The following is a 57,671-nucleotide window of genomic DNA, read 5'->3' on the forward strand; positions in this document are numbered from 1 at the left end:
CGAGCCACAACTCGGTCGTCGTCTTCCAGTCACCAAGGACGATGACACCAAACAATGATGTACCAAGCAGCTGCATGCCGGTACTAATCGGCATCGCTTTCGAGACGCTTAGAATTTGAAATGATTGGAACTGTAAATACTGCCCGAGCGCCCAGAAAACGCCAGAGATGAAGCCGGTCACAATCGCGAGCGTCGTGAACTCAGGGTTGAACACGAGTGCGATGATGACCGCCATCACCATCGCCCCGATCGTCGTTCCGATTAACTGTTGAATCGGCTTCCCGCCGACTTTCGATACGATGAGCGGTATGCTCCCCCACATCAAGGCAGGCAGGAGTGCGAGTAAAATCATTTCCATGGATGACACCTGCTTTCGTAGTATAACATCATTTTTGATTTCCCCATGTTTAGCACTGATTAAACTTTGTACGAAAAAAATTAAAATTAGCCATTGCCAAATGTTTTACTAGGATGATATAATAATTTTCGAACGGGGCATTAGCTCAGCTGGGAGAGCGCCACGCTGGCAGCGTGGAGGTCAGCGGTTCGAGCCCGCTATGCTCCATTATCGAAGTCACCACTCATTTGAGCGGTGACTTTTTTTGCGTCTCCGTTCGGTTTAAGTCACCTGGTAGCGGGTAATGATTGTAAGACATCATTATTCTAAGGGGGACTTATCATGGACCGAGCCTCTGTCGAAGAGACCATTTTAGCCGTCATCGACTGTATGCGGGCAAGCAATCATTGTTTCTCAAAATGCTTACAAGAAGAAGACTTGTTAATGGTCGCCGAGTGTATCCGACTGACGAAAGAATGTTCGGAAGTGTGTGCGCTCGCCTTGAATGCGCTCGAGACCGATTCGGCTTTCACCAAACCGATCGGTGCACTTTGCGCCCAAGTGTGCGACACGTGCGCCGTCGAATGTGGCCGTCACTTGCACGACCATTGCCAACGCTGTGCCGAAGCGTGTCTACGCTGTGCCGAGGCGTGCCGGCACTTGGTAGCCGCATAATCGCTTTTTAGTCTAACGATATGTTAGACTTTTTTTATACTTGTTTTATGAGAAAGGGAACGATTATGTCACATTCAATTCTAGCCATCGACGTCGAGACGGCAAACCGCGATAGCCGGAGCATCTGCTCTGTCGGGTGGAGCCTGCTCGTCGACGGTGAAATCATCGAAACGAACCAACTGCTCGTCAATCCGGAGGAAGACTTCGATGCCGGCAACATCCGCGTTCACGGCATCCGGCCGAGCGACGTCTGGGACGCCCCGGCTCTGCCCGAAGTGCTCGAACAGCTTTATCCGACGCTCAGGGATGTCGACCTCGTCATGGCGCATAACGCTTCGTTCGACATGGGCGCATTCAAGAAAGCGATCGCCAAATACGATTTATATACGTTTCCGACCATCGAATATGGTTGTACCGTCAAGCTGTCGAGAAAACTGTATCCTGGGCTCCCGAACCATAAGCTGAACACGATGGCCGAATATTTGAACGTACCTTTCGTCCATCATGACGCGGCCGAGGATGCCCGTGTCTGTGCGTTGCTCATGCGTGATATGATGCAGAAGACCGGGATTCATGACCCGCGTGAACTGCACCGGTACACATCGGTCAAGCTCGGAAAACTCGCTTATTGAACAAAATGCATGCCAGACAGGCCAAGACGAGCGTCTTGGCCTGTTAGCGTTTAAAAATCCATTTTTTTTGGACATAATAACTGATTACGAACAAGAAGCTGTCGACGAACACTTTAATCCACACTTCACCGTCGCGGACGACATAGAACAGCGCATAGACAAGACCGGCCGACAGTGCCATCTGCAATCCGACGAGTCCGAAATATTTCGGCATCGCCCGACTTGCCTTCGAATGAAATACGACTTTCCGATTAATGAAATAATTGAACAGCGATGACAGGATGCGGGCCACGACTGTCGCAATCAAGACGTGGGTCGTCTCGAACCAAGGATTCAACAAATAGACGAATAATGCATAGAACCCGATATCTAACAGGAACGAGGCAATCGAAGATAAGGAATACGCCAAAAACATACGGTAGATGAGAATCGAATCGATTACCGGCCGGAAATGGGACGAGGCGTTCTCGGCCACATAGACGGTCTGAATCGGTGTCTGATGGATCGGGACTTGCAATCGTTTCGTGAACGTCAACATGTTCATCTCAAACTCGTAACGGTTCCCCGGTACATCGAGCAATTGTTCCGCGTACCGGAGCGGGATCGCCCGCAGCCCGGTCTGCGTGTCTTTCAGACGGAGACCGCTGCCGAGCAACATGACACCGCGCGTCATCTGATTCCCGAACCGGCTCCGGAATGGGATATCGGACCCGGAAAAATCACGACAGCCCATAATCAAATGGTGGGGCCAACGTACGCCTTCTTCATACAACTTTAAGACGTCAGCCGGCAGATGTTGGCCATCCGCATCGACCGTGATGACCCCGTTCGTTCTAGGGAAATGCTGAACGACATGCCGAATCCCAGTTTTCAATGCCGCACCTTTCCCTTGATTCCGAGCATGCTCGAGCACCGTTACCGACTTTCGGATTTCATCAAAAATCGGACGGGACGTCTCGGCACTCCCATCGTTCACGACGAACAGATGCACAAATCCTTTTTCTTTCAACTCCCGGACAAGTGTGACGAGCGCCTGATCGGGGTTATATGCGGGGATTAGTATGACGTAATCATCAAGAAGTTCCACGGAATGCATTTGCATCGCCACCCCTCCTTCCCTCCTTCTATACCCAAGACGACGAAAAGTGATTCCTCGAATCAAAGTAAACAAAAAACACGGTGTCTCGGAGGACACCGTGCCAGATTAACCGACGAAGATGAAGTAAGACGAAGCGAAGTAGACGAGCACGACGAGCACTGACGGCAAGATGTAACGCAGTTTTGACGTCACGTCTTTACGTAGGAGCGTATACATGACGAGCACCGACAAGATGGTAATCCCAATCGCTGTCACCAAGTGAGACGCCGACACGTCGGCCAGAATCGAACCGTTGCGGTAAAACACGTCCGACATCGCGATGATGAGCATATTGAAGATGTTGCTTCCCAAAATCGAGCCGAACGCCAAGTTGACGTTACCGAGTTTTAAAGCGACGAATACAGACACCGCTTCCGGAAGCGAGGTCGTCGCGGCAATTAAGAAGCTACCGACGAAGCTCGAACCGAGGCCCGTGACGACGGCGATTTGATCACCTAGCACCGAGAGCGCCGTCCCAGCCGCCATGATGACGAGTGCGGCAATGATGAAACCGATGACCGCACGTTTGACCGTGATCGAACTTGTCGCACTGGCGCCGACTTCTTGTACGGACTCGTTTACAGCTTCCCGCTCGACGGCAGGTTGTTGCGGGCGCTTACCGATATAATAAATCCCAATCGCGTACAATCCGGCAATTAATAAGGCGTCGATTCCAATTCCGAGAATTGTGAAGTCGATGCGGACGATGAGGGCGATCATCGTGACGAGCGTCAACATGAGACCGAGACCGGCCGTATAGAGATGGTCTCGGCTCGCCTCATTGAACAATCGTTTCTGACGATAGAATAGATCGAACATCGCCAAGATGAAGATATTGAACAAGTTCGACCCGAGCATGTTTCCGATGGCGATATCCGGATTGTTGATCATGACGGCTGATACGCTCGTCGTCACTTCCGGCAATGATGTTGCACCGGCAAGTAACACGGTCCCGACGAGCATCCCGCTCATTGTCGACTTCTCACTGATGACGTCAGCGTAAGTCGAAAGTTTCATGGCGGCATACACGGTGAGTGCAGCAGCCAAAATGAAGTAAATGAATACCATATTCCTGTATCTCCCCTTTTCAAAAAAATCAAAAAAGACCTTTTTATGGACGCCGAATAAGCATCCATAAAAAGGTCTCGCGGACTTGGTAAGAAGCTCGATGGACCGAGTGCATTGCACCGTAATGACGACCCACCGACCACATTCGTGGTCGCTACTCCCCTTTTTATGTTCACGACGAATATATCACGTTTAAGGTCACTTGACAATCATTTCACTCGAGCCACGCGACGATCTCTTCTGACTGCAATGTCGTTCGATTAGATAATTCCTCAATCATCTAATATACAAGGCCCATGAAGTCCCAGTTTGGTCCACAACCGCGTCTACTCGAAGCATGGTCTTCCTAAGAAGCTGCCACTTCAGGTTGCGAAGCAAATAAATGGTGAGCAGTTCACGGTTCATAAATCATCTTTTTCGTCATGCCCCCGTCGACGATCAAGTTATGACCATTGACGAAATCATTTTTCTCATCGCTCAAATAGGAGACAGCCCGGACGATATCCATCGGCGTACCGACCCGTCCCGAGGGATGTTGCGCGTGGTCGATGTCACGAAGGGCTTCTTCCGAGGTATGGATCCATCCGGGACTGATTGCATTCACCGTGATCGGTCGCTCAGCCAAAGAGACCGCCATCGACTGGGTCAACGAAACGATCCCGCCTTTTGAGGCGCCGTATGCTTCCCAATCGGCCTCGTTCTGAAGCGCGCGGGTCGAGGCCACGTTGATGATACGGCCGAAATCAGCCCCTTCATTTAAAGTTAAAAACGCTTTCGAACAAGCGAACGTACCGACGAGGTTGACGTCAATCACGTGTTTAAACGTCTCGACATCGAGTTCAGTCATCGGTTTGGTAAGTGACGACACGCCACCGTTATTGATGAGCACGTGGGCGGTGCCGACTTCTTGCTGAATCTCCGTGAACACACGGGCCACATCTTGATGATTCCCTAGGTCCATCTGGTGGAACGTCACTCCGTCAAGCTTAGGGTCCGTATCGATATCAAGCCCGATGACGCGATATTCACTGCTAAAATGACGGGCTAGTTCCCGCCCGATTCCTTGACTGACACCGGTAATAATCATGGTCTGTTTCATATTCATCCCTCCTGCAACATCAAATACCCCGATTTGATCAAAACGAGTCCTATCCAATCGTCCAAAGACGTTGATCAGACGTCGTCACGACCGTCGCCCCGGCCTCGAGGGCGGCCTCGACTTCTTCAGATGACGAAATCAAGCCGCCGGCGAAAACCGGAATCTTCGTTGTTTCCTTCACAGACCGGATAAACTTCGGAACAAGGCCAGGTAACACTTCGATATAATCCGGCTGGGTACGGTTGATGAGACGATAACTTTTTTCGAGCGAGTTCGAATCAATCAAGAATAAGCGCTGAACTGTTTTGACTTGCTTTTGTTTCGCCTTTATAATGACGCTGCCTTTCGTCGAGATGATCCCGTACGGACGATACGTCTGACAAATGTACTCGGTCGCATATTCATCCGCCTTCAACCCTTGAATCAAATCGAGATGGACAAATACTTGCTTGTCATGGGCCGCTAGCAACTGAAACACGGCATCGAGCCGGCCCACGTGTACTTCGAGCAGGACCCCCACCTTGAACGGTCCTTTCACAAACGTCTCGAGGTCTCGCATGTCTCGGAGCGCGGGTAAAATCGTTTGACCTTCTATCATACGGGCACGTCCTTTCTTCCATTTTATGTCTTCATTATCTGAACAAGATGAGGCGGAAATCAAGGTTTACCGATTCAATATAGCGGGAAAATAATTTTAACTTATGGAGAGAGGGAGTAGCGACATGGTCAATGAGGTAGATGTACGAATCGAGACACCGACACCGGAGGAACATCAACGCCTTCGCGTCAAAGCGGGTATGCCAAAGCGTTCCGACTCGGGGACGGCGAAAGGGCTAGCCAATACGCTATATGGCGTTTGTTTATATAAAGATGACACGATGGTCGGAATGGGCCGCGTCGTCGGGGACGGCGGCATGGTGTTTCATCTCGTCGATATCGTCGTCGACCCGGAGTGCCAAGGGCTCGGACTCGGAAAATTGATTATGGAGCAGTTGATGGACTGGATTTTACAGGAAGCCGACGAGACGGCCATCATCAGTTTGATTGCAGATATCCCAGCTGATGGATTGTACCGGCAATTCGGGTTTGACTATTCGCGCCCCGAATCGGTCGGGATGGAGTATCAATGGAACCGGGACTGACCCGTCGACCGCCGCGACTTTCAGGTTCAGGAGGTGACGTATGGAGCTGAATATGATTGTCTTGTTCGGTCTGGCGCTAACCGCCATATCCGTGCTCAGCCTCATCATCGAGCGGTTATTCTTTCCAAGTATTCTTGCCTTTATCGCCATCGGCGTCGCCGTCGGCTTCTTCTGGGACGGAAACGAGGTCTTTAAAATTGCCGGCGAAATCGGGATTATTCTCTTATTCTTTTTACTCGGGTTAAAGTTCCCACTCGGAGAGTTGATGGAGCGTCTCAAGCGGGTATGGAAGGCAGGTGTCCTCGACATCGTGCTCGCCTTCGGGGTCACGGTCGGAATCGCCATGCTGTTCGGACTCGACTTCTCCCAATCGTTTTTAATCGGTGCCGTCTTGTTTGCGACGAGTTCGTCGATTTCTGCACGTCTGCTCGAGCGGCACGCGGACAAACATGAAGATGTGAAAGAATTCGTCTTGGCGTTGCTGATTTTTGAAGACATGGTTGCCCCGCTCATCTTGACCGTCGCCCCGTTCATCATCCAGGAAGAAGCAATCGAGGTCACAGATATCGGGAAAGTGTTCGCCGGTTTCCTCATCTTCGGCGTGTTGCTTTTCATCGGATCGCGCTTCATCAAGAAACAGCCGAAGATTGCTAAACATCTACTGCGACAAGATGATGCGAGCATCGGCTTGATCGGATTGATTCTCTTATTCGCCGGAATCGGCATGGTATTTGGACTGTCCGAGATTCTCGGGGCGTTCATCGCCGGCATCATGCTCGCGGGCATTCACGACGTCCGTCCGCTGAAACGATTGACCGTACCGGTTCGCGATTTGTTCTTACCGATTTTCTTCATCTCATTCGGAATCTCGATCAATCTCGAGCAAGGGGTTATCATCAATACGCTCTTCTTCGTCCTAATTATTTGGGGGGTTCTGTCGAAGTGGATTGTCGGCCGCGTTGGCGGTCGAATGTATGGCTTGACGCGAGTTCAGGCGAACGAGGCCGGCTTCTCCCTCGCCCCTCGTGGAGAGTTCTCCATCCTCTTTACCGCCTTGTCAAACGGCGCAATTAACTTGTTTGTCGGCCTTTACATCTTCGTCTCGGCCATCGTCGGTATCGTCTTGTTCCGCTTTTCGGAAAATCTTGCAGCCAAGACGGAAGAAAAACTGGAGAAAGTACTTCCCGATGAGACAAAAAATAAAGAGGATCAATGATTGAACACCAAGGAGGACCTTCACGTGAAGGTCCTCTTTCATTCATCAAAACGATGAGGCTTGTTTCGACTTTCTTTTCTTCCGTTTCTTGCGCCAGATGATAAACACAATCAGGCCGACAGCTAATAACCCGTAAATCGCGTACGAATATACATCTAAATATCGTAAGATTGCTTCCCAATTCTCACCGACACGGATGCCGATATAGATGAGGATCGTGTTCCAAATGACCGTTCCGGCCGTGCTGAGCAACAAGAACTTCACAAACGGCATATTCGACATCCCGGCCGGTAACGAGATCAAGCTCCGGACGACGGGCATCAAGCGGCCGAAGAATACCATCCAGCCCCCATATTTGTCGAACCAAGCATCTGCCCGCCGAACGTCAGCAATATCAAGCCGAATCCATTTGCCGTATTTCTTCGTCCATTTTTCAATCTGTTCGACATCTAAATATAAACCGATCCCGTACAACAATACGGCCCCTAAAATAGCGCCTGCCGTCGCAGCGAAGATGACGAGCGGGACATTCAAATCGGTCTTCACCGCGAAGAACCCGCCGAACAAGAGCACGACCTCTGAAGGAATCGGCGGGAACACGTTTTCAATAAAGATCATGAACGCGATACCAAAATAACCGAACTGTTCAATGACCTGAATCATCCACTCTCTCATATCATTCCCCCTCCAATATCTCCTATTATACCCGTCACCTTTACAACAATAACCGTCCTGACATGCTAAAATGAAGTACTTGAACGAAAGCGAGGAAATGCTCATGACCGAACCGATACGTTGTTCGTGGTGCGGAACAGACCCCATATATGTCCGCTATCACGACGAGGAATGGGGAAAACCCGTCCATGACGATCAGAAACACTTCGAATGTTTGACGCTCGAGAGCGCCCAAGCCGGCCTCAGTTGGATCACGATTTTACGAAAGCGCGACAATTACCGGGACGCCTATGCTGACTTCGATGTCGAAGCGGTCTCCTTGTTCGATGAAACAGATATGGAACGATTGCTAAACAATCCCGGCATCGTCCGGAATCGCCGTAAAATCGAGGCGTCGATCAATAACGCCAAACGCTTCATCGAGATTCAGCAAGAATTCGGGACGCTCGATGCCTATATTTGGTCGTTCGTCGATGGGGAGACGCTCAATAACGAATGGACCGCGATTGAAGAAATCCCTGCCACGACCGAACTCTCTCACCGAATCAGCAAAGACTTGAAGCGTCGCGGCTTCAAATTTTTAGGACCGACGACCATCTATGCCCATCTGCAGGCGACCGGCCTCGTCAATGACCATTTGACCTCTTGCTTCGCTAAATAATTTGATTATTTGGTCAATCCTCCAATAATATCGTGCACTTGATTCAATTTTGTGACAAAATTTTGTCATGGTGCACACCATAAAGATTGAATGCGTTTTCATCATGATTGAGGGGGATGTTTTATGAACGGGATTTTAATATCCATCACCGTTTACATGGCGCTCATGGTGTTACTCGGCATCATCGCCTATCGGCGGACAGAGAGCATCGGCGACTATATGCTTGGAGGACGTGGTCTAGGTCCTGCCGTCGCCGCCTTGTCGGCCGGTGCATCGGACATGAGTGGCTGGCTACTAATGGGCTTGCCCGGTGCCATGTACGCGACCGGTCTTTCGAGCGGATGGATCGTCATCGGGTTGACGATCGGCGCTTATCTGAACTGGCTGCTCGTCGCACCGCGGCTTCGAACGTATTCGTATTTGTCCGAAGATGCCATCACGATTCCCGACTTTTTCGAGAAACGATTCAAAGATTCACGCGGTACGCTACGAACGTTCTCGGCGGCTGTAACGCTCATCTTTTTCACGCTCTATGCCACGAGCGGGTTTGTGGCCGGCGGTCGCTTGTTCGAAGCCGTCTTCGATATCAATTTCGGGACCGGTGTCTTGATTTTGGCTTCGATTATCATCATCTATACGTTCATCGGAGGATTTTTGGCGGTCAGTTGGACGGACTTCGTCCAAGGACTCATCATGTTGTTCGCCCTCATCATCGTCCCAGCCATCGCCATCACGGCGACCGACGGGGTGAGCACCGCCTTCCAGACGATTGGCGACATCGATGAGGCGCTGCTTGATCCGCTGACCGGCCAGTCACTCATCGGCATCGTCTCCCTTTTCGCCTGGGGTCTCGGTTACTTCGGGCAACCACACATCATCGTCCGATTCATGGCGATCGAGAAGTTGCAGGACATCAAGAAGGCACGACGCATCGGCATCTCGTGGATGCTGTTCACTGTCGTCGGCGCGATGGCGACCGGTCTGTTCGGCCTCGCCTATTATACACAGCGTGGACTTGAGATCGATAACCCAGAAAACATTTTTATCAATCTCTCTGATTTATTATTTATCGACCTTATCACTGGCGTCTTGCTCGCGGCGTTGCTCGCGGCGATCATGTCGACCATCTCGTCACAGCTCCTCGTCTCATCGAGTGCCGCGACGACAGACTTCTATCAAAAGTTTTTCCGGAAAGACGCCGGCGACCGTGAGCTCGTCATGGTCGGCCGGATTACCGTCATCCTCGTATCGCTCATCTCGATTTGGCTCGCATTCGGGGCGGACGATACGATCTTGAACTTGGTTGGTTACGCCTGGGCCGGCTTTGGCTCATCGTTCGGTCCACTCATCTTGTTCAGCCTGTTCTGGAAACGGACGACGCGTCAAGGGGCGCTCGCCGGTATGCTCGTCGGGGCATTCGTCGTCATCGTCTGGAAAAACTTCGCCGCCGGTTGGTTCGGGACTATTGGTGGGATGTATGAGATGATTCCAGCGTTCTTTTTGTCGAGCCTCGCCATTTATATCGTCAGTCTGATGACACCTCCACCGAGCACAATCATCACGAACGAGTTCGAGGAAATGGAACATATCTTGAAAACCGAACGAATTTAACAATCGGAGTGCCATGCTACTATAGCCTGGTACTTTTTTTTGTGCCCTGACAAGGACATTCTATTTCCACGGCGAATAAAGTTGAGTAGAATCGTTTGAACCACACGAAAGGAAGTGACACGTCTGTTGAAACGAGTACTCCCATATAAACAAGCCATATTGACCTTGCCCTTCCTTCTCTTGTTCGGCTGTGCGACCGCTGACGTCGAAACGTCTATGGAGCAAACGGAGACCACGAAACCAGAGATCGAGGCGGAGGAGCCGGCGCCTGTTCCGGAAGAGCCGGAACCCGTCGTGACGACGACGTCACTCTATGCGATTGGCGATATCTTGTTACACGACAGTGTATATAATGCCGCGAAGAGCGGCGACGGCTATGATTTCATCGCCGCCTTCGAACCGATCACTCCGATTCTGACCGAGGCCGACATCGCCATCGCTAACCAAGAGAGCATGATCGGTGGCAGTGAGATGGGGTTATCAAGTTATCCCGCCTTCAACAGTCCGTATGAGGTCGGTGATGCGCTCCAAGACGCTGGCGTCGACTTGGTGACGACGGCGAACAATCACACGCTTGACCGGGGTGTCACGGCCATCGAGAATTCGATTGCGCACTGGAATGAGATCGGTATGCCGTACACTGGTTCGTTCTTATCAGAAGCGGACAAAGCCGAGATCCGGACGTTGACCGAGAATGACATCTCGTTCGCGTTTCTCGCCTATACGTACGGCACGAATGGTGTCGTTCCGAAACAACCGTATCACGTCAACTATATTGACCTTGAGGCGATGACTCCTGAGATTGAAGCAGCCGAGCAAACGGCTGATCTCACGGTCGTCTCGCTTCATTTCGGCAATGAATACGAGACGGTTCCGAACGAGGCGCAACAGACACTCGTCCAACAACTGTCCGACCTCGGGGTCGACATCATCATCGGACACCATCCTCACGTCCTCCAACCGGTCGCCTGGGTGGATGGCGCTGAAGGCAATCGGACCTTCGTCGCCTACTCGCTCGGAAATTTCCTATCCGGTCAACAAGGTGACGACCGAAATACAGGTGGCATCGTCGGCATCGAGGTCATCAAAACGGTCGAGGCGGATGAGACGACGTTCGAACTCGCCAACCCGATGTTCTATCCGACGTTCACCCGTCGCTCAATCGCTGACGGTCCGTTCGAGGTCGTGCCATTACAGTCGGCCAAGCCTGAGCTGTTCGAGGCCACAAGTGAACATATGTCACAGTGGATGCCCGAGCTCGAAATCGTCCAATGAAGGATCACTCTCCCAAGTGATTCTTTTTTTCTTGCCAAAAAAGGTTGCTTTGCATGGATGCATCCGTTAGACTAATTCGTATATTTATAAATTTATATGAATAATTATGTACAAGGGGTGTAAGAAATGAAACAAAAACTCGTACTCGCTTATTCCGGTGGACTTGACACATCGGTCGCAATCAAATGGTTGGATGAACAAGGATATGATGTCATCGCCTGCTGTTTGAACGTCGGTGAAGGGAAAGACTTAGAGCGCATCAAACAGAAGGCACTCAAAGTCGGGGCCGTCAAATCGGTCGTCATCGATGCGGTCGATGAGTTCGTCAACGATTTCGCCCGTTATTCGATGCAGGCACATACGATGTATGAAGGCGTTTATCCACTCGTCTCTGCCCTATCGCGCCCGCTCATCTCGAAAAAGCTAGTCGAGGTCGCACAAGCAGAAGGCGCTGTCGCCGTCGCCCACGGATGCACGGGGAAAGGGAATGACCAAGTCCGGTTCGAGGTGTCGATTCATGCGCTCGACCCGTCGCTTGAAATCATCGCCCCGGTCCGGGAGTGGAAATGGTCGCGGGAAGAAGAGATCGCCTATGCGGCCGAGCACGGTATTCCAATCCCAATCGTCCTAGAAGAGCCGTTCTCGATCGACCAAAACATTTGGGGGCGGGCCGTCGAATGCGGCATCCTCGAGGACCCTTGGGTCGCTCCACCAGCGAGTGCTTACGAGTTGACGGCACAGCTCGAAGACACACCGAATGAACCGACGTATGTCGAGATTGAATTCAATGCCGGGATCCCAGTCGCCATCAACGGACAAGCGGCGACGTTCACAGCGATTCTTGAGCAACTCAATATCGTCGCCGGGGCACACGGCATCGGAAAAATCGACCATATCGAGAACCGGGTCGTCGGCATCAAATCACGGGAAGTGTACGAGGCACCGGGTGCGATGACGCTCATCACGGCACACCAAGCGCTCGAGGCGCTCACGCTCGTCCGTGAAGTCGCCCATTTCAAACCGATCGTCGAACAGAAGTTGACGGAGATGATCTACAACGGTCTCTGGTACTCACCCTTGACGAAAGCACTCTTCGCCTTCATCGATGAGACGCAACAAACTGTGACCGGTACGGTCCGGATGAAACTGTTCAAGGGGCAAGCCATCGTCGACGGACGGAAGTCGCCAATCTCGCTCTATGATGAAGAGCTCGCGACGTACACGTCGGCCGACACGTTCGACCAACAAGCCGCCGTCGGTTTTATCAAACTTTGGGGATTACCGACAAAAGTGCAAGCGGAAGTGCTCGCCGAGAAAGGGATGACCGTCCATGAGTAAACTATGGGGCGGTCGGTTCGAACAGACGGCGAGTGAATGGGTCGACGAGTTCGGCGCTTCGATTCATTTCGACGCCCAGCTCGTGTTAGAAGATATTGAAGGGAGCATCGCCCACGTGACGATGCTCGGGGAGCAACACATTTTGACAGCGGACGAGGTCGCGCAAATCGTGGCGGGGTTAAAAACGCTAGCCAAGAAGGCACAAGCGGACGAGTTGACGTTCAACGTCTTCCATGAAGACATCCATATGAATCTTGAGGCGCTCTTGCATGACGAGATTGGGCCGGTCGCTGGTAAGATGCACACGGCCCGTAGCCGAAACGACCAGGTCGCGACCGACATGCACCTGTATTTGAAGCGCCGCGTCCTCGAGACGATTGACGGAATCGAGGCAGTGCAGACGGCACTCTATGACCATGCCGCTCACAACGTCGAGTCGATCATGCCGGGTTACACGCACTTGCAACGGGCCCAGCCGGTCTCGCTCGCCCATCACTTGCTCGCGTACTTCTGGATGCTCGAGCGTGACAAGGAACGCTTCAGTGACAGCTTGAAACGGATCGATATGAGCCCGCTCGGTGCCGGGGCCCTCGCCGGGACGACGTTCCCGATTGACCGCCACCGTTCGGCCGAATTACTTGGATTCGCAAACGTGTATCCGAACAGCCTCGACGCCGTCAGCGACCGTGATTTCATCTTGGAATTTTTATCGAATGCGTCACTGCTTATGATGCACTTGTCGCGTTTCTGTGAGGAGTTGATCCTTTGGAGCAGCGAAGAGTATCGGTTCATCACGATCTCTGACGTGTTCTCCACGGGATCGAGCATGATGCCACAGAAAAAGAACCCGGACATGGCCGAACTCGTCCGCGGAAAGTCAGGTCGTGTCGTCGGCAATCTGATGGGTCTGCTCACCCTCATGAAAGGATTACCGCTCGCCTATAACAAAGATCTGCAAGAAGACAAGGAAGGGATGTTTGACACAGTAAAAACGGTACAGGGTAGCCTCAGCATCATGGCCGGTATGATTCAAAACATGACGTTCCATACTGACACGATGAAACAAGCGACCGAGCGCGATTTCTCGAACGCGACCGAACTCGCCGACTATTTGACGGCGAAAGGGATGCCGTTCCGTGAGGCCCATGAAGTGACGGGCACGCTCGTCCGCTATTGTATCGACCAACGTCTGTATTTATCAGAATTACCGCTCAAGACGTATCAAACCCACTCTGAGTTGATTGAATCGGATGTGTACGAGGCACTTTCACCGGTGACGGCCGTCAAACGTCGCAACAGTTACGGCGGGACGGGCTTTGACTCAGTTCGGATTCAACTGACAGAAGCGAAAGGAAAACTACCGACATATGCCTAAACGATGAGGACCCGGTCATTTTGCGACCAGGTCCTCATTTATTGCTTGTCAGGCAGAACAAATGATGTTAACCTAATTTTAGTCAACGTTAACAGAAAAGAGGTTTACATAGTGAGAATTCATGATTTGACACAAGTCGCCATCGGTGCCGCCTTGCTCGCAAGTATCGGCTCCATTGCCATCCCGATTGGCCCCGTTCCGATCACCCTTCAAATGCTCGGCATCATGACGGTCGCTTCCGTCCTCGGCGCCAAAAAAGGCGGGCTCGCCGTCGTCGTCTACTTACTGCTCGGCTTGATCGGTCTACCCGTCTTAAGTGGTTCGGGCGGGCTCGCCCCGTTCGTCGGTCCGACGGTCGGTTACTTGATCGCCTTCCCGATTGCTGCCTTTTTGATCGGTTGGTTATCGGAACGGCATCGTTCGTTCCCCGCTCTCGTCGCGTATAACATCCTGATCGGCCTCGGTTTCGTCTATGTAGTCGGCAGCCTCGGTCTCCAAGCCGTGTTCGGCATGACGTTCATCGACGCGCTGAAGGTGAATATCCCATTCATCATCGGCGACCTAATCAAAGCCATCCTAGCCGCAGCCATCGCCTATAAAGTCTCGACGAACCCGCAAATGCGCAGAACTCTCGCCTCGTGAACGTTCAAACGTTTCATCGGAAAGAAGATGTGGAACGTATATAGTATGGAAGGGGGTGTCCTGATGAGCGATTCAACGTTTAAAAAGCGCTTGATGAAAGCGACCCATATCCATCGCTCCCCGAAAGGACAGCGTCGCGTGAAAGACGAGCCGCAACGTGAGAAACGCGACACCGAAGCGTTCGAACGACGTTTGCGTGAAGCGAAGAGCAAAGTCGAAGAGATTCAAGAAAACATTGATCATATCGCTAGACGTTAGAACCTCGTCCTCGGACGGGGTTTTTTAGTGCGCTTCAGCGTGCCTTTTTTAAAAGAAAAACCCCGTCCATAGACGAGGATTTTCATCACTTCGAACGAGGCCGGATGAATAGCGCAACGATGAACGACAGCGCGAGGACGACGAGCAGTCCGAGCGAGATGTCGTTGAAGCCGAGCAAGTTAAGTCCTACGCTGATGGCGACAGCAACATAGAAGCCACCGAGCGCCTTCTTGACGAGTTGCGAACTGAACCGCTGCAACTGCTTCGCCCCGATTGGCGAGCCAATCATCGCCCCTGCGATGAGCGCGATACCATGCCAATAGTTCGCATCGGCCCCGGCGACGGCATAGTTGATCACGCCTGAGACGACGATGAGGAACGCCGCAGCGATACTCGTCCCGACAGCTCGTTTCATTTCCGTATTGAGCAGTTTGACCTGGAGTGGCGTCAAGACGAACCCGCCGCTGACACCCATGAGTGACGAGATGAATCCGCCGAATAGACCGATAAAACCGAGGCGTGGGACTGATTCCGAGCCGACACTTCCTTCTTCATGTTGCTTCGACCGGAAGAATGAGACGGCGAAGTACGTCAACAGCGCGATATAGGCGAGCGAGATGACCGGCTTCGCACCGTCGAGCGTCTCGAGATAGAACACGAGCGGCGTCGCCACCCACGTCCCGACGACACCGAAGGCGCCAATCATGAGGGCATGTTTCGGATTGACGTTCTTTAATTTAAGATGGGAGATCGTACCGGCCGTCGTCGACCCGAGCGTGAGCATCAGACTGAGCGCGATGGCCGCACTCGCCTCGTATCCGAAGACGAGCAGGAGCGGCGTGAGTAAGATCCCGCCCCCGATGCCGAAGAATCCGCTCAAAATCCCGATGAGCGTTCCGAGCAGTAGAAACGATAATAATGCTGTGACATCCATGAACAAACCTTCTTTCTTTCCTTTTCATAATTAATCATAACAAAAAAGGAGCGCTTTATGCGCCCCTCACTTACAACACGCGCTCTAAAAACTCGAATACCGTCTGACGATATTCGGTCTGGAACGAGCGGTGCGACTGCACGTGCCCATCATTCTCGGTCACCCACAGTTCGACATCCTCTCCGGCCGCGGCCAATTGCTCGCTCTCACTCACTGGGATGGCATCATCGCCTTGACTATGAATCAACAACACCGGTGCCTCGATTTGAGCGATATCATCAATCGGTTTGACCAAATCGGCATCGAGTCCCGTGAACCACGGCGTCACCGTCATGATGACCGGTGTGAATGGGAAGTTCGGCAAATCGCTCCATATCGGGAGATTCGTCTCGAGATAGCCGCGGAGGTCACTAAACGGGCTATCGGCGATCACGGCCGAAACTTCGGTATCATCAGCCGTCGCGAGCGCCGTCGCAGCTCCCATCGAGACTCCATATAAGACGATCGGCCCGTCCGCGCGCTCTTTCGCGTAATTGATAGCGGCAGCAAGGTCAGCTTGTTCTTTCGCCCCGACCGTCACACGGTCCCCTTCTGAAATACCGGAGCCGCGAAAATCAAACGTTAAAAACTGATACCCCTGCTCATGGAACTCCGGAATCAATTCTTTGAGCGGCAAGTCGGACTGCTCCCGGTTTTTCCCGTAGCCATGTGCGAACACAATCGTCGCTCTCGGCGTCGGATGCGGAATCCACCACCCGTATAAATCATGCCCATCTTCGGCTTCAATCGTGACATTCTCGTATTTGACGCCTAACGTCTTCGGGGTATACATCAACGTCTCCCGTTCAGGTGACGTCAATTGATCCCCGATATGGACCGAGATGCCCACGACGGCAAGAAATGCGACAAGAACCAACACTCCGACGGCGATTCCCACATATTTGACCCAACGATTCATCGCAGTGCCCCTCTTCTAAGTATAGTTCGCATCAGCCGTCTCACCGAAGCCAGCTCCGTAAGGCGACGAGCGCATGTTGCACCGGCTCCCACGTGTCAGACGGGATGACGTAACACGTCGCCTCGTGAATCGTGAATGTCTTGACGTCCGTGCGCTTGACGATATTCTCGCCGATGGCGCCGAACGGGTCACTGTTGACGTCGGTATGCTCGAACGATTTCCACACCCGTTGACCGTTCTCCACTAACGCACATTCGAACGGCTTCACCGGCCCCTCAATCCCATATTCAGCATAATGCCATAACGTCGTCGCATCGAGCGGTGAGCCGAGATGTAAGATTTTCGCATCGCGCTCGATCATCCGTTCAATCGGCGACCCTGGTCCGAAGCCGACGTCGAGTGTATGGCCCGAGACGATTCTCTCGGCACCATTCCCCCACGCAGCGACCGACCACATCGGATGATCGCTCCGAAACACGTCCGGATACGTTCGGAACAGCTCCGGGACACGACCCATGCCTCGAGTCGCTGTTTTTGCAGGGTCATATGCTGGCATCTCATCACGGATGGTCTGCCACCATTCGACCGGGACCGGTGGGGCTTCCCATTCAGCGGGATTTGAATTATCCCCGCTCTGGGTCGCCATCATGATGAGCCCGTCCGGTCCAACCGCTTCTTGGAGCGCCTCGATGACCGTCTGGGGACCGCCGCACACCCAGCCGAGTTTTGAAAGTGACGTGTGGACGAACAGTGCGTCCCCTCGTCGAATGCCCGCCTCTTGCAGGTGGGTCAGTAACGTTGTTTTCGTTTCCATATGTTTCATAAGTCTCACTCCACGATGAGCTGGATCGTCGACCCGCTCCTTGATTTCTTGACTTCAATCCGGGCGTCGACCCGGTCTTTCAATTCTTGGACGTGGCTGATGACCCCGACGAGCCGTCCGCTCGATTGGAGCGACATGAGGAGCTCAATCGCTTGGTCAAGCGATTCGGCGTCGAGCGTCCCAAAGCCTTCATCGATCAGCATCGTCTCGAGGCTGACGCCACCACTCAGTTGTTGAACGACTTCGGCAAGTCCAAGGGCGAGCGAGAGCGAAGCCTTGAACCCTTCACCGCCTGATAAGTTTTGGACCCGGCGTGACTGACCGGTATAGGCGTCGAAGACTAGTAATTCGAGACCGGACTTGGCATTTCCTTTTGCCGTCTCGATTTTTCGCTCCAACTGGAACTGACCGCTCGTCATCCGAGCGAGATGGACGTTGGCCGCATGGAGAATTTGATCGAAGAACGCCGTCTGCACATACGTCTCGAACGTCAATTTTTGCGGATTCAAACCCCGCCCTGTGTCGGCGATCAATTTGACCGTCTCAAGATTCCGTTGATCTTCATCCGTCTTCTCCCGGAGCGCGTTCCATTCGGAGACGATATGGCGATGGCGTTTCAATTGGCCGTCCGCCGTCACGAACTGTTCGGACAACGCTTCGGTCGAACGGATTTCCTCGTGCAACCGTTCTTGGAGCTGTTCGAGATTTGGTCGCGGACGGTCCCCGATTTTCTCATTCAACGCTTTGACAGCGTGTTCGAGTCGGACACCTTCCTCAAGCTCGGTCGCTTGGCGTTCACGTAGCTCGGGCAGTTGCTCGACGCGTGCACGGTACTCCATGAACACGGATTCGGTCAACTCGACCTTCTCGAGAGCGGCCTCCAGTTCAGCCGTCGCTTCGGAAAGACGAGCATGTTCGAACTCGAGTTGTTCGCCAAGGAGACGGAGTCGCTCCGCTTCCCCCCACTTCAATCGATTCAATTCTTCAAGCCGACGTTCATACGTCTCCACGTTTCGTTCGATGTGAGCGAGTCGCGTCGCGAGCTGATTCCGCTCGGTCTGCAACATCTCTAACGTCGTCCCATCCGGTTGACGCATCGACTGAAGCTTCTCTTGCACGGCTTGTAGCTGTTCGAACAGCTTCTGTCGCTCATCGGCCTGCACACGCTTGGCCGTCTCGAGTTGTTTCAATTCGGTCGTGGTCGCGCGCAAAAGACGCTCCATCCGTTTTCGATCTTCGGCTTCTTGACGCAACTGCCGGACATGGTCGTCTTGGTGTTGCATCGCAACGTCAGCCGCACCATCGAGCTTCAATTCGAGTCGAGCGAGATCACGTTCACGGATCAGCTCATCGAGTTGGCGTTTGAGCGCCCGATAATCCGCCCGAGCTTCATGCAGGTCGGCCTCAATCCGTTTCAGTGTCTCGATGGCTGAGCGATGACCGGCTTGGTCGATGGATGTCCCCGTTCGCTCAACGTGTCCGTGGGTCAATGAACCGCAGACCGGACAAGGTTCCCCCGCTTCGAGATGATCGCGCAACGTGTCGGCCATGCGCGCATGCTCGGCCTCGACGAATTGCTCGACCCGTTCCGCCTGGGCGGTGAATTGCCGTTGTACGTCTTTCCCGTTGCGCTCACAAGCACTGAGTCGTTCCGTGACCTCTACCACTTTCGCCTCGAGGCGAGCCTGCTGCTGGAGCTGATTATACAGCCGTTCGGCCTCCACGAGTTGGTCTGGTGCCGGTGCATGTTCCAGCTTAGCCGCAAGTTCGCTTTCGGTCGCTTGGAGCTCCTTGAGACGCGCTTCTTCTGAGAACAGACCGAGCGGCTCCAACTGGCGTTTCAAGTCATCCCGACGTCTAGTGGCCCGGTGCCATTCATCGACATAGGGCAACATTTCGTCAATCGCATTGACGCGACTTGTGGCTTGGTTTGCCTCCTGGCGCATGGTCGTGATGGCTTCTGCTTCTGCCTTCAACGCCTCTAACTGTCTCGTGTAGCCTTCGTCTCGTTGACGGGATACATCACGTTCACGGGTCAACCGTTCGATATCGTGACGCACCGTTTCGGTACGTTGATAGAGCGGACTGACGCTCGCCACTTGTTCAAGTCGCAAGATGAGCGCCTGGCGCTGTTCACGCGCCTTTGCCGCTTGTTGGAATGCCTGGAGCGCGGCCGCGCGCACGTCCCGCTCTTCCATCAACTCGGCGAGCGCGGTCGCCTGATTCACGTCTTGGCGCAGCGCTTCAAGCCGTTTCTCACCAGTCCGGCGCTGTTCCTGTAGCGTGTCCCGCGCTGCCAAGAGTCGCTCCTCCCGGGCATCGAGCCACGTCACGATTTCAGGCAAGTTGCGAGTCGATACGTCTTCGACAGCCTCATCTTCGAGTTCTAACAGTTTTAAGCGCGTCGTCTCGATTGCCCATTCGACTCGTTTGCGGTACTTGCCGTAACGTTCAATCCAGTCTTCCTGGAAGGCACGGTACGCCTCCGTCTTGAAGATCGATTGGAGAATCTGTTGCTTTTTCGTCGAATCGGAATCGAGGAGCTGACGGAACTGGTTTTGTGGCAACAATAAGATTTGACTGAACTGCTCATAACTCAGCTGCAGCAACGATTCGATCGTCTGCTCGACGTCGTTCACTTTCGTAGCAAGCGGTTTCCATGCATCCTTCCATTCGTAGAGCACCGCTTCATGCGGAATCGGCGTCTTGTTTTTCGGATGCGGTTGTTGCGGCTGACGGACGATGCGGTACCGTTCATCACGAATCGTGAACGAGAAGTCGATTTCGGTCTTCCGTTCCGGGTCCGCATATTGGCTTCGGAAGTCGCTGGCGTTCCGGAGCGCCCCACTGGCCCGTCCGTACAGCGCGAACGTCATCGCGTCAAAAATCGTCGTCTTGCCGGCGCCGGTCCGGCCGCTGATGACGAACATCGAACGGCCCTCGAGTTGCTTAAAATCGATTTGTTCCGTCTCGGCGTAAGGACCGAAGGCGGTGATGGTCAATTGTTCCGGTCTCAAATCGACTCCTCCCCTTCTAAGAAACGTTGAACCGTCGCATCGGCTTCACGCCCGTGGACGGCTTTAAAGAAGTCCATATATACATCTTCGACTGATTGCCGCTCGAGCTTCTCACGTTCGAAGCGGGACGTCTCGTCTTGACGACGCAACAACTCAAGTTCGAGATGCAAGATGTTCGGATAGACAGTCCGAAGTTTGGCCATCGGGTCGAACAACGCACGGTCATCGGTCAAGACGATCTTCAGATAGTCGTCTACGGCTTCGCCTTGATAAAACGATGGGTCGAGTAACTCGTTCAATGTCCCGGTCAAGATGCGCAAGTCACGTCGCGCTTTTAGTGGGCGCCGTCGGCGTGTCCACGCCCCGTCCCACTCGATGACGTCGACCGATTTCACATGACTCGCTTCGGAGAACGAGTATTTCATGAGCGACCCGCTGTAGGCGATGCGGTCGTCGCGGATGGCGTCACGGTTATGCAAATGTCCAAGCGCCGTATAGCCGAACGGGTCGTACAGCCCTTTCGCGACTTGCCCGGCCGTCCCGACGGACAGTTGCCGTTCGGAATCGGTCTCGAGTCCGCCGGCGACAAAACTGTGGCCGACGGCGACCGCTCGTGCGTCGATCGCCCCATACGAGTCGACGACTGCGGCGAGCGCGTCATGATGGGTCCGAATCGACTCGTCGCCGAACGCGTAACGGATACGCGCCGGCTCAAGGAACGGCATCAAATAGAACGGGATGTCGTTCACGACGATTGGTCCAGCACTCGAATCATATTTCCCGACGATATGGAGACCGACTTTCGTCAACAATTTGGAGCTGTATTGGAGCCTTTCGGCCGAATCGTGATTACCGGCGATGGCGAGCACCGGGATGCTTCGCTCAAGAACGAGTGCACGCCACATCTCATCGAGAAGATCGACGGCCTCGACGGGCGGCACGGCCCGGTCATATAAATCACCGGCGACGACGATGGCATCCGGTTTCTCCTCGTCGACGATGTGTAAGAATGACTCAAATAATATATGTTGTTGTTCTTCTGTCATGTGGCGGCCGTGGACAATCTTTCCTAAATGCCAATCGGCCGTATGGATCCATTTCATACGACTTCACCTCTGTTTCCATTCTAACATTATTCCGGTGTACGATTCGACGTCTTGACACTTGTTTTCGAAACAGCGAAAGTTAATAGGAAAGGGGGACAGATTATGGAGTCCACATCCACATGGCAAGCGTTTTTGCGCTTGTTCCGTGTCGCTCGACCACCGAAAGGTCTGTTTATCGGTGCCGTATTGATATCATTGCTTCAAGCGACGGCGTCACTCGCCATCCCGCTCATCTTGCAACGTGTCGTCGACAATTGGAGCGAGGCCGCGCTCGACGCCCGCCTCGTCACCATCTTCGTGATTGCGTTTCTGATTCAAGTCGTCTCGAGCGCGATTTCGATTTATTGGCTACATATCGTCGGACAACGAGTCGTCGCCAATTTGCGGACGACGTTATGGGAGCATCTCGTCGCACTCCCCATCCCGTTCTATGACGGCGTCAAATCGGGGGATCTCGTCTCACGGCTAAATAATGACACGACGACGTTGCAACAGCTCTTGTCCGAACAGAGCGTTCGTTTGTTGACGTCTTTCGTCTCGGTCATCGGCGCCGTCGGGATCTTGTTCACGCTCGATTGGCAGATGACGCTCGTGATCTTGTTCTCCGTGCCGACGACACTTCTCATCGTCATCCCGCTCGGGCGTAAACTTCGTAAAATCGCCAAGGCGACGCAACACGAGCTCGGTGACTTGTCCGGGTTCTTCGCAGAACTGCTCGGTGAGATTCGGCTCGTCAAATCACAGGCGACCGAGTCCGTCGAGGTAGCAGAAGGAAAACGGCGCATCGAGCGTCTATTTGGTCTTGGTGTGCGCGAGGGACGGATTCAAGCGATTTTGATTCCGCTCTTGAACGTTACGTTGACAGCGATGCTGATTGCCATTCTCGGCTTCGGGGCTTATCGGGTCTCGACCGGTGCCTTGTCGACCGGCTCGTTACTCGCATTCATGTTGTACCTATTCCAAATCATCACGCCACTCATCACGATGACGGAATTCATTACCCGGCTTCAAAAAGCACGCGGGGCGACCGAACGAATCTCGGAACTACTCGCCATCGAGCCAGAACCGTACACGGATGAGCCGTCGACGATTCAACAGTCGTCACTCTCATTTGAGAACTTGACGTTCCGTTATGGCGACCAACCTGTGATTGACGACGTATCCCTTACCGTCCCGTTCGGCGCCACGACGGCCATCGTCGGGCGCAGCGGTGCCGGCAAGACGACATTGTTCGCCCTCGTCGAGCAGTTCTACCTTCCGTCGAGCGGTCAAATTCGTTACGGGGACCGGGACATCTCGACGTATGGACGAAATGAATGGCGACAAGTCATCGGTTACGTCGCCCAAGATTCGCCCGTCCTATCCGGGACGGTGCGGCAAAACATCTTATACGGCTTGACTCGGACAGCGACCGAGGATGAGATTCGTCACGCCTGTGAAATGGCCAACGCCTGGTCGTTCATCGAGGCGATGTCGGAAGGCCTCGACACGGAAATCGGCGAGCGCGGCGTCCGCCTGTCAGGCGGACAGCGTCAACGGCTCGCCATCGCCCGGGCGCTGTTACGCGATCCCCAGATTTTATTGCTCGACGAGGCGACATCAAGTCTCGACTCGGAATCTGAGCGTGTCGTCCAAGAAGCACTCGACCGGCTTATGACAGGACGGACGACACTCGTCATCGCCCACCGGCTCTCGACCGTCCAACATGCCGATCAAATCGTCGTGCTCGAGGACGGCGGGATCAGCGGGCTCGGGACGCATCAAGAGTTGCTTCGAGACAACGCGCTCTATGAACGACTCGTGAAACAACAACTTTTAGGAGGCAATCAACTATGAAGACAATCGGATTTATCGGACTCGGTGTGATGGGTCAATCGATGGTCAGAAACTTAATGAGGGCGGGCTTCGACGTCCAAGCGTATACGCGGACAAAAGAGAAGGCGGCTGACTTATTGGCGGAAGGTGTCCGCTGGTGTGATTCGGTCGCAACCGTCTGTCAAAACGCAGATGCCGTCATCACCATCGTCGGCTACCCGTCTGACGTTGAGAGCCTTTACTTCGGGGACGGTATGATTTTGCAGTCGGCCGAGCCGGGAACGCTCGTCATCGATATGACGACGTCTTCGCCGACGCTGGCCGAACGCATCGCCGAGGCCGCGATTGACCGCAGTTTGCTCCCGCTCGACGCACCGGTCACAGGCGGTGACGTCGGTGCGAAAAACGGGACGTTGTCGATTCTCGTCGGCGGCGGCGAATACGCCTTCACGAAAGCGCGCCCACTGTTCGAGGCGATGGGCCAATCGATTGAGCGAATGGGCTATGCCGGGAGCGGTCAATACAGCAAACTCGCCAATCAAATCGCGATTGCCGGCATCATGATGGGCAACGCCGAAATGCTCGCCTTTGCGAAACAAGCTGGACTCAATCCCGATCAACTGCGCCATACGATCCGGGGCGGAGCCGCTGGTAGCTGGACGCTCGAGAACCTTGTTCCCCGCATGATTATCGAGGACTATGCTCCTGGTTTCTTCATCAAACATTTCTTGAAGGACATGAGACTCGCCCTCGAGAGCGCTGCCCAGTTGAATATCAAACTGCCGAGCCTCGAGTTGGCGCATAAACTGTACGCAATCCTCGAAGAGAACGGCTACGGGGAGAACGGGACGCAGGCGCTCATCGACTACTACATGCATCAGGACGTTTGAATCGGCTCAGTCGTGGAATTAGTAGTACAGAAGGGAGCGATGTAAGATGCCATGGAATATGAAAGACTATCCGGAATCATTGAAAAACTTCGACCCGCTCGTCAAAAAGAAAGCCATCGATATCGCCAACGCCTTGCTCGGCCAAGGCTACTCGGACCAAAAAGCGATTCCAATCGCGACGGAGCAGGCGAAGAAGTGGCATGAACATGCCTCAAAGGAAGAAAAAGATGAGTTCCGTGCCGCACCTGACCCACAAAAATCGGACCGTCACGGAACATAAAAAAACAACCGGTCGGCTCATTCAGCCGACCGGTTGTTCATTTGCTGCTGTTTCTGCCTTAATCTCGACATATAGTCCAGCGAGCGCCGTGTTGATATACGGTTGTACGAAAATATAAGCCAATCCGCCGGTGAATAAGACGAGGACATACCAACCGATGAAGCTCGCATACAATCGAAGCATCGTCCGCTTATAACCATGCATGAGGCGCCGACTTTCTCGCATCGCCTGAAACGCTGACAGTTCAGGTTGATCTCGTAGGACGAACGGGACAATCCGATACGTCAAGTAAAACCAGATTCCCGGTACAATCAAGAACAGCATGAGCACGTTCAAGCCGAAATAGAATATGGCATAGTACGAGATGGCACGCATATAATCTTTGAACGAGCCGAACGCCTCGAACAACAAACCAAACGACGGTTTCTTGGAATTGGCGATGTCGAGGAACACCCAGTTACGACCAAGTTCAAGTGGTGCGAGCAAGACCGTCGCACCGTATAACAAGCCAATCGAGACGAACAACACGCTCGGGTCGGTCGATTCCAAATCAAGCTGCGTCGTGATGACCGCTTGAACGAACATCGTCGCGACGACCGCAAGGAGCGAGATGCCCCAGTTCCCGGACAGCATCCGGAGCGCAAATTGTTTATAGACTGCTGATTGCATCATGTCACCTACTGTATCGTTTTTTTCATTATAGCAAAAAAACAGTCATCCGACTGTTTTTAGCGTGTCATCGTTTCCTTAATGGCGTTGAACTTCTGCTCATCTAGCTGTCCATCGGTCCTTACACCACGACCGATATGGACAAAGTCAATGCCTAATCGGTCGACGAGTTGGGACACGTTGTCCGCCGTGATCCCAGCGCCTGGAAGGATGTTCATTTCCGCGACGTCGTGCATCGCACTCAACCGCTCTAAGCCCTCTAATGCCGTCGCTTGACCGCCAGACGTCAGCACATGGTCCACTTCTGGGAAATCATTCAACACGGTGATGGCGTCTATCAAGTCGACCGCGTCGTCGATGGCCCGATGGAACGTCAATGCCATCTTTCCCTTGTGTTTAATCACTTCCCCGAGCAGCGCCTCGTCGATGCGACCGTCCGCCGTCAACGCACCGAAGACGATGCCATCGGCCCCGAGCTCACGGCACAGACCGACGTCCGCTAAAATCGTCTCCGCATCTTCCTCGTTATAGACGAATGAGTCGGCATGGGGGCGAATCATGACGTGGACGGGAATCGTCGCCTGTTCGAGCACGTTCCGTATCGTCCCAAAACTCGGCGTCGTCCCGCCGGCTCGCATATCAGCAATCAACTCGAGGCGATCCGCTCCGAATCGCTCAGCCGTTTTAGCTTCGGTCAACGTCGTGACAATCACTTCAATCATGAAATCCCTCCTCGTTATGGTGCGAAGCGCCACTCGACCTCACACTCCACCAAAGTACGCTTCCAATCCGCAGGTTCCGGAAAATCCGAGATGATTGTCGTCACTTTGGAAAAATCGGAGACCCGGTATCGTTTTTGTTGGTTGAACTGAGTATGGTCGGCGAGCAAATAGCACTGTCGACTTTGATCGAGGACCGCCTGGGTCACAGTCGACAGTCCATGGGCGTCACACGTCAATCCAAGCGTGGCATCGACGCCTTCGACGGATAGAATGGCCATATCGAACACGTACGCCTTCAGTTGTTGCAGGACGTGTTCGCCGACGGTGACGAGATGTTTCGGGTCGATCGTCCCGCCGAGCAATTGAATGTCACCAGTGAACACACCTTTGGCCCGTTGCTCGAAAAGTGCTTTCGCCACCATGAGCGACGGGGTAACGACCGTCAAGTTACGTCCGCGAAGTCTCGCGGCGACTTGCTCCGGGGCGACCCCGTGTCCGATATAGAGTAGCATGTCATCCTCGACGAGCTGGAACGCCGTATAGGCGATACGACGAATGCCGTCCATGTTCGAAATCATCATCGGTTGGAACGAGACGCTCTGATGGAGCACCGCCCCACCGTATACCCGTTTGATGCGATGCTCTTTCTCAAGCTCTTCTAAGTAGCGGCGAATCGACTCCCCCGAGACGTTCAACCGTTCAATCAACTCGCTCGTCTTCACTTTTCCTTCCCGTTCAATCCATTCTACAATCTTTTGTTTACGTTCTTCTCCTATTAAAGACACGTCCCTGCCTCCTCCGCAAATATCGCTTCCTTTTTCAGTGTAGCGAACGGATGTAAATTTAACGTAAACAGAAAGTAAAGAACGGGCAAATCCAACATTTTTTTCGAATTTTTCGTCAAAAATCAACACAAATCCACAAAAAGAAGTAGCCTAACGGTGACGCTTTTCTGTTTTGCCTTGAGCGGATCACATGAAAAATGACCGACCTGCTCCGATGCCATCAGAGAGCGTGCCGGCCATCTATTCATTTACGTTTTTGAAACAGCGGCACTTTCGGTTCCGTGCCTGCACGGATTCGTTGCCAGTTCGATCGGTGCTTGATGATGATGAACAAGGCGAGCGGGACGATTACGATGAGCGGTAGCCAATCTTTCGCAATGATACCATATGCGACGACGGTCACAAGTCCGACGACAGAGGCTGCCATTGACGATAACGACACCGTTTTAGAGACAAGAAGCGTCACGATGAACGTCCCGACGACGACGACGAAAAACCATGGGAACGCCGCGAGTAGAACGCCCGCGCTCGTCGCCACCGATTTCCCGCCTTTGAACTTGGCAAACACCGGATACGAGTGACCGATGATGGCCGGGATCCCGGCGAGAAGCAGGCTCATCTCGCTCCCGAAGAAGAGCGGTAAGAGGGATGCGACCAACCCTTTACCCATATCCCCGAGCAAAACGAGCGTGCCGGCTTTTTTACCGAGCACTCGAAACGTGTTCGTCGTGCCCAAGTTACCGCTCCCGTGCTCGCGGACGTCGACCTTATAGCCGAGCTTTCCGACGAGGAGAGCGAACGGAATCGAACCGAGTAAATAGCTGATTAAAATGATGATGATTTCTGTCATGTAAGGCATCACAATTCCCCTTAATCCATTAATTGCTCGAGATAGGACTCAAGCGGGACGTTCGCCTTGTGGACGGCCGTCGCATGCTCCACCCCGATATAGCGTAAGTGCCACGGTTCGAACATATACCCGGTTTCGGCTTCATACGCGCGTTGATAGCGGACGATGAAGCCATACGTATGGGCGTTGTCGGCCAACCACTTGCCTTCTTGTGTCTGTGCAAGACTTTGCGTCAATTGGTAGCCGACCGAGGCGCTTGAGACGTCGATGGCGAGGCCAGTCTGATGTTCAGAGTGTCCTGGCGGCGCGGAATATTTCATCGCCTGTTCTTTTCCATCCCGTGCGACATAGTTATTGAACAACTGGACTTGATAATCATAAGACCGGAATGCGCTCGTTCCTTTCAAATCGATTCCGGCTGCTTTCGCACCAGCCATCAGTGTCTCGATGGCCTGTGCCGCTTCTTGACGGAGCATTCTCCGTTCCCCGGACGCCGTGTCGACAAAATCGATGTTCGCGGTCACGAGATCGGGCGGTTGATAGCCCGCCGGCAAGGCGATTTGCTTGTTGACGAGGATGAGCGTATCAAGTTTTACGTTCGCGGTCCCGTTCTGTTCAAGCGCCTGGGTCGGTTCTTCTTCAGTCGGTGATTCCACAACAGGTGCTTCTTCGGCCTCAGGTTCATCTACTACCGGTGCATCCGTAGTAGGCTTGTCTTCTGCCGACGGCTCGGCTTCAGAGACCGGTGTTTCTTCAACAACTTCGTCTTCTGTATCCTTCGGCGCATCGGCCGGAGCTTCTGAATGTTGTTCGGTTTCAGCCGGTTTGCTTTTGGCTTCTTCCGGTTCGTTTTGGTTGCTCGTATTACAGCCCACCAACGTGAGCGTCAAAGCGCAGCACACCATCAACAGAGATGGTTTTCGCATGCGATCTTCCCCTTTCATTGTACAAAAAATACCGTCAAGATATGATACCATACTGACGGTACAAAAGAACCTCTGTTATAAGACGGGACTCATGACGCGCATATACATGTCATGCCACTCAGGAAACTCACGGTCGAGCCGGATCGGTTTGAAGTCGCCGCGTTTGACGACGACGTGGGTCGTCTTCGCCGAACCGACGAGATGGCCGTTTTGATCGGTCAACTCATAGCCATAGACCGTCCGGACCTTCGAATAACTGTCGACCCAAACCCTTACGTGGACTGTGTCTCCGTACGTCACGCTCTTCTTATAATCGACCGAGACGTTCGTCACCGGGGACACGAATCCCGCTTCCTCCATGTCTTTATATTCGACCCCGAGCTGGCGCAACAACTCGGTGCGCGCCAACTCAAGATACACTAAATAGTTTGCATGATAGACGATGCCCATCATGTCGGTCTCTTGATAGCGGACCGGAATCTGAATCGTATGCATTGAATCGTCCTCGCTTTCAAATTGATTATATTATAACTTCGTCTTAATATCTACTAATAAAATACAGTTCAAATCACCGTCTTGCTCCGACGCTTCAATCAAACGATATGACTGTCTCGCAATCGCTTCATCAATCAACGATAGGGCCGTCCGCGCATTTGGGCGGTCGACTTCCTTCAATCGTTCGAGGAGCGCCTGCCCGACGTCTTCCTCACACGTATACCCGAATGTTGCGGCGTACTTTTTGGCGATATCGACGAGCTGTTCAAGTGAGTAGTCCTCAAAGTGGATCGTCCGCTTGATTCGGCTGTTGAGCCCCGGGTTTGAGTCAATCAGGCGCCGCATCGGTGCCTCGTAACCTGCCATTACGACGACGAGGTTGTCCCCATGTTTTGGCATCTCGTCGACGAGCGTATCAATCACTTCGCGCCCGTAGTCGTTCGGCCCGCCATTCAAGCTGTATGCCTCATCGATCAACAACACCCCGCCAAGCGCATCGCGAATCGCAGCTTTCGTCTTTTGAGCCGTTTGACCGACATAGCCACTGACAAGATCGGCTCGGCTGACGACTTTCAAATGCCCGCGTTTTAAATAGCCCGTCTTCTTCAAGAGCCGGGCGTATAGGTGGGCGAACGTCGTCTTCCCGGTCCCGCTGTTTCCGACGAGCGCGGCATGGAGTTGGATAGGTGCCGTCTTCAATCCGAGCTCGCGGCGACGCTTTTGAATCGTGACGAGCGCCTCGATCTCGCGCAATTGACGTTTCGCCTCATCCATTCCGACGAGGTCCTCGAGCGTCGGACCGGACGTATCCTCGGTCGCATCCATATCAAAATCGAGTTCTGTGAGGAGCGCCATCTCGTCGAGCGGGGCGTCGGCACCGAATCGCGACCCTTTTTTAAACATGGCGTCGAGTAGAATATTGTGCACCGTCCGCGCGTTCCCGAACGTCGCGTCAACGCGTTCCCGATCGATTCTCGCAATCAAGGCGCGCTTCGCCTCGACCGTCAGCACGTAGTTGTTCTCCGCAGCCACTTTTTCGCCGATGGCGACGAGTTCTTCATCGCTATAGTTCGGGAGCTCATAATGATTGGATTCTGGGAACCGGGAACGAAGTCCTGGGTTTGCAAGTAAAAAATACCGCATCTCTTCTGGGTAACCGGCGAGAATGACGACGAACTTGCCAGCGTACTCGCCGTTCGTCATCGCGGCGACGAGTGTGTCGATGGCCGCTTGCCCATAGTCACTCCCACTGGCGTCTTGACGTTTCAAGGCATACGCCTCGTCGATGAACAAGACACCTCCTTCCGCTTCCTTCACTTTATTCATGACCTGTTCTTCCGTCTGGCCGACGAACGCACCGACGAGACTCGACCGGTCCGCCTCAACGACGTCGGGACGGGCGAGCAGACCGAGCTCGAAATAGATCTCGGCCATGAGACGAGCGAGGGTCGTCTTGCCGGTCCCGGGGTTGCCGGTGAACACGAGATGAAGTGATGGTTGGTGCTTGGACGAAAATCCTGCCTTCTCACGCTCTTTCTGGAACAGCAGGAAGCGATACCATGCTTTGACGCGTTGTTTCACGTCAGACAAACCAATCATCGCCTCAAGCGATTCAATCGCACTCGACCGAGTCGCTTCAGTTTGTTCCGGTAACAGCTTGATGATTGCGCTTAGCCGCTCTTTGACGAGACCGACCCGTTCGCCGAAACGGTGAAACGCCTCGCGGCTGAAGTAGTTCCCTTGCATCGATGCCAAGAGTGAGGCCGTGTCGTCTTCGAGTGCGGCCACTTCTTGCATCGCCTCGATGACAACGATGAACAGGCGCTCGAGTTGCCCTTTGAACTCCGAGTCCCGTAAATCGGATTTGGCGCGGTCGATTTCATCATGGAGTTGTTCGAGATGTTCGAGCAATTCGGATGTCTTCGACTCGTATTCGGTCAATATTTGAACTTTCATCGACGCGTAATCCGTCTCGCGCAGCTTCGGCCACTCGACGTGTAGTTGTTGCTTGTGGCGTCGCAAAAAATCATACAATTGGCTGACGCGGAGGGCTGGTGGTAATGCACCAAGCGACTCCAATTCTTTCACCCAGCGAGTAAACAGCGGGTCGATCGACTGACGGTGCTGCAACCGTCTCGTCGCAAGAAGCGTCAGGGTTCGAATCAATTCTTGACGATGCCCGGTCGCGCGTGACCAGTGGGCGTATGACAAGAGAGCCGCCTCATCGACGCGCCCGCCTTCTTCCCAAGCCGTCAAGTCGGTTTGGACTTGCTCCAAGGTGATCTGTTTCATAAAATTCTCCTTTTTAGACGACAAAGGAGCCGACGTCTCAGTCTGCTCCTCGCCGGATTATCGTGATTCAAAAGAAGTCATGCGAATCGAATGGAACAACTTGCTGTTGTTACGCGACTCGGCGGCGAGCAAAATGCGCTCGTTCGCATCGACATAGTACGTCACCGCTTCTTCATTTTCGTCCTCGCTGAAAATCGTTGGGTATTTCTCGATCCATTCTGTTGGGACGGCTTCCGGTGTTTCTTTCTTGACGAACGCTTGCGCCGTCCGGCCGATGATATCAACATCGCCTTCGCTCGATCCGAGCGTTCCATCGTCTAGCCATTTACGAATCTGTTCGTTCGTCGCACGTGACAAGAACGGGTGCGGGGCGACCGCGCCTGAGCTCGTCTCTTGACTGTTCGTCTCCTCACCGTCCGGATTAAACTCACGATAAATATTTCCATCCCACTCGGCACGGGCACCGGCGTTCAGCCCGGCCACGACCTCGGACACAAAGTGCCCGTCCTCGTCATATGTTACTTTATATTCACGAACTTCTAACGTCTCGCCGTTCTCTGGCAATTTTTTCTCTTCATAGCCGATGACCACAGACGTATAAAACGGCTCGGCCCGATTGACACGGCCCTCGTCGTCATTCAAATTGGTGACCAAATAAAAGTTATAGGCGAGCAGGGCGCCGACAATGAGGATCCCAGCAAAAATCACCCAACTCAATCGCTTTTTCACGTGTTGTTTCATAGAATGCCCTCCCAATCTTCTTCACTTACTATCCTACACTAGCGAGAGGGTCATGCAAAACATTAACCACTAAAAAAGGCCTCCATCTGGAGACCCCTTCGACTTATCCGAGTTTATCTTCTTCATCTTTATATGCTTCAATCCATTTCTCTCGCTCATCCGGTTCATCGCCTAAGTCCTTGAACAAGGCAACGATCATCAGTATTAAAACAAAGATGAACGGGAAGGCTACAAGAATCGCGACCGCTTGGAGCGCTCCGAGTCCGCCCGCATACAACAAGACGGCAGCGATTGAAGATTGGATAAAGCCCCAAATCAACTTGATGCGCATCGGCGGGATCAGTTTCCCGTTCGTCGTCAGCATGCCGAGCACGTATGTGGCCGAATCCGCTGACGTGATGAAGAACGTCGAGATCAAGAAGATGGCGATGATGCTGAGGACCGTCCCGAATCCACCGAACGTCTCAAACAAGGCGAACAAGCCGACTTCCGTTCCAATCTCGTTGACTTGATCGATCAATGAAGCGCCGCCGAACAAGTCGGCCCAGATGGCAGATCCACCAAACACAGAGAACCAGAGCAGACCGAATGAGGTCGGGACGAGCAAAATCCCGATGATGAATTCACGAATCGTGCGCCCTTTTGAGACGCGGGCGATGAACGTTCCGACGAATGGAGACCATGAGATCCACCATGCCCAATAGAAGATCGTCCAACCGTTGATCCATTCCCGCTCGACCGGCTCAAATGCACCCGTACGGAAACTCATCGTCGGCAACTGTTGCAAGTAGGTGCCGATCGTCTGCGTGAACAAATCGAGGATGAATGCACTTGGTCCAGCCACGAGTGTAGCTCCGAGCAAGACGATGGCTAGGAAGATGTTCGTGTTACTTAAGATTCGAATCCCTTTCTCGAGACCTGTCGAGGCACTGATCATATAGAGCACCGTCACAACCGCGATGATGATAAATTGAGTGGAGAACGCGTTCGGTACACTCGGAATCAAGTAATGCAAGCCACCGGCGATTTGCTGGGCCCCGAAGCCGAGCGATGTCGCGACACCGAAAGCGGTCGCGATGACCGCCAAAATATCAATTGTCTGTTTGACAGGACGTTCATAGCGATCGTTGACAAGCGATCCGATTGTCTCTCCGATTGTCGCCGGACGCCCTTTACGGAACGTCGAGTAAGCGATTGCGAGCGCGATCATCGCATAGATCGCCCATGGGTGGAAGCCCCAATGGAAGAATGAATAACGCATCGCGGTACGTGCATCGCCTTCGGGCGTTGGTGATTCGAATGGTGGTGCGTGGAAATGCGACAACGGTTCTGCCGCTCCCCAGAAGATGAGTCCAATTCCCATTCCGGCACTGAACAACATGGCGAACCACGTCATGTAGCTGAATTCTGGTCGGTCCGTATCTTTTCCGAGTCGAATCGAGCCAAATCTTGAAAAAATTAAAAAGATGGCGACGAGTAAAATTCCGGTCGCACTGAGTAGATAAAACCAACCCATCCCGTTCGAGAGCCAACCTTGTAACTTCGTCGTCACGTTCAAGAGACTCGCATTACCGAGGATGCTCTTCGGGAAGATGCCCCAAATCGTGAACAAGACCGTAATGATAGCTGAAACGAGAAAGACGGTCGTCACTTGGCTTTTTCTTTCCATCATCTCACTCCTATTCAATTTTCTTATTTTCATATACGTTTTCCACCGTAACATAGTTTATAAACCCGACTCAACCCCTCGGCGTTCAATCGCGTCGACGACAAAAAGAGTGACGGTACCGTTTCGTCACTCTTGCGGCTTCGATTCTAAGGAGACGATTAACGTCTCGTCCACGACGTAATAAGGCCGTTTCGGCAGTACTTTCAAATATCCGCCCTCGCGTAACCGTGTCAAATCGAGTTGCAGTGTCTGTTGAAACTTTCGGAGCGGTAATTTTTTTTCTTGCTCAAAATATAAATCGAGCGCCCGCTGCACTTGATCCATCTCATAGACGACTTCCCGTTCAGTTTCGGGAACGATGTGAAACGTCTCCTTCGACATATAAAATCGCTGCCTTGGCTTGCCGGGTAAATGTTTTTTCAATCGAGCCAGGTCGATTTCCTGGGTTTCATCGAGCAACACCGTCCGATTGACGCCTTTCGGCAACGTCTGCTCGTACTCGTGAATTGCCTCCCGCAACTGAGGAAGCGTGATGTCGATTTCCTGTTCCGTCACTTCCTCTTTTTGCGTCAACCTTTGCCACCAATTCTTGTCTGATTTCGTTTGTCGCTCCATACACTCCCCCCTCTCCCCATTCTCTTCCCGATATCGTGGATCGTCTCACCTTATATTCGCATATTCACTAAAAAACCTTCCTTTTTTCAAAGGAAGGTCAGTTCGTTTACTTCAACTTGTTGCGGAGGACCATCTGCAAGATTCCACCGTGACGGTAATAATCGATTTCGACTTCAGAATCGAAGCGGGCGATGACTTTGAACTCAGTCACCGTACCATTTTCATGCGTTGCTTTGACGTTCAAGATATCACGTGGGCGGACAGATTCGTCGACTTGGATGTCGATTGCTTCTTCACCAGTGAGTCCGAGTGAGTCAGCTGACTCCCCATCCATGAACTGGAGCGGCAAGACGCCCATCATGACGAGGTTCGAGCGGTGAATCCGTTCGAAGCTTTGCGCGATGACGGCACGAATACCGAGCAAGTTTGTACCTTTGGCCGCCCAGTCACGTGACGAGCCCATGCCGTAGTCGTTTCCAGCGAAGACGACGAGGCCTGTGCCCTGCTCTTTATACTTCATGGCCGCATCGTACATCGGCATGATTTCGCCCGTCGGCCAGTACGTGGTGAAGCCGCCTTCAGTGCCTGGTGCGACTTGGTTACGGATACGGATGTTCGCGAACGTCCCGCGCATCATGACTTCGTGGTTTCCGCGGCGTGAGCCATACGAGTTGAAGTCGAGCGGTGCGACACCTTTCGATTGAAGATATTGGCCGGCTGGTGTCGTTTTCGAGAACGCTCCGGCTGGTGAGATGTGATCGGTCGTGACCGAATCCGCAAACTTCCCGATGACGCGGAGTCCGTTCAACGCATGTACTTCTCCCGCTTCCGGCTCGAGGTTTTCGAAGAATGGCGGGTTTTGAATATACGTTGAATCGTCCGAGAAGTCATACAAGTTGCCTTCTGGCACGTCGAGGGCGTTCCAACGCTCGTTCCCTGTGAACACCGTGTCGTACTCTTTACGGAACGCTTCCGGCGAGACAACGTCTTGAACGACCATCTTGATTTCATCGTTTGATGGCCAGATGTCTTTGAAGAAGACCTCGTTGCCATCTTTGTCCGTACCGAACGACTCGTTCATGATGTCGAAATTGACCGATCCGGCGAGCGCGTACGCGACGACGAGTGGCGGTGACGCCAAAAAGTTCGCTTTGACGAGCGGGTGGACGCGGCCTTCAAAGTTACGGTTCCCCGAGAGGACCGATGAGACGAGCAAATCGTTCGATGTGATTGCTTCTTCGACTTCGCGGTCGAGCGGGCCTGAGTTTCCGATACAAGTCGTACATCCGTAACCGACGGTGTTGAAACCGAGTTGGTCGAGATACGGCGTGAGACCGGCTTTATCGAGGTAGTCGGTAACGACTTTCGAGCCCGGTGCGAGCGATGTCTTCACGAATTTCGGTACCGTGAGGCCACGTTCGACGGCTTTTTTCGCCACAAGGCCTGCTCCGACCATGACATATGGGTTCGACGTGTTCGTACAGCTTGTGATTGCTGCGATCGCCACGTCACCTGTACGCATGTCGACAGCACCGTCTGTGTAGTTGACCGTTGCTGTTTTTTCAAGCTCAGCTTTTTCAAGACCGAAGCCGCTGTGTCCGGCCGGTGCCGTCACGCTGTCGACGAATGCCGACTGAAGATCTGACAAGTTGATCCGGTCTTGCGGACGTTTCGGTCCGGCAAGCGACGGCTCTACTTTTGACAAGTCGAGTGTGAGCGTTTTCGTGAACGACGGGTCAGCCTGGTCAGGCGTATAGAACAAGTCGTTCGCTTTCGAATAGGCTTCGACGAGGTCGATCAATTCTTCTGGGCGACCGGTCGTGCGCATGTAGTTGAGCGTCTCTGTATCGACTGGGAAGAAGCCACAAGTCGCCCCATATTCAGGCGCCATGTTGGCAATCGTCGCCCGGTCTGAAAGTGGCATCGTGTGAAGCGACGGACCGAAGAACTCGACGAACTTGCCGACGACTTTCTCTTTACGGAGCATCTCTGTGACGACGAGCGCGACGTCTGTCGCCGTGACGCCTGGGTTGACTTCACCGATGATTTTGACGCCGACGACGTCTGGTACCGGGAAGTAAGACGGTTGTCCGAGCATGCTCGCTTCGGCTTCGATTCCACCGACACCCCAACCGAGGACACCGAGGCCGTTGATCATCGTCGTATGCGAGTCCGTTCCGACGAGAGAATCCGGATACGCCACGTTGCCTATTCCGTCATTCTTTTCAAGCACGACCGAGGCCAAGTACTCCAAGTTGACTTGGTGGACAATCCCTGTCGCTGGCGGGACAGCGCGATAGTTATCGAACGCCGTCTGGGCCCAGCGCAAGAACTTGTAGCGCTCTTCGTTACGCTCGAACTCGATGTCCATATTTTTCATGAGAGCGCCGGCAAAACCGTACGCATCGACTTGGACCGAGTGATCGACGACGAGGTCAACCGGGATTTCCGGGTTGATTTTGTTCGGGTCTCCACCGAGGTCAGCCATCGCTTTACGAAGTGAAGCGAGGTCAACGACCGTCGGTACGCCCGTGAAGTCCTGAAGGACGACACGAGCCGGTTTGAACGGAACATCGATGTCTTTCGAGACTTCGGCAGTACCCCATTTAGCCAAGTTCTCGACATGTTCTTTCGTAATGGCGCGGCCATCCTGCTGGCGAAGTACAGATTCGAGCAACACACGAATCGAGTACGGAAGTCGACTAAGTTCCGTCACCCCTTCTTCTTCAAGCTTTTTGAGCCGGTAATAATCGTACGCTTTGCCATTGACCTCGAACTGCGTCCGAGATTTAAAAGCGTCTACTACGTTCGTCTGTTCCATACAATATCCCCCTTTTTGAAAGCGGCGACTTCGGCACGTGCCGTAATCGCTTACTTCTCACATGTTTATCATAATACAACTATAGCGCGACGTAAAATACATTCCGTCACAAATTAGTCATAAGTAAAACTTATCAAAATCAATCAAGTCACTGAAACAAAAAAACGGCCCTATGAAGAGCCGTCTATCTGTTATTCCGCGCCAATCTCGACGTTGACATCGAGGGCATCGACGAGCGTGAGCTCGTCTTCATAGCGTTCTTTGAAGCGGTCGAACGTGAACTCGTTGGCGAACAGGAACACGGGACGTTCCCATCGGTCCGTCACGAGCATGTTGCGTGAGTCCTGGAACGGCTTGAGCGCCTTCAATTCCTTGTCTTTCACCCAACGCGCGACGCTGTACGAGACCGGCTCCATGCGGATGTCGACGCCATATTCGTTGTTCAAGCGATACTCGAACACTTCGAATTGGAGTTGACCGACCGCACCAAGATAAATCTCGTTGTATTCGTTACGGTACACTTGGATTGCTCCCTCTTGGGCGAGCTGCTCCACACCTTTGTGGAAATGTTTCGACTTGAGCGAGTTGACCGGCGAGACGCGCATGAAGAGCTCTGGCGGGAACGTCGGCAACGCCTCGAACGCGATTTTTTGTTTCGACGTCGTGATCGTATCACCGATTTGATACGTGCCCGAATCGTAAATCCCGATCACGTCTCCAGCGAACGCCTTGTCGACCGTCTCCCGGTCGTTGGCCATGAGCTGTGTCGACTGGCTCAACTTGATCTTTTTGCCCGTCCGTGTGAGCGTGACGTCCATGCCGCGCTCGAACACGCCCGAACAGATGCGGACGAAAGCGATGCGGTCACGGTGGGCCGGATTCATGTTCGCTTGAATCTTGAAGACGAAGCCGCTGAAGTCCTCTGACGTCGGGTCGATCGGACCGACGTTCGACTTACGTGCCTCAGGCGCCGGTGACATACCAAGGTAGTGATTCAAGAACGACGTCACCCCGAAGTCGACGAGCGCTGTCCCGAAGAAGACCGGCGTCAATTTCCCGTGCTGGATCGCATCGACGTCGATTTCATTGCCGGCACCGTCGAGAAGGTCGATTTCATCTCGCAGGTTCGTTAAGTTCTCTTCCGTCAAATGATCGGCGAGAATCGGATCATTGACCCCATCTTCGTTCAATGTGAGCGTCGCTTTGTCACCACGGAACAAGTGCACTTCGTTCTTCAAACGGTCGTACACCCCTTCAAACTGCATTCCGCTCCCAATCGGCCAAGTCACGGCGACCGAAGGCATGCCCAGCACTTCTTCAAGTTCTTCCATGAGTTCGAGCGGATCTTTCGCTTGGCGGTCAAGTTTGTTCATGAACGTGAAAATCGGAATCCCGCGCATCCGACAAACTTGAAATAGTTTCTTTGTTTGCGTCTCGATCCCTTTGGCCGCATCGATGACCATGACGGCACTGTCGACCGACGTCAAGACGCGATACGTGTCTTCCCCGAAATCGTTGTGTCCTGGTGTGTCCATGATCGAGACGACCTTGTCTTGATAGACGAACTGCATGACTGATGACGTGACCGAGATTCCACGTTGTTTCTCGATCTCCATCCAGTCAGATTTGGCGTGTTTAGAATTTTTACGGGCTTTGACCGTCCCCGCTTCACGGATGGCTCCCCCGTGAAGGAGCAATTTCTCGGTGAGCGTCGTCTTACCGGCATCCGGGTGTGAGATGATGCCGAAAATACGCCGCTTCTCAACTTCTTGTTTTAATTGGTTCATGTATGGCTCTTTCCTTTCTGGACAATACGATTTATACGATGTCTTGCTCATTGCAACGCTATCTATTCTAACGAAGCTGGCCCGTTTCGTCCATCTTTATAGTAAGGAAGGGATAGCTGTAGCTTTTGTATCGCGCCCCTTTTTTGTATACTTAGCTTGAATGATCGTGAAATGACAGAACGGGGGAAAGACGATGCCAGAAAACTTGATGATGTATTTCATTGTCTTCTGGGGATTCGTGATGATCGGGTTGATGTCGATCGGCGGCTACTTCATGTTCCGCAAATTTTTAAAACGAATGCCGAAAGAAGACGGACGCTCACTCCTTGACATCGAGGATGATTACATCGACAAGACACGCCATTTGTGGACACCGGAGACGCGTACATTGCTCGATCGTCTCGTCACACCGGTACCGGAGCTGTTCCGGGATGTCGCCATCCGCAAAATCGCCGGTAAAATCGGACAGTTCGCCCTCGAGACTCGGGCCCGAGAAATGACGACAGAGCTCGTCGTCAAAGGTTACATCGCCGCCACGCCGAAACGAGACCACAAATTTTTAAAGAAGGCGCTTGAAGAAGAACAGATTGACTGGAAAGTGTACCAACGTTATTTCCAGCAATGAGACGAGATGCCAGGACACGTACCTGGCGTCTTTTTTTGGTCTTCACTTGATGATAATTTGAACAACTTATCTGTCACGCGATTCGTGAATTGTGCCATACGACTAATAGGTCAAAAGTACCTTTTTCAATATTAATAACTATTTATAAATAATGTTCATAATATAGACAATATTGAAAACGCATACAGTAAATTGGTATGACCAATATTGATATAATAATCTTCTTTTCGCTCATAAAAAATGGATAGCTTTTCCTTTATTTACGTTTCTATAATGTAAATATCTTGATTCAGAAGGAAGATTTCCAATGCATGATGTCACGCACGTCACGCAAACCGATAGTACCCGCTCGGCAGAAGCGATTGTGGAGAGCCCGACGTTTCACAAACTGATGCGAGAAAAGAATCGGTTCATTGTTCCATCCATCATCTTCTCCCTGATCTTCTACTTCACGTTGCCAATCTTGACGAGCTACTTCACGTTTTTGAATACCCCAGTCACCGGTGACATCACATGGGCTTGGGTGCTCGCCTTCGCCCAATTCTTCATGACTTGGACGTTTTGTGTCATGTATAGCCGCCGGGCCCGTCGGTTTGACGAACTCGTCACCGCCATCAAACAAGAGGAGGACGACCGATGAACTGGACCGCCATTCTATTATTTCTTGCGATTGTCGGGCTGACACTCGTCATCACGTTCTTCGCCGCCCGAAAGACAAAGACCGCAAGCGACTTTTACACGGCCGACGGTGGCTTGACCGGTTTCCAAAATGGCCTGGCCATTGCCGGAGACTACATGTCGGCCGCATCTTTCCTTGGGATCACAGGGATGATCGCCCCGCCGGATTTGACGGCTTCTTCTACTCAATCGGCTTCCTCGTGGCTTATCTCGTCGTGCTCTACCTCGTCGCCGAACCGCTCCGTAATCTTGGCAAGTATACGATGGCCGATATGATCGCGGCACGCTTCAACAAACCGCGTGTGCGCGGTGTCGCCGCCATGAACGCGATCGTCATCTCGATTTTCTATATGATCGCCCAGCTCGTCGGAGCCGGAGCGCTCATCGAGCTATTGCTCGGCATCCCGTACACGACGAGCGTCATCGTCGTCGGTATCTTGATGACCGTCTATGTCGTTTCGCTCGCTTTCGCAGTGGCTGCCAGTGCGAAATTGCCGGTCATCTTGTTCACGATTTATTGGAGACGGTTCAATACCGGAGGAGCCGTGTTCGGCATGGTCGTCGGATTATTCTCGTCGCTTTTCCTCGTCGCCATCAGCCCGAACGTGTGGGCACCGGATGGCTCGGCAATCTTTATCGGTGAGGCGTTATTCCCGCTCACGAACCCGGGAATCGTCTCGATCCCGCTCGGCTTCCTCGCCGCCATCGTCGGGACGTACGTGACGAAGTCGGACGAAGTCGCCGGAAACTTCGAACGCATCCTCGTCAAAGCGAACACCGGGATCAATGCCGAGACGGAAGCTGCCATGACGAAAAAATCTTCATAATCGACAAAACGGCGTCCCTCGCGAGGGACGCCGTTCATGTTGAGGCGATTTGTTTATATTTTTGATACATGGCGATACGCCACGGGACAATCATGCCCCAGGCGATCAAATAGAACAGTCCGCCCGTCGCAAAAATATTGACCTCATCCCCGAGAAACGCCTTCATGACCGTCCGAATCGCCAATAAGACGAAGACGACGATGAAGAACGCTTTCGAGCGCGATAAGTAAACTTCTCCGTCACGTTTCTCAAAGTTCGACGTTTTGATGAGAAACACACTAAAAATCAATCCGACGATTAAAGCCTCTCCGACCTCGAGCCAAGTCAGTCGGAACGCCGGGACGAGAAATTGCAACATCCCGGTCGACATCGCCAAGGGCGGAATCAAGATTTTTTTAGCATTCGTCGGACGTGCTGACGCTTTGACGCGAACGAAGCTCGCAATCAGGCCCATCATTAGTGCGACGAGGGTCGATCCCCAAAATATCGACATTCGGTCAACCCCTTTTAAAATCCGGTGAATCCTACTAATTCGCTCATCCAAGCAGCGAAGCGATTCATGCCATCAAAATATAATACGACGCCGAAGGCCATCATCAAATAACCTCCGAATTTTGCCACCTTGGCACTGTTGCGCGCCAAGTATTTGATTTTCCCGACAAATCTCGCCATGATGAGGAATGGGATGGCGAAGCCGATGACGTACGCCAACATATAGCCCATCCCTTGACTCGGGTTCGAGGCCGCGAGCGCGATGACACCGGCAAGAATCGGTCCAGTACACGGGGTCCAACCCGCCGCGAATCCAATTCCAATCAATGCCGTTCCAAAGTAGCCGCTTTTACGCTCCCCTAAAGCGAGCTTTTTCTCGCGCATCATGAAACTAGGTTGCCAAAGTCCCGCCAAAAAGACGCCGAATACGAAGATGAGGATGGCACCGAACATGCGCAAACTATCCTTATATTGAATGAACACGTCGGCAATGAGCGAGGTCGACAGACCGAGCACGAGGAAGACGATCGAAAAACCAATCAAGAATGAGAACGTGTGAAACCAGGCCGTGCGTTGTCGCAGTCCCTCGCTCTTTAAATCAGAGACTGAGACCCCAGTGATATACGATAAAAAGACTGGATACAACGGTAGCGTGCACGGTGATAAAAATGATAAGACGCCCGCCCCAAATGCGAGCCAAAGTGTGACTTCCATGCGATCTTCCACCTTTCAGCCCCATTATAGCGAAAACCTTTTCAAAATGCTCGCATCTTTTTCCGAGCACCTTACATGATTGAAGTTGTAATCTTTGAAATGGAAATGAAACTTGTAAACGGTAGTGTTAGATGCTAAGATTTGGATATTCTTATTCGTCAGTATCGATCTTACAACGATGGGGGGAACACCGTGGCGGTCATCACAGCTGAAAACTTACATTATGCCATTGAACAGAAACGCGATGAACTGTATGAAATCGCCTCGCAGCACAGTTGGACGTCTCCAGAAGTGATTCATGTCAGCCAAGAATTGGACAAGCTGATTACACGTCACGTCCTAGCCATACACGCTTCAGACCACATAAATTAATCGAACCAAACGGCCCGTCCTTCCTTGAAGTGGCGGGCTTTTTCCATGGAAAAAAGACACCTTGACGGCGTCTTTTTTGTAATTTATGACATCAGACGTTGGCCAGATTGAAGTTCGTACATCTTTTTGTACAGCCCATCCTGTTTTAAAAGCGCCTGATGGTTACCTCGTTCGACGATCTCACCCCGATGAAGGACGAGAATCAAGTCGGCATCTTGAATCGTCGACAGTCGGTGCGCGATGGCGATGGTCGTCCGGCCGCGTCTCATTCGGTCGAGGGCGAGCTGGACGCGCTCCTCGGTCTCGGTATCAATCGAACTCGTCGCCTCGTCCAAAATCAATATCTTCGGATCACGAGCGACCGTACGCGCGAACGCGAGCAGTTGCCGTTCCCCGCTCGAGAATGTCGCGCCGCGCTCACCGACCGTATGTCCGTAACCGGCCTCAAGCTTCTCGACGAACGTATGAGCTTGCACGAACTCGGCCGCTTCCCGGACTTTGTCCGAGTCGATCGTCGGATTGAACAGTTTCAAGTTATCCTCGATCGTCCCTGTGAACAAAAATGGATCTTGGAGCACAAGCCCGACTTTGGCTCGGAGCTCGGCTTCCTCGAACTGCTCAATCGGATACCCGTCGATCGTGATTTGGCCTGATTGATACGGATAGAACCGGGTCAACAGGTTGATAATCGAACTCTTCCCGCTCCCCGTATGACCGACGAGTGCGACCGTCTCGCCTGGCTTGGCGACGAATGAGATGTGCTTCAAGACGTCGACTTCCCCATCGTAGCTGAACGTGACGTTCTCGAACCGGACTTCCCCGGAGCCAATCTCAGCCGCTCCATCGAGGCTCTTGCCTGGGGCCGGTTCATCCGTGTCCAAAATTTTGAAGACACGGTCCGCCGAGACGACCGCTTGCTGAAACTCGCTCAAGCGTTGCATAATATCGAGCACGGGACGGAAAATCCGCTCGATATAACTGATGAACGCGTAGACGACCCCGACTTGCACTTGCTCGGTCGTCGACAAGACGCCGTAATAGCCGAGCAGTCCAATGATGGAGAAGGCGAGCAACAGCTCGATGATCGGTCGCAGCAACATGCTGTCGAGCTTCAAGTTTCGATAACGTGCCTCTTGGTGGGCCTCGTTCGTTTCTTCGAACTGGCGGACGAGCCGCTCTTCTTGTCGGAACTGTTGAACGATTCCCATCCCGTTGATCGATTCATTCAATTGCCCGTTCAATTGTGACAACAAGTCACGCACTTGGGCAAAATATTTTGTCGAATAGCGGCGATACGCCCAGATGATGAGCCAGAACAGCGGAACAAGGACGAGCCCCATCGTCGCGAGCGTCGGTTCGAGGATATAAAGGAACACGTACGTCCCGACCAATTGAACTGCTGACTGTACGAACGTGCTCATTACCCCGACATACAGTTCCTTGACGGCCTCGGTGTCGTTCGTGATTCGAGAGACAAGCACTCCCGCCGGAGTCCGGTCAAAGTAGGCGAGCCGCATCCCCATCACATGTCGGAAGATATCCATCCGGATGCTTTGCACGATCTTCAAGGCAATCTTTTGGAACGAAATCGACTGCAAGTAGTCGAAGATGATCGCCGACACATGCAAGACCAAATAGACGACGAGCAATGTGACGACCCAGTTCGTCGGATAGACGCCTGGCGTCACGAACTCATCAATGAACACTTTAATCAAAAACGGTCCGGCGAGCTTCGCACCGGTGGCGAGCAACAAGAACACAAAAGCGAGTCCGAGCGGACGTGCGTAGCGGTTCGTGTAGGCTAACAGGCGTTTGATGACCGCCCATTCCTGAACGTCATGCTTCATGGTGGCCACCTCCTTCGACAATCGCCTCGAGTTGTTGGCGATCGTACGTGTCTTTGTACCAACCGGGCTGGCGAATCAAGTCCTGATGACGCCCGCGTTGGATGATTCGACCGTCCTCAAGGACGAGAATCTCATCAGCATGCTCGACCGCAGACAGTCGATGCGCCACGATCAAGCGGGACTGGTCAGGGTTCCCGGTCCGGAAATGCTCGATGATCGCCTCCTCCGTCTTCGCATCGACAGCCGAGAGGGCATCGTCGAGGATCAACACGTCCGCCTCAATCATGAGGGCACGTGCGATTGAAATCCGTTGCTTCTGACCACCCGACAACGTCACACCCCGTTCCCCGACGAGCGTGGCGTATCCTTCCGGCAGCCGCATGATGTCATCATGAACCTCGGCGATTTTGGCCGCCTCCATGATTTCGTCGAGTTTCGCTTCCGGTTTGCCGAATGCGATATTGTTCGCAATCGAATCGCTGAACAAGAAATGATCTTGCGGGACGACGGCGACTTTATCGAGCAGAAGTGATTTTTTCACTTGGCGAATGTTGACACCACCGATTTTGATCGTCCCATCATGTACGTCATACTCTCGTGTCAACAAGCGTACAATCGTCGTCTTACCAGAACCGGTACGGCCGACGAGTCCGAGCGTCCGTCCGCGTTCGAGGCGGAATGTGACGTCTTGCAGGACGGGCGTCTCGTCATAGCGGAACGCACGAATATCCGCTTCGATCTCCGAATGGGCGAGTTTCGTCGCCGCCATCGGGTCATCCTGAATCTCAGGTTTGACGGCGAGCATCCGCTCGATCCGGTCGTAAGACGCCCGCCCTCGTTCGACGATATTGAACAGCCAGCCGAACGCGAGCATCGGCCATGTGAGCAAGCCGAGATAGGCGGTGAAACTAACGATTTGTCCGATGGTCAGCTCGCCTTGTTCAATCAAATACGCGCCATAACCGATCGACAAGATATACGAGAGGCCTACAATCCCGAAGATGGTCGGGTCGTACAAGGCGTCGATTTTCGCGACACGTACGTTTTTCGCCATGACTTCGTCGGATAGCTTCTCGAACGAGTCAACGTCGCGGCCGACTTCCCCGGTCGACTTCAACACCCGGACACCGCTGACGCTCTCTTGGACTTTATCGTTCAGTTCAGAGAACGCCGCTTGGGCGACCCCGAACCGATTATGTAAGAGTTTGCCGTATCGCGTCGTCAACGCGACCATGATCGGCAGCGGCAACAATGCCACGACCGTCAACTTCCAACTGATGGTCGTCACCATGGTGATGATGACGAACGTTCCCATGGTGATGCTATCGACGAGTGTCAAAATCCCCGCACCCGCCGTCGTCGAGACGGCCTGGACATCGTTTGTCGCATGGGCCATCAAATCCCCGACCCGCGACTTCTTATAAAACCGTTGATCTAAATCGGTGAAATGACGATAGAGCTGACTCCGCAACATCCGACCGAGCCGAATTGAAGCCCCAAAGATGAAGTATCGCCAGAAGAAGCGGGCCACATAGTTTCCGATGCCGACGGCCGCGAGCCCGCCGAGCAACATCCACAATAAATCTGTTCCGAGCGTGTCCCGGTTAATCTCATCGACGACTCGGCCGATGATGCGCGGCGGTATGAGTTCGAGCGCCGCGACGAACATGAGCAGGATGATGCCAAGTGCATACGTCCGCCATTCAAGTTTGAAGAACCAAGCCAGTTGTTTAAAAACGCGAATTGGAAACACCCCCTATGTTGTCTTGAATTCAGACTATTCTTTTAGGGTAGCGAAAGTTGGTTCAATTGTCTAACAAAAACTGGATACAAAAAGCACTTTGCGGGCGCAAAGTGCTTCGGTCAATCAAGTTTATTTCTTTTCGTTCTTCATTTGAACGTTCATGGCGCGCATCACTTGGTTGACTTTCTTCTGTGACGGCTTTTGGCCCATTTGCATCATCAATGTACGTATCATATCTTCGTTGATTGGCGGGTTCTGTTCGAGGTAGTTCATCATGTATTTACGAGCGATAAAGAAACCGATCGCAATACCCCCGATTAACGCTGCCACAATCAGAAGAATCCAGAATAATGTACTCAAGGCTTAACCTCCTCTACCATATGAAACATCGTTTTTTACTATACACTATATTATGCTAATTCGCTAGTCGTCTGTAAAAAAAGTGGTGACCCAAAACTTCTGGGCCACCAAGGAAAGTATGTGATTAAAGTGATTTGACAGCATCAACGACGTTGTCAACCGACATGCCGTATTCTTTCATGAGGAGATCCCCAGGGGCAGATGCGCCGAACTTGTCGATGCCGAGCACTTTTCCGCCGAATCCGACGTACTTGTACCAGCCGAGGGTCGCGCCCGCTTCGAGCGAGACACGTTTCGTGATTGACGACGGAAGGACTGATTCTTTATACTCTGCCGATTGCGCTTCGAACAATTCCCAAGAAGGCATCGAGACGACAGCCGCGTTCACGCCTTCAGCTGCGAGTGCTTCGCGTGCTTCGACAAGGACGTGCACTTCAGAACCTGTACCAAGAAGAAGGACATCAGCCTCGCTTGAGTTACCGGCGACGACATAACCACCTTTAGCCGCATCTTCAATCGACGTGCCAACGAGTTCTGGCAATGCTTGACGCGTCAAGACGAGAAGCGATGGTGTCGTTTTCGTCGTGATTGCCTGCTTCCAAGCCGCGATCGTCTCTTTTCCGTCAGCTGGACGGATAACAGACAAGTTCGGCATCGCACGGAAGCTCATCAAGTGCTCGACCGGTTCGTGCGTCGGGCCGTCTTCGCCGACCGCGATCGAATCGTGCGTCAAGACGAACGTTGATGGGATTCCCATGAGCGCAGCGAGTCGAACCGCTGGGCGCAAGTAGTCTGAGAAGACGAAGAAGGTCGCGCCGTAAGGAAGGACCCCACCGTGGAGCGCCATTCCGTTGACGGCAGCTGCCATCGCGAATTCACGGACACCGAACCAGATGTTGCGGCCGGCTGGATCTTCATCGAAGTCCGCAGCGCCTTTAATCATCGTGTTGTTCGAACCTGCGAGGTCAGCCGAACCACCGAAGAGCGTCGGGACCGCTTTGGCGATCGCGTTCAACACTTCACCGCTCGTTTGACGCGTCGCTTTTTTCGAACCGATTTCGAACGTCGGCAATTCGCTGTCCCATCCTTCTGGGAGCTCGTTGTTCATCGCACGCTCGAACTGGGCACCGAGTTCAGGGTACGCTGACTTGTAAGCTTCGACGAGTTCGTTCCAGTCCGCTTCATGCTTCGCGCCTGGCTCAACGACTTTATCATTGAACAAATCGTATACTTCGTTTGGGACGTAGAAGTTCTCGCCTTCCCACTTATAGAACTGCTTCGTGAGCTCAATTTCAGCTTCGCCGAGCGGAGCACCGTGTGATGCCGATTTGCCTGACTTGTTCGGTGAACCGAAACCGATGACCGTCTTCACTTCGATGAGGGTTGGTTTCGACGTCTCCGCTTTCGCTTCGTCAATCGCCTTTGCGATTGTATCGATATCCGTACCGTCTTCGACGCGGATGACTTGCCAACCGTAGGCGTTGAAACGATCTTCGACGCTCTCTGAGAACGACTTGTGAAGGTCGCCATCAAGTGAGATGTCGTTTGAATCATAAAGGACGACAAGTTTGCCGAGTTTCAAGTGACCAGCGAGTGAGGCAGCTTCTGCCGACACGCCTTCCATCAGGTCACCGTCTCCACAAATCCCGTATGTGAAGTGGTCAACCACTTTGAACTCATCACGGTTGTATGTCGCTTCCAAATGCTTCTCAGCCATTGCCATCCCGACTGCCATGGCGATCCCTTGTCCGAGCGGTCCAGTCGTCGCATCGACGCCAGCCGTGTGACGGTACTCTGGATGTCCAGGCGTCTTCGAATCCATTTGACGGAACGATTTGAGATCGTCGAGTGAAAGGTCGTAACCAGATAAGTGAAGAAGCGAGTACAAGAGCATCGAACCGTGTCCCGCTGAAAGAACGAACCGATCGCGGTTGAACCAGTGCGGATTTTTCGGGTTGTGACGCATCTTATCCGTCCAAAGTGTGAACGCCATCGGAGCCGCACCCATCGGCATACCCGGGTGACCAGAGTTCGCTTTTTGGACCGCGTCAATCGAGAGCGTCCGAATCGAGTTAATCGCTAATAATTCTTTAGTAGTTGTTTCCACTAATTTCATCCTCTCTGTTGTTACAAAGTTTCTACCCGTCATATTTTAGCACACTCATTCGTGTGTCACAACTAATTAATTAGTATAACACATTAAGTGGAATCGTTTACTTCCTAACGCTTGAAAACGCATCAATGGGTCCCCCTGATCCCCGTTCGCGTATAACAAACATGCACATCCTATATGAAATAGGATGTGCATTAATGATCACTCCGAGCGATGTCGTTCCTGCTCGTTTTTCAATTTTTCAGGCGTCACGTCGTTCCCGTCTGGATCGACGACCTTCATTCCCATCATCTGTGATTTGAATGATTGGCGGAACGCTTGCAAATATTGTTGGCGCAGCGTTTGCTGCTCGTCCATCTCTTGTGGTGATAGTCCGTCTGTCTTCGCTTTGTTGGCGAGAAAATTGATTCGCTCCAATTGTTCAGGTGCTAGCATCAGGCTCGCCCCCTCTCTACTGAATTTGTTCTTCTACTGTACAAAATCAGCGAACAGGAATCAAGTTTCTGGTACCGACACGTGTTCCAAATAACGGCGGTTAACGGTCGCTTTCGACACTTCATAACCAAAACCGCGTAGCGTGGCGGCAATTTCAGCGAACGTCAGGCCGCGCTCGCGGAGTTGGACGATTTCTTCAATCGGTACGTCGATTCGGCTCCGACCGCCTTGGTCGTGATGTTGGATGTTCTGATGCGGGTTGAACCCGTTCGCGACCGCCCGACGCATGCCGCGAGAGATTTTCGCGTTATGAATTTTTCGCTGGTACTCTTCGACGACGCTGACGATTTCAAGCACCATCTTCTCGGCATCCGAGACGACGTATTCATCGGACGATTGCATCGTCAACAAGCGGACGTTATGTTTCATGAGCGTATGCAAGATGGCGATTTTCGCGTTCCCTCGCCCGAGGCGGCTGTCATCACTGACGAGCACGGCATCAAGATTGGACGTCGAGACGTGCTCTAACAAATCGAGCAACCCCGCCCGATTCACTTCGTACCCACTCTCTTGTTCACTGATCACATCGACGATTTCGGCATCGAGACGTTTTGCCATCCGCGTCAGTTCATCCGCTTGACGACCGAGTGACGTCTCTTGCGTGGACTTGTTCGTCGACACGCGACAATAAATGACGACTCGCATCCCGTCACTTCCTTTCTTTCCATTCGCCCTCTACGATACACAGGTTCGGGGGCTGTTCGCAATCAGAAAAGATTATTCGGCAGCGAACCACGTCGGCTTGTCGTCTTCTTCCTTAGTACGTTCGGCGAGAAGCTGTGCTTCGAGTGATTCAGCTTCCGTCATGGCGACTTCTTCTTCGATGCTATGCTCAATCACCGGTTCAGTCACGACGACATCGGTGTCGTGGCGCATCTCTCCGACCATATAAAACGCGAACATTCCAAGTGCCAACATACCGACTAAAATGATGCCATTGACTGTGTCTCTCATAACGATTACCTCCTGGGAATAAGAATACACGTTCTTAAGAACGTCTGTTCGTTTATTTGTTCTCATCATAAAACAAGAACTTCTGTTCGGTCAAGCAGAAAAAACGAACGAATGTTTGTGCGCTCATGTGTTCTTGTGTTAAACTAAACCCATAAAGAATAGGATGCGTTCGCAGGTTATTCGACATAATCGAGGTGAAATCCATTGAAAAAAATGTCAGCAAGACAACAACAGATTCTTGATTTTATAAAAGCCGAAGTTCGGGCAAAAGGTTATCCTCCTTCAGTCCGTGAAATCGGAGAAGCAGTCGGTCTCGCATCGAGTTCGACCGTCCACGGTCACTTGGACCGTCTTGAAAAGCGTGGATTGATTCGACGTGACAAGACGAAACCACGCGCCATCGAGATTTTAGATGAAGATACGTCAGTCGTCGAAGACCATGATACCGTCATGTACGTGCCGGTCATTGGGAAAGTCACGGCCGGTACGCCGATCACGGCGATCGAGAACGTGGAAGAACACTTCCCGCTCCCGGCCCATGTCGTTGGTTCTGACAACGTCTATATGCTCTCGGTCTCGGGAGACTCGATGATCAACGCCGGCATCTTGGACGGGGATCGCGTCCTCGTCCGCCAACAGAACACGGCCGACAATGGAGAGATTGTCGTCGCCATGACAGATGAAGGCGAAGCGACCGTGAAGCGGATTTACAAAGAAGCTTCGAAAGTACGTCTCCAGCCGGAGAACGACGAGCTTGAAGCGATGTATTTCGACAACGTGTCGATTTTAGGGAAGGTCATCGGTGTATACCGTACGATTCACTAATGGCCAGTGGCAAGACACATACCCGTACGAATCTCGTGGCAATCGGTGCTCTTGCGATTGCCACGCCTTTTATTGACATCGATGTTCCGACCGTGTTCCTATTCGGCGCTTTGATCGGGACGTTCTGGCTCTCCCCGGACCTTGATTTAAAGTCGGACGCCTACTACCGATGGGGACCGCTCCGGGGCTTCTGGCTCCCTTACGTGAAACTCATGCCCCATCGATCGCTGTTCTCGCATCTGCCTTTCTTGAGTGACTTGATAAGGGTCGTCTATGTCGGCTTCCCACTCACACTTATGCTCACGTTCACACCGTACGAGGAAGCTGCTAGAATCTGGCTCGACCTGAACGGGGCGGCCTGCTTCTTCGGCCTCGTCTTTGCGACGGCGCTGCATACGACGCTTGACTATGCGTCCACATTCTTCAAACGTGCGTTCTAATCCACTGAGGCGTTCCCATAGGGGGAACGCCTCTTCGCGCATCAAAAAAGCACCCGACCCAATAAGGGCCGAGTGCTCAAAAATGAATCGACTTAGTAGAGCGTCATGTACTGATCGCGTTCCCACTCTGTCACTTGCATGCGGAACATGTCCCACTCGATTTCTTTCAACTCGAGGAAGTGTTCACCGATGTGGTCACCGAGAGCATCCATCACAACTTTGTCGGCCCGGAGTACTTCGAGGGCGTCAAAGAGAGTAGCCGGAAGGTCATCGATTCCGTTGGCCACACGCTCTGGCTTGTCCATCACGTAGATGTTGCTGTCGATTGGCTTCGGTGCTTTCATGTCTTTTTCGATTCCGTCGAGGCCAGAAGCCAAGAGCGTCGACAAGGCGAGATACGGGTTCGCCGCCGGGTCAACCGAACGCACTTCGATACGCGTCGAGAGGCCACGGGCCGCCGGTACACGAACGAGTGGTGAACGGTTGCGTGCGCTCCACGCTACGTAGCAAGGTGCTTCGTAACCAGGTACGAGGCGCTTGTACGAGTTGACAGTCGGGTTACAGACAGCCGTGAACGCACGAGCGTGCTCGAGAATTCCTGCCGTGAAGGCACGGGCTGTATCTGACAATTCCATGTCGCCGTTCGGGTCGTAGAAGACGTTCGTGTCACCTTTGAAGAGCGACATGTTGGCGTGCATCCCAGAACCGTTGACACCAAAGAGTGGCTTCGGCATGAACGTCGCGTGAAGGCCGTATTTCGCCGCGATCGTCTTGACGACGAGTTTGAACGTTTGGATGTTGTCAGCCGTTGTGACTGCATCAGCATATTTGAAGTCGATTTCGTGCTGACCTGGAGCGACTTCGTGGTGTGATGCTTCGATTTCGAAGCCCATGTTTTCGAGCTCGATGACGATCTCTTTACGGCAGTTCTCGCCGAGGTCGACCGGTGCCAAGTCGAAGTAACCGCCTTGGTCGTTGAGTTCGAGTGTCGGTTTGCCGTTCAAGTCTTTCTTAAAGAGGAAGAACTCAGGCTCTGGTCCGACGTTGAACGCTGTGAAGCCGAGCTTTTGCATGCGCTCAAGGTTACGCTTCAAGCTACCGCGTGGGTCACCGCTGAACGGTGTGCCGTCCGGGTTATAAATATCACAAATCAAGCGAGCCACTTTACCGCTGCCGTCTGTCCACGGGAAGACAACCCACGTGTTGAGATCTGGATAGAGGTACATGTCTGATTCCTCGATGCGTACGAAGCCTTCGATTGAAGAGCCGTCGAACATCATCTTGTTATCAAGTGCTTTATCCAATTGGCTGATTGGCACCTCGACGTTTTTAATCGTACCGAGGATATCCGTGAATTGAAGACGAATAAAGCGTACGTCCTCTTCTTGTGCGATCCGTTTGATGTCTTCTTTCGTGAACGTTTTTCTGGCCATGGTAAAATGTCCCCTCTCACATTGTGTAATGGTTAATGTACTGGCGTCATCGATAAAAACGTGACAACTCACCTTGAATGAGCGACGTCTTATTGAAACGGCCAGCTTCTTGAAGCTGTGTTTTCAATAATTTGTGTAACTCTTGTTCAGAGATCTTCGGTGCTTCATCGACCGGTGCCTTTGGTGATTCCGCATCTTTGGCGTCCGTGTTATCGAGCATATGACGAATCGCTGCCAAGTTGAAGCCTTGGTCGATAAAATCCTTGATCGTGAGTAGACGTTCGACATCATTAAAGGAATAGAGCCGTCGTTTCGATTCCGTCCGACTAGGCGAAATCAGACCCTGTTCTTCATAGTACCGAATCTGTCTACCTGTCAGCTGTGTCAAATCTTGAACGATTCCAATCGGAAACAACGGGTTGGAGCGACGAAATTGATCGGCCACCTCTTACCCCTCCTTTTCTGTCTCACAATGTGAGAATAATACATGACAACTTACCTGTCAATAGATGTTAAGAAAGTTAACATGACATTTCGGTTACAACTTTTGTGATAGTTTGTCACGGTCAAATGTGACGAGCTCTTTCGTCCGCAATTGGCTCAAGGCGAGCATGAGCGCGACCTTGACGTGGGCGTAAGTCAATCCGCCTTGGACGTATGCTGTGTATGGAGCCCGGAGCGGTCCATCGGCCGACAGTTCAATCGATGATCCTTGAATGAACGTCCCGGCCGCCATGATGACGTCATCCTCATAGCCCGGCATATAGGCTGGTACCGGCAACGCGTGGGCATTGACCGGTGACGCCATCTGGATGCTCTGACAGAAGGCGATCATCTTGTCACGGTCGCGGAACGTCACCGATTGAATCAAATCGGTCCGGGGCGTCGTATAATGCGGGTCGGTCTCGAAACCGAGCAATCCGAGCAGGCTCGCCGTCAAGTGTGCCCCTTTCAACGCTTGGGCGACCGTATGTGGCGCCATGTAAAACCCTTGGTACATCTCTTGGAGCGAGTAGAGTGACGGACCGGCCTCGCTCCCGATACCTGGCGTCGTCATGCGGAACGAACAGCGTTCGACGAGTTCTTTCGTCCCAGCGATATAGCCGCCCGTCTTCGCCAAGCCGCCACCCGGGTTCTTGATGAGCGAGCCGGCCATGAGATCGGCCCCGACGTGGGTCGGTTCGATTGTCTCGACGAACTCGCCGTAGCAGTTGTCGACGAAGATGAAGACGTGCGGATGTGCCGCTTTGATCTTCGTGATCGCCTCACCGATTTCTTGGACCGGGATGCTGCGACGATTGGCGTAACCTTTCGAGCGCTGGATGCCGATGAGCTTTGTCTCAGGGCGAATCCGTCCGATGACGGTCTCGACGTCGATTCGGTCCTCTTTCAGCTCGACCGTGTCGTAGCCGACACCGAGCTCTTTAAGCGACCCACGGCCGTCTCCCCGAATCCCGACAATCTCTTCGAGCGTATCGTACGGCTTGCCAGTAATATAGAGGAGTTCATCCCCCGGCAACAACACACCGAACAAGGCGATCCCGATGGCGTGCGTCCCCGAAATGATTTGCGGGCGGCATAGGGCGAGGTCCGCCCCGAACACGTCGGCATAAATCGATTCGAGCGTGTCGCGCCCGATATCGTCATAGCCGTACCCGGTCGTCGGATTGAAATGGAAATCCGACACTTTATGCTTCTTGAACGACTCGAGGACACGGTATTGGTTGAACTCCGCCGTTTCCTCGATCGTTTCAAAATATGGTTTGACTCGGTCTTCCGCCTCGGTCACGAAGGGGGCCAATTCATCATAGTACGCGATCTTTTCTTGCCACATCATTGTTTCACACCTCAAATTGTTTCAGCGTCGTATAGAGACGCGTGTCTTCTCTCATATACCCGACGAGTTCGACCGAGCCGTCATCGAGGAAGTTCTCCTCGAGCCGATACATCGACTCCTTCGCCGGATGGTAATGCTCGAACGAACTGACCGGCAAGACGACGTGGACCCGCGTCAAGATGTCGCAGATCTTATCCTCGATTGAGCCGATGAGCGCGTCGACGTCGGTCGGGTCGAGCGCCGACATGACGATCGGTCCGCCGACGAAATCTTCCGTCAAACGATCTTTCTTATTGTACACCTCGAGTTGCGGCACCTCACTCGCCCCGAGCTCGGCCAAGACCGAGTTCGTCGTGTCGATTTGGTTCAAGTAGTGTGGGTTCGACGCGTCGATGATATGAAGCACGAGGTCGGCCCCGACGACTTCCTCGAGTGTCGAGCGGAACGCGGCGACGAGTTTCGTCGGCAAGTCCCGGATGAACCCGACCGTGTCGGTGATGAGCACTTTCCCGCCGCGCGGCAGTTCGAGCTCGCGGGTGAGCGGGTCGAGTGTCGCGAACAACTCGTCCTGTTCATACGTGTCCGCATCCGTCAAGCGGTTAAAGATTGTCGACTTGCCGGCATTCGTGTACCCGACGAGGGCGACTTGGAACACGCGGTTCTCTTTCCGGCGTTCCCGGTAACGGTCACGGTGAGCGACCGTCCCTTCAAGCTGTTTCATGATCTCGTCGATGCGGCGCTTGATATGTCGGCGGTCGGACTCGAGTTTCGTCTCACCCGGCCCACGTGTCCCGATTCCACCACCGAGACGCGACAACTGCGTGCCTTGTCCGATCAATCGCGGCAACAGATAGTTCATCTGGGCGAGCTCGACTTGAAGCTTCCCTTCTTTCGATTGGGCCCGTCCGGCGAAGATGTCTAAAATCAATTGCGTCCGGTCAATCAGTTTCATCTCGTCCGGATCGTTCAGCGAGATGCGGATGTTCTTCGATTGGGCCGGCGACAGCTCGGCGTTGAAGATGACGATGTCCGGCTCAAACTGTTCGATGAGCACGGCGAGCTCCTCGACTTTCCCTTTCCCGATGAATGTGCGGCGGTCGACTTGTTGCCGTTTCTGGTCAAGACGGGCGACGACCTCGCCTCGTGCCGTATCGACCAATTCGACGAGTTCCCCCATCGATTGTTCATATGTCCAATCGTCGACGGTCGGTAATTGACACCCGACGATAATGACTTTCTCTCGTTGCATAAAAATCCCTCATTCCTATAAGTCTTATCTTCCATCTTACCATGAATCGACGAATGGAGAACGTCCGTTTGTGGTACGATATGAGGAGAAGGAGGAACGTCCATGACGAAACGTAGAAAAGAGTATCCATTGCCTGAGTATATCGAGACATACTTGTTCCATCTCGGTGCGAGCGGTCGCCAACCGTCGACGCTGAAACGCTATCGGTACGACTTGATCGATGTGCACAAATACTTTCATGACCATAACGTCGAGCTCGATGCCCCGGAGGCGTGGCTCGCCGTCCCGCTCGAATCGTGGAAGACGTTCGTCAACGACTTCCTCATCGAGGAGAAGCAATACCAACAGGCGACGGTCGCTCGGATCGTCACCGTCATCAATAGCCTGACCGTCTTCTTGAACCCGCTCCGGAAGAAGATGTTGACGTATGCGCAACCGGCCCACACGCTCACCGTCGACCAGATCGCCTTGCCCGCCGAGTTCAACAAGCTCGTCCGAACAATTCGCTCGACAAGCGGACTGAGCGAGAATCAACTCCAGGCGCATCCATATCTCGTCAATCGAAACGAGTTGATCGTCACACTCTTTTATAAATACGGGCTCCGAGTCCACCACATCATCCGTCTCCGGATGAACGACCTGCATCTCGCGAGTCATGAGTTCGACGTCTATGACCGGCTCGGCAACCGGTTCACGTTGAAACTTAGTCCAGAGGACCAAGCACTTCTCATGAACTATTTGGCCGACATCCCGACACCGGTCCGTCCGCGCTGGTACTCGGAGGACCCCGTCTTCGTCTCGTTCGACTTCGCCCGGATGACGTTCCGTTGGGTGTATGCGAAGAACCAGCCAAAACAATTGACGATCGTCATGATCACGAAGATGATGCGCCAATTGAACGAACGGAGCGGCCTCACCCGCTCAGTCACGCCGTCGATGCTCCGGAACGCCCACGTCTTGAAGACGTATGCGACCGACATGACGTCACTCGAGCGGATGAACGTGACGTGCATGCATAAAGAGTCATCGCTCCGGCGCTATGAACAGGCGTACGCCGAGTTCGGTGCCACGCTATATGACTCAGGGGGCGTCACCCCGTAACCCGTCGTCATCTTTGCAGGTGACGGCTTTTCTATAGGATTCATCATTTTTCCATACTCGATTGTCAGAAAGGTGGTCGTCCCATGCTCTTTCAGAAAATCCAATCCGCCCTCATCAGTCTATTCATTATTCCTTTCGTGTTGCCGCTCCTATTTCCCGATGCGCTCGATTTGTCATATGGACCGAGTGTGGCCGTCTATTTGCTCTATGCCATTCCAATCGTGTTCA

General features: G+C 52.9%; 57 protein-coding genes, 1 tRNA gene and 1 pseudogene (2 of these 59 running past the window's edge). 23 read left to right on the forward strand and 36 right to left on the reverse strand.

Going from position 1 to position 57,671, the window contains the following annotated elements:
* Window positions 1-358, reverse strand: the start of a protein-coding gene (locus DPV68_RS08095) for a GRP family sugar transporter (RefSeq protein WP_114166253.1). 506 nt of this gene lie to the left of the window's left edge; only the first 358 of its 864 coding nucleotides appear in the window; it begins with the start codon at window positions 356-358; its stop codon lies off the left edge, out of view.
* Window positions 359-492: 134 nt separating this feature from the next.
* Between DPV68_RS08095 and DPV68_RS08100 the strand changes: the two genes are divergently transcribed.
* The 3 genes from DPV68_RS08100 to DPV68_RS08110 all read left to right on the forward strand — a co-directional run bounded on the left by DPV68_RS08100 (window position 493) and on the right by DPV68_RS08110 (window position 1,644).
* Window positions 493-565: transfer RNA gene (locus DPV68_RS08100), tRNA-Ala, on the forward strand.
* A gap of 114 nt (window positions 566-679) precedes the next feature.
* Window positions 680-1,012 carry a four-helix bundle copper-binding protein gene (locus tag DPV68_RS08105; protein ID WP_114166254.1) on the forward strand — a complete coding sequence of 111 codons (333 nt, stop codon included), beginning with the start codon at window positions 680-682 and terminating at the stop codon, window positions 1,010-1,012.
* A 65-nt stretch (window positions 1,013-1,077) separates the two neighbouring features.
* Window positions 1,078-1,644, forward strand: a complete 567-nt coding sequence (locus DPV68_RS08110) for a 3'-5' exonuclease (RefSeq protein WP_114166255.1) — start codon at window positions 1,078-1,080, stop codon at window positions 1,642-1,644.
* Window positions 1,645-1,687: 43 nt separating this feature from the next.
* On the opposite strand, the gene DPV68_RS08115 is transcribed toward DPV68_RS08110, so the two are convergent.
* The 4 genes from DPV68_RS08115 to DPV68_RS08130 form a co-directional block, all read right to left on the reverse strand.
* Window positions 1,688-2,746 carry a bifunctional glycosyltransferase family 2/GtrA family protein gene (locus tag DPV68_RS08115; protein ID WP_114166256.1) on the reverse strand — a complete coding sequence of 353 codons (1,059 nt, stop codon included), beginning with the start codon at window positions 2,744-2,746 and terminating at the stop codon, window positions 1,688-1,690.
* A 102-nt stretch (window positions 2,747-2,848) separates the two neighbouring features.
* Window positions 2,849-3,850, reverse strand: coding sequence for a sodium:calcium antiporter (locus tag DPV68_RS08120; RefSeq protein ID WP_114166257.1), 1,002 nt, complete (start codon window positions 3,848-3,850; stop codon window positions 2,849-2,851).
* 394 nt (window positions 3,851-4,244) lie between these two features.
* Window positions 4,245-4,949 carry an SDR family NAD(P)-dependent oxidoreductase gene (locus DPV68_RS08125; RefSeq protein WP_114166258.1) on the reverse strand — a complete coding sequence of 235 codons (705 nt, stop codon included), beginning with the start codon at window positions 4,947-4,949 and terminating at the stop codon, window positions 4,245-4,247.
* Window positions 4,950-4,998: 49 nt separating this feature from the next.
* Window positions 4,999-5,547, reverse strand: coding sequence for a glycerol-3-phosphate responsive antiterminator (locus DPV68_RS08130; protein WP_114166259.1), 549 nt, complete (start codon window positions 5,545-5,547; stop codon window positions 4,999-5,001).
* 124 nt (window positions 5,548-5,671) lie between these two features.
* Between DPV68_RS08130 and DPV68_RS08135 the strand changes: the two genes are divergently transcribed.
* Together DPV68_RS08135 and DPV68_RS08140 are read left to right on the forward strand one after the other, a co-directional pair.
* On the forward strand, window positions 5,672-6,091 hold the full coding sequence (locus DPV68_RS08135; protein ID WP_114166260.1) for a GNAT family N-acetyltransferase: 420 nt from the start codon (window positions 5,672-5,674) through the stop codon (window positions 6,089-6,091).
* Between the two features lie 40 nt (window positions 6,092-6,131).
* Window positions 6,132-7,307, forward strand: a complete 1,176-nt coding sequence (locus DPV68_RS08140; protein ID WP_114166261.1) for a cation:proton antiporter — start codon at window positions 6,132-6,134, stop codon at window positions 7,305-7,307.
* Window positions 7,308-7,352: 45 nt separating this feature from the next.
* Here the strand turns inward: DPV68_RS08140 and DPV68_RS08145 are convergent, their stop codons facing one another.
* The gene (locus tag DPV68_RS08145; RefSeq protein ID WP_114166262.1) at window positions 7,353-7,982 is read right to left on the reverse strand and encodes a DedA family protein; all 630 of its coding nucleotides are present in this window, start codon (window positions 7,980-7,982) and stop codon (window positions 7,353-7,355) included.
* Window positions 7,983-8,052: 70 nt separating this feature from the next.
* Between DPV68_RS08145 and DPV68_RS08150 the strand changes: the two genes are divergently transcribed.
* From DPV68_RS08150 to DPV68_RS08180, 7 genes are all read left to right on the forward strand, one after another.
* Complete coding sequence (locus DPV68_RS08150) at window positions 8,053-8,643, forward strand: DNA-3-methyladenine glycosylase I (RefSeq protein ID WP_370447072.1); 591 nt, start codon at window positions 8,053-8,055, stop codon at window positions 8,641-8,643.
* A 123-nt stretch (window positions 8,644-8,766) separates the two neighbouring features.
* On the forward strand, window positions 8,767-10,254 hold the full coding sequence (gene putP / locus DPV68_RS08155) for a sodium/proline symporter PutP (protein ID WP_114166264.1): 1,488 nt from the start codon (window positions 8,767-8,769) through the stop codon (window positions 10,252-10,254).
* 126 nt (window positions 10,255-10,380) lie between these two features.
* A complete protein-coding gene (locus DPV68_RS08160) occupies window positions 10,381-11,529 on the forward strand; it encodes a CapA family protein (RefSeq protein WP_232819562.1) in 1,149 nt (382 codons plus the stop codon).
* Window positions 11,530-11,655: 126 nt separating this feature from the next.
* A complete protein-coding gene (locus DPV68_RS08165) occupies window positions 11,656-12,867 on the forward strand; it encodes an argininosuccinate synthase (protein WP_114166265.1) in 1,212 nt (403 codons plus the stop codon).
* Window positions 12,860-14,242: an argininosuccinate lyase gene (gene argH / locus DPV68_RS08170; RefSeq protein ID WP_114166266.1), complete on the forward strand. Its 1,383-nt coding sequence runs from the start codon at window positions 12,860-12,862 to the stop codon at window positions 14,240-14,242. The genes DPV68_RS08165 and argH overlap by 8 nt, the downstream gene beginning before the upstream one ends.
* 111 nt (window positions 14,243-14,353) lie before the next feature.
* Window positions 14,354-14,884 carry a biotin transporter BioY gene (locus DPV68_RS08175; protein ID WP_114166267.1) on the forward strand — a complete coding sequence of 177 codons (531 nt, stop codon included), beginning with the start codon at window positions 14,354-14,356 and terminating at the stop codon, window positions 14,882-14,884.
* A gap of 63 nt (window positions 14,885-14,947) precedes the next feature.
* Window positions 14,948-15,142 carry a hypothetical protein gene (locus DPV68_RS08180; protein WP_114166268.1) on the forward strand — a complete coding sequence of 65 codons (195 nt, stop codon included), beginning with the start codon at window positions 14,948-14,950 and terminating at the stop codon, window positions 15,140-15,142.
* 85 nt (window positions 15,143-15,227) lie between these two features.
* Here DPV68_RS08180 and DPV68_RS08185 read toward each other — a convergent pair whose 3' ends face one another.
* From DPV68_RS08185 to DPV68_RS08205, 5 genes are all read right to left on the reverse strand, one after another.
* Window positions 15,228-16,076, reverse strand: coding sequence for a sulfite exporter TauE/SafE family protein (locus DPV68_RS08185; RefSeq protein WP_114166269.1), 849 nt, complete (start codon window positions 16,074-16,076; stop codon window positions 15,228-15,230).
* Between the two features lie 70 nt (window positions 16,077-16,146).
* On the reverse strand, window positions 16,147-17,034 hold the full coding sequence (locus tag DPV68_RS08190; protein ID WP_114166270.1) for an alpha/beta hydrolase: 888 nt from the start codon (window positions 17,032-17,034) through the stop codon (window positions 16,147-16,149).
* Window positions 17,035-17,074: 40 nt separating this feature from the next.
* Complete coding sequence (locus DPV68_RS08195; RefSeq protein WP_114166271.1) at window positions 17,075-17,857, reverse strand: AAC(3) family N-acetyltransferase; 783 nt, start codon at window positions 17,855-17,857, stop codon at window positions 17,075-17,077.
* A 5-nt stretch (window positions 17,858-17,862) separates the two neighbouring features.
* The gene (locus tag DPV68_RS08200) at window positions 17,863-20,874 is read right to left on the reverse strand and encodes an AAA family ATPase (RefSeq protein WP_114166272.1); all 3,012 of its coding nucleotides are present in this window, start codon (window positions 20,872-20,874) and stop codon (window positions 17,863-17,865) included.
* Window positions 20,871-21,977, reverse strand: coding sequence for an exonuclease SbcCD subunit D (locus DPV68_RS08205; protein ID WP_114166273.1), 1,107 nt, complete (start codon window positions 21,975-21,977; stop codon window positions 20,871-20,873). Before DPV68_RS08205 ends, DPV68_RS08200 begins: the two co-directional genes overlap by 4 nt.
* A 105-nt stretch (window positions 21,978-22,082) precedes the next feature.
* Between DPV68_RS08205 and DPV68_RS08210 the strand changes: the two genes are divergently transcribed.
* The 3 genes from DPV68_RS08210 to DPV68_RS08220 are packed head-to-tail and all read left to right on the forward strand — an operon-like array spanning window position 22,083 to window position 24,965.
* A complete protein-coding gene (locus tag DPV68_RS08210) occupies window positions 22,083-23,816 on the forward strand; it encodes an ABC transporter ATP-binding protein (protein WP_114166274.1) in 1,734 nt (577 codons plus the stop codon).
* A complete protein-coding gene (locus tag DPV68_RS08215) occupies window positions 23,813-24,685 on the forward strand; it encodes an NAD(P)-dependent oxidoreductase (RefSeq protein ID WP_114166275.1) in 873 nt (290 codons plus the stop codon). The genes DPV68_RS08210 and DPV68_RS08215 overlap by 4 nt, the downstream gene beginning before the upstream one ends.
* 46 nt (window positions 24,686-24,731) lie before the next feature.
* A complete protein-coding gene (locus DPV68_RS08220) occupies window positions 24,732-24,965 on the forward strand; it encodes a DUF2188 domain-containing protein (RefSeq protein ID WP_114166276.1) in 234 nt (77 codons plus the stop codon).
* A gap of 21 nt (window positions 24,966-24,986) precedes the next feature.
* On the opposite strand, the gene DPV68_RS08225 is transcribed toward DPV68_RS08220, so the two are convergent.
* From DPV68_RS08225 to DPV68_RS08280, 12 genes are all read right to left on the reverse strand, one after another.
* Window positions 24,987-25,637, reverse strand: a complete 651-nt coding sequence (locus DPV68_RS08225) for a DUF975 family protein (protein WP_232819563.1) — start codon at window positions 25,635-25,637, stop codon at window positions 24,987-24,989.
* A gap of 56 nt (window positions 25,638-25,693) precedes the next feature.
* Complete coding sequence (locus DPV68_RS08230) at window positions 25,694-26,356, reverse strand: copper homeostasis protein CutC (protein ID WP_114166278.1); 663 nt, start codon at window positions 26,354-26,356, stop codon at window positions 25,694-25,696.
* A gap of 14 nt (window positions 26,357-26,370) precedes the next feature.
* Window positions 26,371-27,141 (reverse strand): DeoR/GlpR family DNA-binding transcription regulator, encoded by a 771-nt coding sequence (locus DPV68_RS08235; protein WP_114166279.1) that lies wholly within the window; start codon window positions 27,139-27,141, stop codon window positions 26,371-26,373.
* 244 nt (window positions 27,142-27,385) lie between these two features.
* Complete coding sequence (gene plsY, locus DPV68_RS08240; RefSeq protein ID WP_370447073.1) at window positions 27,386-28,000, reverse strand: glycerol-3-phosphate 1-O-acyltransferase PlsY; 615 nt, start codon at window positions 27,998-28,000, stop codon at window positions 27,386-27,388.
* Between the two features lie 11 nt (window positions 28,001-28,011).
* Entirely contained in the window at window positions 28,012-28,917 is a 906-nt protein-coding gene (locus DPV68_RS08245) for a M15 family metallopeptidase (RefSeq protein ID WP_114166280.1), read from the reverse strand.
* 75 nt (window positions 28,918-28,992) lie between these two features.
* Window positions 28,993-29,412, reverse strand: coding sequence for an acyl-CoA thioesterase (locus DPV68_RS08250; protein ID WP_114166281.1), 420 nt, complete (start codon window positions 29,410-29,412; stop codon window positions 28,993-28,995).
* A 30-nt stretch (window positions 29,413-29,442) separates the two neighbouring features.
* Window positions 29,443-31,704, reverse strand: a complete 2,262-nt coding sequence (locus tag DPV68_RS08255) for an AAA family ATPase (RefSeq protein WP_114166282.1) — start codon at window positions 31,702-31,704, stop codon at window positions 29,443-29,445.
* Between the two features lie 57 nt (window positions 31,705-31,761).
* On the reverse strand, window positions 31,762-32,445 hold the full coding sequence (locus DPV68_RS08260) for a hypothetical protein (RefSeq protein ID WP_114166283.1): 684 nt from the start codon (window positions 32,443-32,445) through the stop codon (window positions 31,762-31,764).
* 103 nt (window positions 32,446-32,548) lie between these two features.
* A complete protein-coding gene (locus tag DPV68_RS08265; RefSeq protein ID WP_114166284.1) occupies window positions 32,549-34,114 on the reverse strand; it encodes a BCCT family transporter in 1,566 nt (521 codons plus the stop codon).
* Between the two features lie 126 nt (window positions 34,115-34,240).
* Window positions 34,241-34,729, reverse strand: a complete 489-nt coding sequence (locus tag DPV68_RS08270; RefSeq protein WP_114166285.1) for a DUF3939 domain-containing protein — start codon at window positions 34,727-34,729, stop codon at window positions 34,241-34,243.
* Window positions 34,730-34,835: 106 nt separating this feature from the next.
* Complete coding sequence (gene acnA, locus DPV68_RS08275; protein ID WP_114166286.1) at window positions 34,836-37,550, reverse strand: aconitate hydratase AcnA; 2,715 nt, start codon at window positions 37,548-37,550, stop codon at window positions 34,836-34,838.
* 191 nt (window positions 37,551-37,741) lie between these two features.
* Window positions 37,742-39,337 carry a peptide chain release factor 3 gene (locus DPV68_RS08280; protein ID WP_114166287.1) on the reverse strand — a complete coding sequence of 532 codons (1,596 nt, stop codon included), beginning with the start codon at window positions 39,335-39,337 and terminating at the stop codon, window positions 37,742-37,744.
* Between the two features lie 193 nt (window positions 39,338-39,530).
* Here DPV68_RS08280 and DPV68_RS08285 point away from each other — a divergent pair, with 193 nt between their 5' ends.
* The 3 genes and pseudogenes from DPV68_RS08285 (at window position 39,531) to DPV68_RS08295 (ending at window position 41,467) form a co-directional block, all read left to right on the forward strand.
* Window positions 39,531-39,962, forward strand: a complete 432-nt coding sequence (locus DPV68_RS08285; RefSeq protein WP_114166288.1) for a DUF2621 family protein — start codon at window positions 39,531-39,533, stop codon at window positions 39,960-39,962.
* A gap of 307 nt (window positions 39,963-40,269) precedes the next feature.
* Window positions 40,270-40,602 (forward strand): DUF485 domain-containing protein, encoded by a 333-nt coding sequence (locus DPV68_RS08290; RefSeq protein WP_114166289.1) that lies wholly within the window; start codon window positions 40,270-40,272, stop codon window positions 40,600-40,602.
* Window positions 40,599-41,467 (forward strand): annotated as a pseudogene (locus DPV68_RS08295) (solute symporter family protein). Before DPV68_RS08290 ends, DPV68_RS08295 begins: the two are co-directional and overlap by 4 nt.
* Before the next feature lie 34 nt (window positions 41,468-41,501).
* On the opposite strand, the gene DPV68_RS08300 reads toward DPV68_RS08295, so the two are convergent.
* Together DPV68_RS08300 and DPV68_RS08305 are read right to left on the reverse strand one after the other, a co-directional pair.
* Window positions 41,502-41,954, reverse strand: a complete 453-nt coding sequence (locus DPV68_RS08300) for a CcdC family protein (protein ID WP_034779932.1) — start codon at window positions 41,952-41,954, stop codon at window positions 41,502-41,504.
* Between the two features lie 20 nt (window positions 41,955-41,974).
* Window positions 41,975-42,673: a cytochrome c biogenesis CcdA family protein gene (locus DPV68_RS08305; RefSeq protein WP_114166290.1), complete on the reverse strand. Its 699-nt coding sequence runs from the start codon at window positions 42,671-42,673 to the stop codon at window positions 41,975-41,977.
* Window positions 42,674-42,865: 192 nt separating this feature from the next.
* Here DPV68_RS08305 and DPV68_RS08310 point away from each other — a divergent pair, with 192 nt between their 5' ends.
* The gene (locus DPV68_RS08310; RefSeq protein ID WP_034777785.1) at window positions 42,866-43,045 is read left to right on the forward strand and encodes an aspartyl-phosphate phosphatase Spo0E family protein; all 180 of its coding nucleotides are present in this window, start codon (window positions 42,866-42,868) and stop codon (window positions 43,043-43,045) included.
* 83 nt (window positions 43,046-43,128) lie between these two features.
* On the opposite strand, the gene DPV68_RS08315 is transcribed toward DPV68_RS08310, so the two are convergent.
* From DPV68_RS08315 to DPV68_RS08345, 7 genes are all read right to left on the reverse strand, one after another.
* Window positions 43,129-44,892 carry an ABC transporter ATP-binding protein gene (locus DPV68_RS08315; protein WP_114166291.1) on the reverse strand — a complete coding sequence of 588 codons (1,764 nt, stop codon included), beginning with the start codon at window positions 44,890-44,892 and terminating at the stop codon, window positions 43,129-43,131.
* Entirely contained in the window at window positions 44,882-46,636 is a 1,755-nt protein-coding gene (locus tag DPV68_RS08320) for an ABC transporter transmembrane domain-containing protein (RefSeq protein WP_114166319.1), read from the reverse strand. The genes DPV68_RS08315 and DPV68_RS08320 overlap by 11 nt, the downstream gene beginning before the upstream one ends.
* 129 nt (window positions 46,637-46,765) lie before the next feature.
* Complete coding sequence (locus DPV68_RS08325) at window positions 46,766-46,996, reverse strand: YneF family protein (RefSeq protein WP_021067584.1); 231 nt, start codon at window positions 46,994-46,996, stop codon at window positions 46,766-46,768.
* 124 nt (window positions 46,997-47,120) lie between these two features.
* Entirely contained in the window at window positions 47,121-49,112 is a 1,992-nt protein-coding gene (gene tkt, locus DPV68_RS08330; RefSeq protein WP_114166292.1) for a transketolase, read from the reverse strand.
* 198 nt (window positions 49,113-49,310) lie between these two features.
* A complete protein-coding gene (locus DPV68_RS08335) occupies window positions 49,311-49,544 on the reverse strand; it encodes a DUF896 domain-containing protein (protein WP_114166293.1) in 234 nt (77 codons plus the stop codon).
* Window positions 49,545-49,604: 60 nt separating this feature from the next.
* Entirely contained in the window at window positions 49,605-50,249 is a 645-nt protein-coding gene (locus DPV68_RS08340) for a YneB family resolvase-like protein (protein ID WP_114166294.1), read from the reverse strand.
* A 72-nt stretch (window positions 50,250-50,321) separates the two neighbouring features.
* Window positions 50,322-50,558, reverse strand: a complete 237-nt coding sequence (locus tag DPV68_RS08345; RefSeq protein WP_114166295.1) for a hypothetical protein — start codon at window positions 50,556-50,558, stop codon at window positions 50,322-50,324.
* A gap of 204 nt (window positions 50,559-50,762) precedes the next feature.
* Here DPV68_RS08345 and lexA point away from each other — a divergent pair, with 204 nt between their 5' ends.
* A complete protein-coding gene (gene lexA / locus DPV68_RS08350; RefSeq protein ID WP_114166296.1) occupies window positions 50,763-51,383 on the forward strand; it encodes a transcriptional repressor LexA in 621 nt (206 codons plus the stop codon).
* The gene (locus DPV68_RS08355) at window positions 51,383-51,823 is read left to right on the forward strand and encodes a metal-binding protein (protein WP_114166297.1); all 441 of its coding nucleotides are present in this window, start codon (window positions 51,383-51,385) and stop codon (window positions 51,821-51,823) included. Before lexA ends, DPV68_RS08355 begins: the two co-directional genes overlap by 1 nt.
* 92 nt (window positions 51,824-51,915) lie before the next feature.
* Here the strand turns inward: DPV68_RS08355 and glnA are convergent, their stop codons facing one another.
* The 4 genes from glnA to hflX all read right to left on the reverse strand — a co-directional run bounded on the left by glnA (window position 51,916) and on the right by hflX (window position 56,342).
* The gene (glnA, locus tag DPV68_RS08360; protein ID WP_114166298.1) at window positions 51,916-53,256 is read right to left on the reverse strand and encodes a type I glutamate--ammonia ligase; all 1,341 of its coding nucleotides are present in this window, start codon (window positions 53,254-53,256) and stop codon (window positions 51,916-51,918) included.
* A gap of 46 nt (window positions 53,257-53,302) precedes the next feature.
* Complete coding sequence (locus DPV68_RS08365; RefSeq protein ID WP_021067593.1) at window positions 53,303-53,701, reverse strand: MerR family transcriptional regulator; 399 nt, start codon at window positions 53,699-53,701, stop codon at window positions 53,303-53,305.
* A 93-nt stretch (window positions 53,702-53,794) separates the two neighbouring features.
* Complete coding sequence (locus DPV68_RS08370) at window positions 53,795-55,090, reverse strand: methionine gamma-lyase family protein (RefSeq protein ID WP_114166320.1); 1,296 nt, start codon at window positions 55,088-55,090, stop codon at window positions 53,795-53,797.
* A 7-nt stretch (window positions 55,091-55,097) separates the two neighbouring features.
* Entirely contained in the window at window positions 55,098-56,342 is a 1,245-nt protein-coding gene (gene hflX, locus DPV68_RS08375) for a GTPase HflX (RefSeq protein WP_114166299.1), read from the reverse strand.
* 102 nt (window positions 56,343-56,444) lie between these two features.
* Here hflX and DPV68_RS08380 point away from each other — a divergent pair, with 102 nt between their 5' ends.
* Entirely contained in the window at window positions 56,445-57,443 is a 999-nt protein-coding gene (locus DPV68_RS08380) for a site-specific integrase (protein ID WP_114166300.1), read from the forward strand.
* 83 nt (window positions 57,444-57,526) lie between these two features.
* A protein-coding gene (locus tag DPV68_RS08385) for a hypothetical protein (protein WP_114166301.1) crosses the window boundary here: on the forward strand, window positions 57,527-57,671 show its start. It continues 251 nt past the right edge of the window; only the first 145 of its 396 coding nucleotides appear in the window; the start codon lies at window positions 57,527-57,529; its stop codon lies off the right edge, out of view.

The sequence above is a fragment of the Exiguobacterium sp. TNDT2 genome (assembly GCF_003331145.1).
In the GTDB taxonomy this organism is placed as follows: Bacteria; Bacillota; Bacilli; order Exiguobacteriales; family Exiguobacteriaceae; genus Exiguobacterium.

Excerpts from the sequence above, each read along its gene's own strand:
- DPV68_RS08105 (WP_114166254.1), top strand. The coding sequence starts at position 680 with ATGGACCGAGCCTCTGTCGAAGAGACCATTTTAGCCGTCATCGACTGT.
- DPV68_RS08110 (WP_114166255.1), top strand. The coding sequence starts at position 1,078 with ATGTCACATTCAATTCTAGCCATCGACGTCGAGACGGCAAACCGCGAT.
- DPV68_RS08115 (WP_114166256.1), bottom strand. The coding sequence starts at position 2,746 with ATGCAAATGCATTCCGTGGAACTTCTTGATGATTACGTCATACTAATC.
- DPV68_RS08120 (WP_114166257.1), bottom strand. The coding sequence starts at position 3,850 with ATGGTATTCATTTACTTCATTTTGGCTGCTGCACTCACCGTGTATGCC.
- DPV68_RS08125 (WP_114166258.1), bottom strand. The coding sequence starts at position 4,949 with ATGAAACAGACCATGATTATTACCGGTGTCAGTCAAGGAATCGGGCGG.
- DPV68_RS08130 (WP_114166259.1), bottom strand. The coding sequence starts at position 5,547 with ATGATAGAAGGTCAAACGATTTTACCCGCGCTCCGAGACATGCGAGAC.
- DPV68_RS08135 (WP_114166260.1), top strand. The coding sequence starts at position 5,672 with ATGGTCAATGAGGTAGATGTACGAATCGAGACACCGACACCGGAGGAA.
- DPV68_RS08140 (WP_114166261.1), top strand. The coding sequence starts at position 6,132 with ATGGAGCTGAATATGATTGTCTTGTTCGGTCTGGCGCTAACCGCCATA.
- DPV68_RS08145 (WP_114166262.1), bottom strand. The coding sequence starts at position 7,982 with ATGAGAGAGTGGATGATTCAGGTCATTGAACAGTTCGGTTATTTTGGT.
- DPV68_RS08150 (WP_370447072.1), top strand. The coding sequence starts at position 8,053 with ATGAAGTACTTGAACGAAAGCGAGGAAATGCTCATGACCGAACCGATA.
- putP (WP_114166264.1), top strand. The coding sequence starts at position 8,767 with ATGAACGGGATTTTAATATCCATCACCGTTTACATGGCGCTCATGGTG.
- DPV68_RS08165 (WP_114166265.1), top strand. The coding sequence starts at position 11,656 with ATGAAACAAAAACTCGTACTCGCTTATTCCGGTGGACTTGACACATCG.
- argH (WP_114166266.1), top strand. The coding sequence starts at position 12,860 with ATGAGTAAACTATGGGGCGGTCGGTTCGAACAGACGGCGAGTGAATGG.
- DPV68_RS08180 (WP_114166268.1), top strand. The coding sequence starts at position 14,948 with ATGAGCGATTCAACGTTTAAAAAGCGCTTGATGAAAGCGACCCATATC.
- DPV68_RS08185 (WP_114166269.1), bottom strand. The coding sequence starts at position 16,076 with ATGGATGTCACAGCATTATTATCGTTTCTACTGCTCGGAACGCTCATC.
- DPV68_RS08190 (WP_114166270.1), bottom strand. The coding sequence starts at position 17,034 with ATGAATCGTTGGGTCAAATATGTGGGAATCGCCGTCGGAGTGTTGGTT.
- DPV68_RS08195 (WP_114166271.1), bottom strand. The coding sequence starts at position 17,857 with ATGAAACATATGGAAACGAAAACAACGTTACTGACCCACCTGCAAGAG.
- DPV68_RS08205 (WP_114166273.1), bottom strand. The coding sequence starts at position 21,977 with ATGAAATGGATCCATACGGCCGATTGGCATTTAGGAAAGATTGTCCAC.
- DPV68_RS08210 (WP_114166274.1), top strand. The coding sequence starts at position 22,083 with ATGGAGTCCACATCCACATGGCAAGCGTTTTTGCGCTTGTTCCGTGTC.
- DPV68_RS08215 (WP_114166275.1), top strand. The coding sequence starts at position 23,813 with ATGAAGACAATCGGATTTATCGGACTCGGTGTGATGGGTCAATCGATG.
- DPV68_RS08220 (WP_114166276.1), top strand. The coding sequence starts at position 24,732 with ATGCCATGGAATATGAAAGACTATCCGGAATCATTGAAAAACTTCGAC.
- DPV68_RS08225 (WP_232819563.1), bottom strand. The coding sequence starts at position 25,637 with ATGATGCAATCAGCAGTCTATAAACAATTTGCGCTCCGGATGCTGTCC.
- DPV68_RS08230 (WP_114166278.1), bottom strand. The coding sequence starts at position 26,356 with ATGATTGAAGTGATTGTCACGACGTTGACCGAAGCTAAAACGGCTGAG.
- plsY (WP_370447073.1), bottom strand. The coding sequence starts at position 28,000 with ATGCCTTACATGACAGAAATCATCATCATTTTAATCAGCTATTTACTC.
- DPV68_RS08245 (WP_114166280.1), bottom strand. The coding sequence starts at position 28,917 with ATGCGAAAACCATCTCTGTTGATGGTGTGCTGCGCTTTGACGCTCACG.
- DPV68_RS08250 (WP_114166281.1), bottom strand. The coding sequence starts at position 29,412 with ATGCATACGATTCAGATTCCGGTCCGCTATCAAGAGACCGACATGATG.
- DPV68_RS08255 (WP_114166282.1), bottom strand. The coding sequence starts at position 31,704 with ATGAAACAGATCACCTTGGAGCAAGTCCAAACCGACTTGACGGCTTGG.
- DPV68_RS08260 (WP_114166283.1), bottom strand. The coding sequence starts at position 32,445 with ATGAAACAACACGTGAAAAAGCGATTGAGTTGGGTGATTTTTGCTGGG.
- DPV68_RS08265 (WP_114166284.1), bottom strand. The coding sequence starts at position 34,114 with ATGGAAAGAAAAAGCCAAGTGACGACCGTCTTTCTCGTTTCAGCTATC.
- DPV68_RS08270 (WP_114166285.1), bottom strand. The coding sequence starts at position 34,729 with ATGGAGCGACAAACGAAATCAGACAAGAATTGGTGGCAAAGGTTGACG.
- acnA (WP_114166286.1), bottom strand. The coding sequence starts at position 37,550 with ATGGAACAGACGAACGTAGTAGACGCTTTTAAATCTCGGACGCAGTTC.
- DPV68_RS08280 (WP_114166287.1), bottom strand. The coding sequence starts at position 39,337 with ATGAACCAATTAAAACAAGAAGTTGAGAAGCGGCGTATTTTCGGCATC.
- DPV68_RS08285 (WP_114166288.1), top strand. The coding sequence starts at position 39,531 with ATGCCAGAAAACTTGATGATGTATTTCATTGTCTTCTGGGGATTCGTG.
- DPV68_RS08290 (WP_114166289.1), top strand. The coding sequence starts at position 40,270 with ATGCATGATGTCACGCACGTCACGCAAACCGATAGTACCCGCTCGGCA.
- DPV68_RS08305 (WP_114166290.1), bottom strand. The coding sequence starts at position 42,673 with ATGGAAGTCACACTTTGGCTCGCATTTGGGGCGGGCGTCTTATCATTT.
- DPV68_RS08315 (WP_114166291.1), bottom strand. The coding sequence starts at position 44,892 with ATGAAGCATGACGTTCAGGAATGGGCGGTCATCAAACGCCTGTTAGCC.
- tkt (WP_114166292.1), bottom strand. The coding sequence starts at position 49,112 with ATGAAATTAGTGGAAACAACTACTAAAGAATTATTAGCGATTAACTCG.
- DPV68_RS08335 (WP_114166293.1), bottom strand. The coding sequence starts at position 49,544 with ATGCTAGCACCTGAACAATTGGAGCGAATCAATTTTCTCGCCAACAAA.
- DPV68_RS08340 (WP_114166294.1), bottom strand. The coding sequence starts at position 50,249 with ATGCGAGTCGTCATTTATTGTCGCGTGTCGACGAACAAGTCCACGCAA.
- DPV68_RS08345 (WP_114166295.1), bottom strand. The coding sequence starts at position 50,558 with ATGAGAGACACAGTCAATGGCATCATTTTAGTCGGTATGTTGGCACTT.
- DPV68_RS08355 (WP_114166297.1), top strand. The coding sequence starts at position 51,383 with ATGGCCAGTGGCAAGACACATACCCGTACGAATCTCGTGGCAATCGGT.
- glnA (WP_114166298.1), bottom strand. The coding sequence starts at position 53,256 with ATGGCCAGAAAAACGTTCACGAAAGAAGACATCAAACGGATCGCACAA.
- DPV68_RS08370 (WP_114166320.1), bottom strand. The coding sequence starts at position 55,090 with ATGTGGCAAGAAAAGATCGCGTACTATGATGAATTGGCCCCCTTCGTG.
- hflX (WP_114166299.1), bottom strand. The coding sequence starts at position 56,342 with ATGCAACGAGAGAAAGTCATTATCGTCGGGTGTCAATTACCGACCGTC.
- DPV68_RS08380 (WP_114166300.1), top strand. The coding sequence starts at position 56,445 with ATGACGAAACGTAGAAAAGAGTATCCATTGCCTGAGTATATCGAGACA.